Genomic DNA, 45,994 nt, shown 5'->3' with positions numbered 1-45,994 from the left:
TTAATTGGTGCAGGTGAAGGGACTTGAACCCCCATGCCGTAGGCGCTAGATCCTAAGTCTAGTGCGTCTGCCAATTCCGCCACACCTGCACATTGGTGGCTTACCGGGGAATCGAACCCCGGACAACATGATTAAAAGTCATGTGCTCTACCAACTGAGCTAGTAAACCATATTTAATTTTGGCTGGGATGGCAGGATTCGAACCTACGAATGCAGCAGTCAAAGTGCTGTGTCTTACCGCTTGACGACATCCCAATATTTAATTTAAATGGGGTGGATAAAGGGACTCGAACCCTTGACATCCAGATCCACAAACTGGCGCTCTACCAACTGAACTATACCCACCATATGGTGCGCCTTCAGGGACTCGAACCCTGGGCACCCTGATTAAGAGTCAGGTGCTCTACCAACTGAGCTAAAAGCGCATATAATATTTAATAAGTTTTTAATGGTGCGTTTTAAGGGATTCGAACCCCCGGCCCACGCCTTAGAAGGGCGTTGCTCTATCCAACTGAGCTAAAAACGCATCTTTTGGAGCGGGTGAAGGGAATCGAACCCTCGTAATCAGCTTGGAAGGCTGACACTCTACCATTGAGTTACACCCGCATATTTTTATGTGGTCGGGGTGACAGGGATTGAACCTGCGACCTCATGGTCCCAAACCACGCGCGCTCCCATCTGCGCCACACCCCGTCTTTTTTAATTTTGCTTGCCGCTCTCTCGGCGACAAAAATTATTCTACACTAAGATGGGTTATTCGTCAATACTTTTTTCAAAAGTTTTTTTAATACTTTATATTAATATGATTTCTGGTAGTATTTTTTCATCCACAATCCTTATTAAAGCAACGCTATTTTTGCCTCTTCTAGACATACCTGCACTACCTGGATTTATTAGCCATATACCCTCTTCAAATAGTGCTACAGCAATGTGTGTGTGCCCAAATAAGGCTATATCAGCTCCTACTTCTCTCGCCTTATATTGTAAATTCATAAGAGTACTTTTTACGTTGTAATTATGTCCATGTGTAATAAAAAACTTTTTATTATCTATAACTTCAATTTTTTCTGATGGCGCATCTTTAAAATAATCACAGTTCCCAGCAACATTTATTATTTTTCCATTATAATATTTCTCTATATCTTTTACATCTACAATATTATCACCTAAATGTATAATTACATCACATTCTTTAAGTTTATCCACCGCTTTTTTAATATAATTTTTTTGCATATGTGTATCACTTATTATTCCAACCAGCATGTAAATTCCTCCTTATGACAATTCTTCCTTTAATTTATCTTTTAATTTTGAAAGTGCCCTTCCTCTATGACTAATAGAATTTTTTTCAGCACTGCTAATTTCTGCAAAAGTCTTGTTCAATTTAGGTATATAAAACAATGGATCATATCCAAATCCATCATGTCCTTTTCCTTCTTCTATTATGTACCCATTACATTCACCCTGAACCTTTAAAATCTTATCTTTATTTATTATAAGTACCATAGCAGCAACAAATTTTGCCGTTCTATTCTCTTCTTTTTTGCCTTCTAATAGTTTTAAAAGTTTTTCATTATTTTTTTTATCATTACCATGTTCACCAGCAAATCTAGCAGAAAAAACCCCTGGAGCTCCATTTAAGGCGTCTACCATTAGCCCAGAATCATCTGAGAGCACCATTTCTCCTGTTAATTTATATATTTCATAAGCTTTTTTATATGCATTTTCAATAAATGTGTTACCATCTTCAACTATATTAGCTTCTATATTAGCTTCCTTAAGTGAAACTACTTCTAAATCAAAATCTTTTAGAATTTCTTTTATTTCTTTTATTTTACCTTGGTTATTACTTGCAACAATTAACTTTTTCATGCTTTTCTCCTACTTGTTTAATTATACTATTTTGAACAATTCATCACTATCTGGTGGTGTTACTACTTCTTCAACTCCATCAATAACCATAATAGGCTTGTCTTGTGTTATCTTTCCAATGATTTTAGCCTCTACACCTTTTTCCATAAGTTCTTTTACTAGTTCTCCTCCATTTTTACAGGTTATTAACATACTGCCTGAAGAAATAAATCTCAATGGATCTATATCAAATTTCTTACATATCTTCTTTGTTACTTCACTTAAAGGCATTAAGTTTTCATATACCTTAAATCCACAGCCACTAGAACTACTTACTTCCCAAAGTGCTCCAAGCACTCCACCTTCAGTTATATCATGCATAGAGTTTACACCAAAGCTACCACAAATTTTTCCTTCTTTTACTACACTTATATGTTTAATATATGATTTTGCCTCATTTATCTCTTCTTCTGATAATATATCCTTTAAATATTCACTTTTGTCACTTGCAGCAATAAAACTACCTTCCATAGCAAGTTTTTTAGTGACTATTATATCATCATTAGGTTTTGCATTTGCTGTTTTTACTGCAGTACCTTTTAATGTCTTTCCTATAGCCGTACAGGATATAACCATTTTATTAACTGCACTTGTTACTTCTGTATGTCCTCCAAGTATTTCTAAATTAAGTTTTCTACATTCTTCACTTATTTCCTCCATAATGCCCCTTATATCGTCTATAGTGCTATCTTCTGGTGCCAGTATAGTAACTAGTATACCAAGAGGTTCAACTCCACTAGAAGCAATATCATTGCAGTTTATATGTACTGCCAATCTTCCACTACCATTTTTGCTACCAGTTATTGGATCTGTAGATACCACACACTCCATATCCCCAAATTCTATAACACTGCAATCTTCTCCTATACTACCTCTAATTCTCACATCATCTCTTTTAATTCCTCTATTATTATCTATTATTGTTTTCAATTCATAGGAATCTAGCTTTCCTACCTTCATAAAAATCTTCCTTTCTAGAGCTAATTTATACACAATTAAAAATGTAATTTCATATAATGTTACATAGTAATATTTTGGCGGTGTTATTTTGAAATACATTGGACCATTCTTAAAATCAAATTATTTAAGTATAACAAATATAAAAAATCAATTATTTCACCTTGCTAAAGAAAGCGAAAAAATACTTATATTTTATTCAAATTTTGGCATTGTAAGTGATTCTGAAAAGCCAGAATTTATTCTTAAATCTTATTATGATATTAACACATTTAAAGCTTTTTCTCCACTTTTATGCATTTTTAAGAAAGGAGATATTAAGCTCCAAAATGTTGATAAAAAATTATGTCTTGATGATAATAAATTTAGAAAAGATGTTATTATATTTAGTAATACACTTATGACTTTAACTGTACTAGAACTTTCAAAATACTACTCCCTTCTAGAAAAACAGCATCCAGTTTCCCATAGTCTCTCTAAGACATATATGTATGTTGCTGAAAACCAATTACAATTTTATTTAACATATCTTAGGAACAATGAAGGTGTATTTGTTGATAAAAAAAACATTTCTGATGAACATGAATTTAAGTTTGAAAATAAATCCAAGAATTTTTTATTTTCTGATCAGGCACTTGCTATGGCTGCCTTTGGAAGTTACTCAACCCTTTGTAGACACAAAGATAGTAAGCAATATCAGGATTTTTCCTTGGACATATTAAATATGCTTATTGGTTATAAAGACTCTTTGTATGATTTACCTTATAGTGAAGCCATGAAAATATGCTTTGGTATAAATTTATTTTATGACTATACTAAAAACAAAGAAGCTTTATCATTATTATTAGACCTATACGACTATATTGAGGGAGTTAAAGATAAAGATTCATCTGAAAAAGAATCAGTAACAAATCAATGCCTATTTATAATAAATTCCATGCTCTTGTATAAACATATGAATTTTACAAAATATATGGATAATGCCTATAACGTTTTAGAAAATATAAAAAAATCCTATGACAAAGATAAAGGTCTCTTTTTAAGAAATAACACGAAAAAAGAAATAGACATTACTTCCACAGACTTAGTATTATTTCTCATAAGTAATTTGATTACCTCCGATACCGATAAATCTGGAGTTTTATGCAAAGAAACTGCTGAACTGTATAAACACATAATAGAGGATTTAGGTATTATAGGCAGTTTCCCAAATCTTCCTAACTTAGATAGTCCTGAACGTTATAAAAATTTTTCATCTGATTCTAAAAACTTATTGGATGAAGTAAACTTTAAGCTAGACTCCATTGGCACTCCAGATTCTACTTTATTACTTCCATTATTCTTAAAAGAGATTACTTATAATAAAAAGAAACAATGCTTTTCTAGACCTAAAAGTTCTTTTTATAGTAGCCAAAACATGTTCTTATTTTTTCTCTTTATATACTTATTTAAGCCTAATTTTAGAGGTACAGATGATGATAATAACATTTTTCATAAACAGAAAAAACATAGCTCTAAAAATCGAGGAACCGATTAGTATTAAAGTTTTTAATTACTTTTATCTAAAAACAAGTTCTCTGTAGACACATTTCCGTATTCATCTACTTGTAGTCCTTTAACATAAGACTTTGAACATACAGCTATATGTTTTGTGTATAAAGGAACTACTGGTAGTTTATCTTCAAGTTCTTTAATACACTTATCATAAATAGTATTTTTATCTATTAAATTTGAAGTTATATTAGCCTCATAAATCAAATCATTATAATAAATATCATTATACCCATAAATATTTGATGGATAATCATTCTGCCACAACTCTAAAAAAGCCATGGAATCATCATATTTGATATCATACTCTCCTAGATACATATCATAATCATTATCTTTTATAACTTCATCTATTTCTTTACTAGTATAACCATCTAACTCAAAATTAATTTTATCCCCAGTTAGATTCTTTGAATTATCGCCTTTTATAATACTGTCATTTATAGTTTTTATTATATCTTCGCATATTTCCTTATTATTACTTTCATCTACATAAGCTATCCTTATAGTTTCATTATTATAATTACTTTCTTTTAAACTATTTATCGCATTAATAGGAACATTACCTGGAAGTTCCATGTTTTTAAGTTCTGTACTCATGGAATCTGGGAAAAATGAATTTGTGATTTTTCCGCAGTCACCTATACTATTATTTTGTAGTTCACTTTTATCTATAGCATAATTTATAGCTTTCCTAAAATTTAAGTTAGAAACTGCAGTTTCACTATTAAAATTAAAGAACAATGCTTTAATAGAAAAACTGTCAAAAAAATTTATCTCTTTTTCATTTTTTAATCTCTGTATTTCAACCTTTGGTGGATTAAAAAAAATATCAACATTGTTATTTGTTTCAAAATCTGCTAAGGAGTATGCTCCTCCCTTGTTACCTTGTGCAAATACGAGGTTTTTACTTTTAACTTGATTTTTAAATATATAATGGTTATTTTGCTCCAGATTTATATCCCCATTTGATGAAATATTTGAAATTTTAAAAGGTCCTGTATACTTAATTTTTTTGTAGGCTTTTTTCCAATTGTCTAAATTTGAATCAATTTTTCTAAGTGAATATATTGGTTGACTTAGTAGCTTCAAAAAATAAGGTACTTGATAATTAAGCCTTATCTGAAGCAAGTTTTTTTCTGGTGCTGTTATTGCTACTGAAGAAAAATCTGATTTCCCATTAATATAATCATTTTCACCAAAAATAACCTTTAGTTCATTTCTATATTCACTATTATATTTCACATTAAGAATATCTTTAAAAAAATCACAAAAATCATTGGCTGTTATATTGCTCCCATCACTCCATTTTATATCATCCCTTAAAACAAATGTATAAATGAGTCCATCTTTTGATATATTACAGCTTTTAGCAAGTCCATATCCAATTTTTCCATCGCTTTTTTCATATAATAATCCTTCAAACAAAGAACTAGCTAAATCCTTAGTTCTTGAATTATATTTATCTAGTTTTACTAAATCTTCAGGTTGATCTTCTACATCATAAACTAAATAATTTTTATTATTAGTAGCTGTAGTTATATCATCTTTTTTTTCAATACATCCTGACATTGTTGTAACTATAATAATAAATACAACAATACAAAATATTTTTTTTAATTTATTCATATTAACAACCTTTTCTCATATAACAATTAATTCTTTTTCTATATTATTGCCAAATTAATCCTTTTCATTCATTTTGTTTTGTAAAAAATTTTAATGAGTATAGAATTCGTTTTATGGTATAATGTTAATATATTTACATAAATTAAAGTTAATTTTCTAATGGAGGGAGCACAATGCTTTTAGCTGTAGAGATAATCGGAATTTTGTCAATGCTTACATTTGTTTTTATTGGTATTTGGAGTTTTATTATATTTAATAAAATTTACGGTCAATTAAAATATAAAAATTACTTAATAGAAAAGATTAACCATAATCTTTTTTTAACTAACAAATCTGAAGACAATAAAAACATTGAAGATGAAAATGCTGATGCTTCGGAATCAATAAATAACGTTGATGCTAATGATGAAAAAATTTTGAAGGAAGCTTCAATAAATGCTTACGATTTTGGGACTCTATCTCAAGATAAGAAAGAATCATAACTTTGATTTTCTTTTACATATTAAAATTTTTATAAAAGATGGGCCCTAGCTATTTTAAGCTTGAGGCCCATTTTTTAATATTTATCTCTTTTTTATTTCTTCATTAACAAGTTTATTTACAATTTGCGGATTTGCTTTTCCTCTTGTTTCTTTCATTATTAGTCCAACTATAAAACCTAACACTCTATTTTTACCATTTTTGAAGTCTTCTATCGATTTAGGATTGTCATCTAAAATCTTATTAACAACTTCAAGGATTGCTCCCTCGTCACTATTTTGAATTAGGCCTTGTTCTTCAACAATTGTTTTAGGTGATTTTCCTGTATTGAACATTGTTACTATAACCTTTTTGCCTATAGCATTAGAAATAGTTCCCGAATTTATAAGTTTTATAAGTTCTGAAAGCTGCTCTGGAGTAAATTTTAAATCTTCTACCCAAGTTGCATTTTCTTTCATTATTTTAGATATATCACCCATTAACCAGTTTGATGCTGCTTTTGAATCTCCACTTAAATTGGCTGTTTTTTCAAAAAAATCTGCCATTGACATTGTAAGTGTAAGCACTGAAGCATCATATCGTGGAATTTCAAACTCTTTAACAAACCTAGCTTCCTTCTCATGTGGAAGTTCTGGAATTGTTTTTCTTATTTGTTCAATCCACTCATCATCAATGTTTAAAGTAACAAGATCTCCTTCTGGGAAATATCTGTAGTCATTTGCAAATTCTTTGCTTCTCATTACAGCAGTTTCACCTTTTGTGTCATCCCATCTTCTTGTATCTTGAGTAAGTTTTTCACCTGCTTCAAGAGCTGTAATCTGTCTGTCTATTTCATAGTTTAGTGCCTTTTCAAGAGCTTTGAATGAATTCATGTTTTTAATTTCTGTTCTTACACCAAACTTATCTGAACCCTTTTCCATTACTGAAATATTGGCATCACATCTTAGTGAACCTTCTTCCATTTTACAATCTGAAACTCCTGTGCTTGAAAGTATACTCTTAAGCATCTCTAAGTACTTAACGGCTTCTTTAGGGCTTCTCATATCTGGTCTTGAAACAATTTCTGCGAGTGGTACACCGGATCTGTTAAAATCAACTAAGGTACCCGCTGGAGTGTGAAGAAGTTTTGCTGCATCTTCTTCTATATGAATTCTTTCAATCCCAACTTTTTTTATTGTTCCATCCTCTAATTCAATATCAATATGACCATCTCTACATAATGGCAATTCATCTTGAGTTATTTGATAATTTTTAGGGCAGTCTGGATAAAAATAATTTTTTCTATCCATTCTTCCATATTTAGTTATAGAACAATTTAAAGCAAGACCTGCCTTTATTCCGTATTCTACTACCTTTTTATTTAAATGTGGAAGTGAACCTGGAAGACCTAAACATACTGGACAAACATGAGTATTAGGTTGACCTCCAAATTCTGTCGTGCATCCACAATATATTTTAGTTTTTGTTGAAAGTTCTGTGTGAACTTCAAGTCCTATTACAACTTCGTATTCCATTTTTTTCACCATCCTTACTCTATTACAGGGCTCTTTTTATGCCAGTCTGTTGATTTTTCATAACTATACGCCATGTTAAACAATACATCTTCTCTGAAATAATTCCCAATGAACTGAAGTCCTACAGGAAGATTGTTTGCAAAACCACAAGGTACTGAAATTGCTGGAAGTCCTGCAATATTAACTGGTACTGTGTATATATCTGATAAATACATTGATAGTACATCTTTTGTTTTTTCGCCAAATTTAAAGGCTGTTGAAGGTGATGTTGGTGATACTAAGACATCAAATTCTTCAAAAGTTTTTACGAAATCTTGCTTTATTAAATTTCTTACTTTAAGCGCCTTTTTGTAATAAGCATCATAATATCCTGCTGATAAAGCATAAGTACCAAGCATTATTCTTCTCTTTACTTCCTTACCAAAACCCTCACTTCTAGATTTCATGTATATATCCACTGCATCTTTAGAGTCTTTAGATCTATGACCAAATCTTATACCATCAAATCTAGCAAGATTTGATGAAGCCTCTGCTGAAGAAATTATGTAATATGCAGCTAGTGAATATTCAGTAAGCGGAAGTGATATTTTCTTAACTATAGCTCCATTGTCCTCTAAAACCTTTATTGCTTCATCGATGCACTTTCTAACACTATCATCAAGTCCATCTCCAAAATATTCTTCTGGAATACCTATTTTCTTACCTTTAATATCTTTAATCAAACTCTTTTTGTAATCTTGTACTCCTGTATTTACTGTAGTAAAGTCCATCTTATCAACACCAGCAATAGCTCCTGTTAACAGCGCACAATCCTCCACGTCTCTTCCTATTGTTCCAACTTGATCAAGTGTTGATCCAAAAGCTGTAACTCCATATCTTGAGATTCTGCCATAAGTAGGCTTTAATCCTACAACTCCACAAAAAGAAGATGGTTGCCTTACAGAACCTCCTGTTTCAGTTCCAAGTGTAAGTGGTGCTTCAAAAGCTGCAACTGCTGCTGCTGAAGCTCCTGACGATCCTCCTGGAACACACTCTACATTCCAAGGATTAACTGCTTTTTTAAAAGCACTATTTTCATTAGATGAGCCCATTGCAAATTCATCCATGTTAAGTTTACCAAGAATTATTCCATTACTATCCTTTATCTTTTGTGTTACAGTTGCATCATAAGGAGAGACATATCCTTCTAATATTTTAGACGCACATGTATTTTGCATTCCCTTTACACTTATATTGTCTTTTATTGCTACAGGTACTCCACCAAGCCCTTGCAACGTTTCTCCACTTTCAATCTTTGCATCTAACTCTTTAGAACTATTTATAGCTTCTTCTTTTGCTTTGTATAGATATGCTCCAATTTTGTCATCTACTTTATCTATTCTATTAAAAAAAGATTCTGTAACTTCTTCTACTTTTACCTCTTTATTATTTATAAGGTCCTTTAGCTCATGAGCTTTAAGCTTATGTAATTCCATTTTTTAACCTCCCTTTATCATTAACTGCTAATCTTTTTGTGTATTTTACTCAATTATCTTTGGCACTATAACGTACTCTTCTAATTTGTCTGGTGCATTGTCTAAAACAGCTTTAAGCTCTAATGATGGCTCAACTTCATCTTCTCTAAATTTATTTTCAATATAATAAGGATTTACTATTATATCTGTGTCCTTAGTATCAAGCTCATTTAGTTTTTCTATATAACCTAGAACACTGTTAAGATCTCCTATTAGCTCTTCCTTTTCATCTTCTGTAAAGCTAAGTCTTGCAAGTTCTGCGACATATTCAACATCTTTCTTTGAAACTGACATATTATCCCTCTCTTCTTTACCTGAAATAAATTAACATATTAAATTATACAATATATTATATCATTTTAATAGGCATTACTCATAGCAAAATAGGCTACCTTATTGGTAACCTATCATAATACTCTCTTAAATTTAAGTAAATTATACAATATAAGAATAAAAAATTCAATCCACTACTGTTAAAATACACCAAGGTAAATAAACACCATAGCTCCAGCTGCAATTAATGTGCATACAACAGAACACATTCTGTTTTCAGATCTTTCTTTTTTATCAATGTTCATTTTTATTGCCCAGGTAATCATTGTAATAACAATACATATTTGTAGCGTGTTATATGAATTAAAATAAGTTATCTGTCGAACATATATGTATGTAGAAAGCACTGTGAAGATTAAAGTTAGCATCGTAAGTGATACAAATACCCACCCTAAAGCATCTACTGTTTTTCTCATTTTACATCCTCCTATTTCGCTCTAAAAATAATATTAATTCATTTTCTACAATTTGTAAACAGTTTTATTGAACAAATGATTTCTAATTCTTTATTTTTTTGTTAAATTCATCCTCTGTGATAATTTTAACTCCAAGTTCTAATGCTTTGTCATATTTCGAACCTGGTTCCTTACCAACAAGAACATAATCAGTTTTTTTGCTTACACTACCAGATACCTTAGCTCCAAGACTTTGAATTTTGTCTTTTATTTCACTTCTACTGAAATTTTCAAGACTTCCTGTTACAACTATTGTTTTTCCAATAAATTCATTTTCCACAATTTCCTCTTCCACATAATGTGGTGTTACACCAACTTGAAGAAGTTCTTTAATACTATCTATTATTTTATCCTCTTTAAAAAATTCTAAAACACTATTTGCCACTATTTCTCCAACATCCTGAATGGAAATAAGTTCTTCAAAACTAGCATTTGTTATGCCGTCAAGTGTTTTGAACTTTTTAGCTATATCTTGTGCTGTTTTCTTTCCCACATTTGGTATTCCCAGTGCATATATAAATGATGCTAATTCTGGGTTTTTACTTTTTTCTATTGAATCCAAAAGATTTTGTGCCTTTTTGTCACCAAACTTTTCTAGCTGTAAAAGCTCCTCTTTTTTAAGCTTATATAAGTCAGTTATTGCTTTTATATCCAACTTTTCAAAGAGCTGCTCAGCAGTTTTCTCGCTAAACCCTTCAATATTCATTGCTTCTCTGCTTCCAAAATGAACTATGCTTTTAACCATTTGAGGTTTACAGGATAAAGTGTTTTCACAAAAATAATGAACACCATCTTGTACAAGTTCGCTTCCACAAGACGGACAAACTTTAGGTGCTTCTATTTCCTGTTCATCAGGATTGTTTTCTGAAACTCCCATTATTTCCGGAATAACATCATTAGACCTTCTAATTAGAACATTACTGCCTATCTTAACGCCTTTTCTTTCAATATCATCCATATTGTTAAGCGTTGCTCTTTTAACTGTAACCCCAGCTAATTCAACTGGTTCTAAAAGTGCTGTAGGCGTTACTCTTCCACTTCTACCTACATTCCATTCAACCTTTAATAATTTTGTCGTTGCTTCCTCTGCTTCAAACTTGAACGCTATTGCCCATTTAGGAAACTTTATTGTGTATCCTAGAAGTTCCCTGGTTTTAATGTCATCTATTGCAATTACTATACCATCAATATCATAGTTTAAATCTGATCTTATTTCTTTAATATATTCTATTTCCTTTTCTATTTCAGCTATAGTTGTGCATTCTTTTATATACCTATCTACAGGAAAATTCATTTCAATTAAAAAGTCCATCATTTCTTTATAAGTTTTGAAAGGTTCACCCTGGTTGTAACCTACATCATAAAAAAATGCCGAAAGATTTCTTCTTGCGGTCTCTTTCACATTTAAATTTCTAAGTGCTCCAGCAGCTCCATTTCTCAAATTTTTAAGTGGAACAGTTGCTGTGCTGTTATATGCCTCAAAAGCTTCCCTTGTCATTATTGCTTCACCATGTACTTCTATAGTGGAAAAATTATCAATTTTTAGAGGCAATGTTTTTATTGTTCGTGCTTGCATAGTAACATCTTCTCCAGTAACACCTGTCCCTCTTGTTGCTGAAGTTATAAGTATTCCATTTTCATCATAAGTACAATTAATTGTAAGCCCATCAAATTTCTTGGTTATTATATATTTTAGTTTAGGCAACTTCTCCTCACTAGAAGAATTATATTCTTCTATAAATTTTACATTTCTATTGTGCCATTCTATAATTTCTTCTAGTGATTGTGCTTTATCAAGGCTCCAAAGTCTACCCTTATGAGTATACTTTTTAAATTCCGGAAGTGTTACATCACCTACTCTTGCTGTAGGTGAATATGGTAATACTACCCCTGATTCTTCTTCTATTTTTCTAAGTTCATCATACTTCTTATCATACTGTGCATCTGAAATTGTAGGACTATCCTTAGCATAATATTCATATGCATATTTATTAAGTTCCTTAATTAATTCTTCCATCTTAATTAATTTATTATCCATGACAAAATTACTCCATTCATATAGTTTCCAAAGGTGCTAAATCAAGTCTTAAATTTTTAATACCCATGTTTTGAAAAGCAATGGTTAAATTTACTTTTCCTTCCTTTTTATTTACCATTACAATAGTTCCAACACCAAATTTCGAGTGTCTAACTTTTCTTCCAATAACTGCTTCATCTTCACTAAGCACTTTTACTTCTTTTGCAGCACTCATTGTATTGTAATCTAGCACTGATTCAGATTTTTTTTGTTCAAAACCAGCAGTAATATTTCTAGGTGGGATGTCTCTTTGTGAAAATTCACTAAAACCTCTTTCATTCCCTATAGTGCTAAATTTTCTTACACCTGCTCCTTTGTTTTTTTCATTTAATGTGATTTGTTCTCTAAGCTCCTTTGGTATTTCCAATATGAAATCAGATTCACCATATGCAACTGTTCTTCCAAAAACCATTCTAGTCTGCGCAGAGGTCATAAATAATTGTTCTTTTGCTCTTGTAATTCCCACATATGCAAGTCTTCTTGACTCTTCCATTTCAGTAAGATTGCCAAGTGATGCTGTTCCCGGAAATATTCCGTTTTCCATACCAACCATAAATACCACCGGGAATTCAAGTCCTTTTGCGCTATGCACCGTCATCATAACAACTGTATCCGCATCCTCATCATAATTATCTACATCCGCCACAAGTGCTGTCTTTTCAAGAAAAGCTGCTAGTGACTTGTCCTCAGAACTATTTTCAAAATCTACAGCTGCTGACACAAGTTCCTGTATGTTTTCTATTCTTGTAGCATCTTGTAAATCATCCGAATCTTTTAATTCCTTTAAATAACCCGTTTGTTCTAAAAGTTCTTCTATTAATGTAGAAATCTTTATTTCATCTTTTCGTATCATAAAACTATTTATTATACTTATAAATTTATTTATAGAAGACACACCTCTAGCCGTTAATCCTGGTATGTTTTGTGCATCTAAAAGTGAGCTGTAGAGACATTCTTCAATTTCATCTGCAAATTTTTCTATTTTTTCAACTGTAGTATTACCTATGCTTCTTTTAGGTACATTTATGATTCTTTTTAAACTTATGTTATCTAGTGGATTACATATGAGTTTTAAATATGCCATTATATCTTTTATTTCTTTTCTATCATAGAATTTTAAACCACCGATTATTCTATATGGTATATGCCTTTTCATGAACACATCTTCAAATAATCTAGATTGAGCATTAGTTCTGTATAGTATTGCAAAATCTCTATAATTTTTATTTTCACTCTCTAGTCCTTTTTTTATCTCATTTGCAACAAACTGTGCCTCTTCCATATCTGAATAACTTCTATAAACTTTAATTTTTGCTCCATCCTCACTTCTTGTCCTAAGAGTTTTAAAATGTTCATGAGGATTATTTTTTATAACCCCATTTGCAGCCTTTAGTATGTTTCCTTTAGATCTATAATTTTCTTCAAGTTTTATTACCTTGGCATCTTTATAGTCCTTTTCAAAATCTAAGATGTTTCTTATATCTGCTCCTCTCCAGCCGTAAATGCATTGATCATCATCTCCCACAACACATAGATTGTTATGTTCTTTTGCAAGGAGTCTTGCAAATTCATACTGAGCTTTATTTGTATCTTGGTATTCATCAATCATTATATATTTAAACTTTCTCTGATAGAACTCTAGAACCTCTTTATTCTTTCTAAAAAGTTCCACCGTTTTAAATATTAAATCGTCAAAGTCCAAAGCATTGTTTTCTTTAAGTTTTTTCTGATATAGAAGATACACATCAGCTATTTTATTAAGTCTAAAGTTTTTTTCATTTTTAATCTTATATTCCTGAGCTGAAATAAGTTTATCTTTTTGATCTCCTATTTTTGAAATTATCTCTTTATCTGTTATGTCCTTATCATTTATTCCCACTTGTTTAATACATTGATTTATAAGTGTTTTCTGATCTGCACCATCATATATTGTAAAATTTCTGTTATAACCTAATTTGTCTATTTCTCTTCTAAGTATTCTTACACAGCTTGAGTGAAATGTTGAAACCCACATACTGTCTGCTTCATTTCCAACTAATGCTCTTACTCTCTCTTTCATTTCCTGGGCTGCTTTATTTGTAAAAGTTATTGCTAATATTTGAGATGGATATACGTTTAAATCCTTTATCATATGTGCAATTCTATATGTAAGTACTCTTGTTTTTCCTGATCCGGCTCCTGCTAAAATAAGTAATGGTCCATCAACTGCAACAGCTGCCTTATATTGTTCGGTATTTAATAGTTTTTCTAAATCCATATTATGTTTCCTCCTAGTATAACCCTAGACTATACATCTATATTAAATTAATATCCCTTTTGATATTTTATATTCACAGTATAAAATATTTACAGAAATTATTATATCATATTTTTTATTAGCTTACTTAATAAGTAGAGTTTTAATATTAAGATTAAGGGATTGCGAAGTAAGGGTTAAAGATTTTCATCATAGCTAAAACTCTATGAAAAGATTAAAGAAAGCCTTCAGCTAGATGAAAGCTTTGACGATGCCAAGGCCGTCAAAAGTGAGAGAAGTTACTTACGTAACAATTGCTCTTTCTGCTTGTTTTTAAAACATTACAATAACAAGCAGAAAGAGATTTGAAAATAACTACTGAGCTGATTAGTTACTATTGGTTTTTGTTTTTGATTCTATATGGTCTGAAGAATGCTCTAATTTCTTTAGCTAGAAGTTCAGGTTCTTCCATGGCAGTAAAATGTCCACCTCTAGGCATTGTAGTAAAGCGAGTGATATTCAGATTGCGTTCAGCCCATTCTTTGGGTGGTAACAATATATCAGCAGGAAAAAGAGCTATGCCTGTTGGTACATCTATACGTCCAATTGCGGGCAAGGAATGCATGTTTTCATAATATATACGCGCTGATGATCCTATGGTATTTGTAACCCAATAGATCATTATATTAGTCAGTAATTCATCTTTGCTAAATTTTTGCTCTAGGTCACCATTGCAATCGCTCCATCCACGAAATTTTTCAATAATCCACGCAGCCAAACCTACTGGTGAGTCAGAAAGTCCGTATGCAATGGTCTGTGGTTTTGTGGATTGAATAGACATATAACCTCCCTCATTGGGAATCCATTCTGCGGCACTTTTCCTGTAGTTTAATTCCTCTTCTGAAAGTTTTGCATTATCCTGAGAAATCATTAGATCCCTAATGATACCGATGTCTGTTATGTGGATTCCCATTAGAAGTTCTGGATGATTTAATGCTAGATATCTTGTAACACCAGACCCAACATCTCCGCCTGCAGCAGTAAACTTACTATAACCAAGTTTTTCAGTCATTAGTTTTGCCCAAAGCTCAGAAACACGATAATTGTTCATACCACTATGTTTAAAAGGGCTGGAGAAACCAAATCCAGGTAGTGAAGGGACAATTACATCAAAAGAGTCTTTAGTATCACCACCGTAACTTGCAGGATCAGTAAGAAGCGGGATGATTTTCTGATAGCGTATGTAACTGTCAGGCCATCCATGAGTAAGGATAATTGGCATAGGATTAGGTCCCTTACCCTTCTGGTGTATGAAGTGAACATCTATCCCATCCACATTGCAACGAAATTGAGAAAAGCGGTTTAATTCGGCTTCTTGTTTACGCCAATCAAATTGTTTGCACCAATATGAAACCAGTAATTGCAAATAATTTATTTCTGTACCTCGTTCCCAACCTAAGCCTTCTAGCTGATCAGGCCAGCGTACATGCCCCAGCCTGTATTTTAAATCATCAAGTACTTTATCAAATACTTGGATATTGAAGCGTTAAATAGACATAATAATTCCCCTTTCATATAAGCTTATTGTACATAACATTTTCAGTTATTAGTAATAGTTTATCATCATAGAAATGTGATACAATGTGATAACTGAAACTTTAAACTATACTATTTGTTAATGGAGGAATATTTATGCCACAAATGGACCGCCACAAGAATAGAACTGTATATATTGAATTTGTTGCTACTGAAAATTTTATTAAGCTCCCTTATAAAAATCGCTTCACCATAATTTTTATTACAAATGTAAGCATTGATTTACAATTGAATAATCATCCCATAAAAATTGTGGCTCCAAGTATTCTTTGTTTAAATATGGATGACAAAATACAGGTTTCTAAAAAGTACAATCTATCTTCACAGTCCTTTTGTTTTCATCCTGACTTTTTTAATACAGCTCACTTTTCTGAAACCAGTGGATATATGTCAAGCAATTTAAAAATAGAAACAGGTCTTTCGCTATTTAAAAAATATAATATTCATACTGGAGTATATTCTATAACTGAGAAGGTTTATCCAAAATTATATGAATGGTTTTTTGTTATGGGAACAGAAGTATATGCACAAAGTAATTCTCTTTGGGTATGTAGAATAAAAAAGTACCTAATACAAATATTGGGGTTACTTGAAGAGTTAAGCCGCCATAATGAAGAATCACCTGTTGATTTAGTTTTAGAATATATACATACAAACTATTCTGATAAAATGAGTTTAAAAGACTTAACACAATTGTGCTCATTTTAATCGTGTGTCACTAAATAGAATGTTTCAGGATTTATACGGATGTACAGCAATTGGATATTTATTGTCATATCGTTTAAATGTTGCAGATAGTCTTCTAACACATACAGGTATGAACTTAAACGAAATTGCGCGTGCTACTGGATTTGAGTATGATACGTATTTCATAAAACAATTTACTGCTAAAAGAGGTATGACTCCAACTGAATTTCGAAATAGTTCACGGAGGTTTGGAAATTTCCAATGCTAAAGTGAAATTTTATTTTCAAGAAATATAAAAACGAGATACAAAATTTATATCTCGTTTTAATTTCATTATTTATGTATTAATTTTATTTTTTTTCATCTATGCCTAATCTTTTTAAAATTATTTTGTATCCATCACTACCATAATTAAGGCATCTATTTACTCTACTAATTGTAGCCGTACTGGCTCCAGTTTCTTCACCTATTTTTGAATATGTATATTTTTCAACTAACATTTTAGCTACATGTAATCTCTGCTCTATTGCTTTAACTTCATTTATAGTAAATATGTCTTCAAAAAACCTATAACATTCTTCTCTTGTCTTTAAGCTTAAAATAGCGTCGCATAATAAATCTGCATTTTCATTTTCTAGTTTGGATTCAAATTTTGCCATTAAAATTCACTCCTCTTTAAAGACCACTATATAAATTTTAACATTAATTATAACTATATTCTACACTATTAATCCATTTTGTTCTAAATTAAATCTATAATATCCAATTATGCAATTTAAATTTCATAATTTTAATTTTATGGTGTTTTACCTGCAAATTTTATATAAAAAATAAACAGCCCTTGGGGCAGAGCTGTTTATAATAAATAAAAAGGGGGCTATTCTTCTCTTTATTTATCTTACAAAAGATATTATATATAACTATTAGAAAAAAAGCAAGTCCCATTTGCAAAAATAATTTTATATTTAATATTTTATGACATGAATACATTCATAATTTATAAATTATCCTACATATTTATAAATTTATAATTACATTAAACTTGTTTTAGAATTTCAAGTTCAGCCTCAGACAATTCTCTATATTCTCCTTCTGCTAGATCTTCTCCTAATGAAATCTTTCCAAATTTCACTCTTTTTAAATAAACTACTTTTTTCCCTCTTGCTATAAACATTCTTTTTACTTGATGAAATTTACCTTCTTGAATTGTAACTTTAACTTTAGCTCCATTATTATCAGATTCTATTATTTCAAGCACTGCTGGTTTGCATTTGTACCCATCATCAAGCTCTATACCTTGCTTAAAAGCTGCAATATCATCTTCTTCTACAGCCTTATCAATTTCAGCATAATATACCTTATCTACATGCCATTTGGGAGATATTAATCTATGATTTAACTCTCCATCATTGGTAAGTATTAGCAGTCCAACAGTATCTTTATCCAATCTGCCTACAGGAAAAGGGGCAAATGAGGCATCAAATTCACTTAACAAATCTATAACTGTTTTATCATAATTATCAAATGTAGCTGAAACAACACCATCTGGTTTGTTCATTAAATAATATACATATTTTTTGTATACTATTTGCTCTCCATTAACCAGTATTTTATTTTTTTCTATGTCAACTTGAACATCACTATTTTTAACCTTTATGCCATCTACTTCTATTTTTCCTGACTTAACTAGTTTTTTCACATCTTTTCTTGAGCCATAACCAGAGTTTGATAATACTTTATCTAATCTTTCCATATAATCTTCACATCTCCTTATATAATTAAAATATCCCTTTGCTGAAATAACAAAGGGATAAGCGTACATAAAAAATAATAAGGGCTATCCATCTTCCCACTCATAGAAGATGGAAGAATTCCGCCCTTTCCGTTAAATTAGCTAAACATTAGTATTGTTATTATAATAACCTGAAACTTTAGTAACATAGTTTCTAGTTTCACTAGGAAGTTTACTAATATCCCCACCACTTTTTTGAACCGCACCTGGTCCAGCATTATATGCAGCTACAGCCATTTTGTAATTACCAAACGTATCCAAAAGACTTTTTAGGTATTTTGTTCCTCCATCTACATTTTGATTTACATCATAAGCATTTTTTACACCAAGTTCACTTGCAGTTTCTGGCATTAACTGCATAAGTCCCATGGCACCAACTCCAGATGTAGAATTTGGATTAAAGGAAGACTCTTGTTTTATTACTGCCAAAATAAGATTCTTATCTACTCCATATTTTTTTGAAGCATTGTCAACTGCTTGATCTATGCTTAAATTTCCTACACTAACATCATATTTAACATCTGTATTAATAGCATCTCTACTTTTTAGTGGCGGAAGTTTGCTTAAATCAATATTTTGATTCTCAGTTTGGCTACCACTTAATGCACTTTCAAGAACACTATTAAAGTCATCTGAATTATAATCAGAGTTATTTTCACTTGATGAATTATTTTGAGATAAAATTTTAAGCATTTCATTCATTATCTCTAATTGAAGTGTACTCGTTACATTATTTGTTTCCATAAACTCACCCTACTTTTTGCTATAAAATTTTATTCATATTCTTTAATTATACAATTATTATTACTATTTTTCTACCTCAAATTCCAAAATAGTATAATCTTCATATGCAATTTTTTTAAATTGGCTTTTACTTAAAACAAGAATCTTATAATATCCAGTGCTGAATGGTATAAATGTATAATAACTTTTTCTACTGTATTTTTGTACAAGACTCCATTCACCATTTTCAAACAAATAAAACTCATATCCAACTTCTCTTCCACCATCACAAGAAACGCTGAAATTAATACTTTCATTGACAATTATCTTAAGTTTATCACATTCTATTGAAGTATTAGTTATAGGTAACGCATCAAACACTCTAAGCTTTACATTTTTTTTGCAATCAAAAATCTTGTCGCTACCTTTATTTTTTGTGAATATCTCAACTTCGTAAAATCCAGCAAATTTAGGTGTAAATATATACCTTGTATCACTTATATATTGAGTTTCTTCAACTATCCTATCATTTATTTTCAGTGTATATTTATTTATAACATTTCTTGTATTCTCCGATATAACAGTAAGTTCTATTTTATCGCCTACCATATAATGATCGTTATAAGGTAACAGTATATAATCAATACTTGCTGGTATGTAATTAAGTGCCTCTAGATATACAAAGCTATGGCTATCATATTCTTTTTTAGAGAATTTGTCCTTAACTCTAACCTCAAGTTCATAAGCACCAGACTTTTCAGCAGTGTAATTAACCCAATTACATGTTCCATAAGATATTTTTTCTAATTTTCCTTCTGCATCTTTTACATTAAATGAATATCTAAGGTCACTTCCACCTTCTGCTATAGCCTTTATGTTTATAGTGTCACCAACTAAAAGTTTAGATTTTTTGTCTTTTATAATTTCTTTTATAACTACTGGATCATAATTAATTTCATCAATATCAAAATCCATCTCAGCTTTATCTTCAAAGTCACCTTCATAGGCTGCGTCCTTAACCATTAGTGTGATTTTATAGGCACCTGCTTCCTTAGGTTTCCATGTAAAACTGTCCTTTTTTATATATCCAGAATCCTTACTCTCCAGTCCTTGTATGACATATCTATACAAAAGATTTCTTCCGCCATTAACTATTGCTTTAAAATTTATCTCACTTTCAGTGGATTGTGGCGAGGAAACATCCGTAGTAAAACTCTTAACCTTAACTTTTCTATATTTTTTCACATTATATACTATTATTGCTCTCTCATCATATTCTGCAGGGGAGTACATATCTTTAACCATACATAAAATTTTGAAATCTCCAAAACTTTTCTCTATGTAACTTACTCTTCTTTTTGTAGAATAATTTTGTATGCATTCAGCATGTCCCTCTGCATCAATTTTAACAAATTTATACAATACGAGTCTGCTATCATCATATTTTATATCCACTTCAAATGTAATTTCCGTGTCCATTAATAACTCTTCTGTAAGGCATCTAAAGTCACTTATTTCAATCTTATCTATAGGAAGTACGTTAAATTGTATGCTTTCGATATAATCATATTTTTCCTTTGAATCCATCTGTTTGCACTGTACAATTAATTCCTGTTCTCCTACTTTAGTTACTGTCCACGTTATCATATCGTCAGCACTGTAGTCCTTAAGTAGTATCCAATTATTATCTTGCCTAATTTCATATTTAAATAACATGCCTTTACCCGAAGTTTCCACTTTAGCAGTTATTTTTTCTCCTACTGTTAGCTCTTTTTTATCTAAAATTATCTGTTCCGTAAATTTGTCTTTAATATTTCCAATTGTATATTGAGTTTTGCTTAGATAATTAAAAGGTTTATTTTCATTTTCTTTACGTGCTTGTATCATTATAGTGTAAATACCATCTTCTTCAGGCTTCCATTTTACTTCTGTGTCCTTAGAAAAATCTTTTAAAAGATTCCATTTTCCACCTAATCCAACAAAGTATTTATACAGCAGGCCCTCCTCCAATATATCTCCAACGCAAATTACAATCTCATCATTAGAACTTTGAGGACTTTCTATATTAAATTTAATTTCAAACTCATTCATAAATCTTCATCCCCTGTTATTATAATCTTTTTTCATTATACTATATTTCCATTATCTGTAACAAGTTTTTTATTTACATTTCTTTTCTTTTCTACTAATATAATTATAGACATATATATCAGAATTTTCTATATTTATATAAATATGCGGAGTTTGAAGCAAAATCGTTCATTCTTCTAAAATACAGGAGGGTTTAATTTGAATATATTTAAAGCATCTATAATCAATTTTAAAACTGTAAACTGCGTTGTAGATAATATATCAGATTTTAATTCAACACAATTTTATTTAAAAAATGGCAATAAATATATAAATATTAATTTTCATTATAATAATAATAACATAATTACTCTTCTATTGTCAGAGGAGATAAATATAAAATATAAATCTACCTTATATTATAATGATAATATTTTTACCAATTGTGATTATTTTAAACTATTTTCTTCCGAAGAATTTAATGGTCGTTTTTTTACGCTAGATACTCTTGGCCTTGACTATAATGAAAGTTATTCTGACTTTAGGCTTTGGTCTCCTGCTGCCATTTCAGTTAGTCTACTACTATATAAAGATGGTGATGCTTCAGATTTAAGTTCCATTCGAGTTAGGATAAAAATGACAGAAACAGCTCATGGCATATGGTTTGCACGTGTTAATAAAGATTTAAAAGGAAGTTTCTATACCTATGAGGTAGATGTATACAATAACGTTAATGAAGTTGTTGATCCATATGCCAAAGCTGTAGGGATAAATGGACAAAGAGGTGCTATAATAGATTTAAAAGATACAAATCCTGCTTCTTTCTCAAAAGATGTATCCCCTAAATATGAGAATTATACTGATGCCATAATATACGAATTAAACGTAAGAGACATTAGTATAAATCCAAACTCATTTATAAATAATAAAGGAAAATTTTTAGGTCTTACTGAGGAAAACACCCATACACACAATATGAGACCAACAGGCCTTGCTTATCTTAAAAATCTTGGTATAACTCATGTTCAGATAATGCCAATGTTTGATTTCTCCTTTAAAAGCACAGATGAAAAAAACCCCATTAAATACAATTGGGGTTATGATCCACAAAATTATAACACACCTGAAGGCAGTTATTCTACAGATCCATACAATCCTTGTTGTAGGATAAAAGAGTTAAAGGAAATGATTTATTCCTTTCATAAAAATGGTATTTGCGTTAACATGGATGTGGTATATAATCACGTTTTTAATGTTAACGAAAGTAATTTTGAATTAATTTTCCCTGGATATTATTTCAGGTATAATGATGATGGTTCTTTATCTAATGGTACTAGTTGTGGAAATGATACTGCTTCTGAAAACCTTATGATGAAGAGATTTATCATTGATTCCGTTTTATACTGGCATGAGGAATATCATATTGACGGCTTTAGATTCGATTTAATGGGCATTCATGACATTGATACTATAAATACTATAAAGCATAAACTACCCAAAAATATAATGGTTTATGGAGAAGGCTGGGATCTTGGTACAAATCTTCCTAAAGAAAAGAAAGCAATCATATCTAACTCATTAGATATGCCCGATATAGGTTTCTTTAATGATATAACTAGAGATTTATTAAAAGGAAGTGTATTTTCTAGATACGATGAAGGTTTCATAAATGGAAAGGAAGGGCTTGAAAATGGGGTAATGCTTGCAGTTACAGGCTGCATTAAATATTCTGATTTCATAAGTGGTCCTTTTTCTTCTCCAACACAAAGCATAAATTACATTACTTGTCATGACAATAACACCCTTTGGGACAAATTAAATTTTACAAACAGCCTTGAATCCGAGATAGAAAAAATAGACAGAGTAAAATTTGCAATCGGAATTTTATTTACCTCTCAAGGTGTACCTATGCTCTCCTCCGGCTTAGAATTTTTAGTTACTAAAAATGGACTTGATAACTCTTTTGACTCACCAGATTCTCTTAATTCTGTTGATTGGGACAGAAAAGACAAGTATGAGGAAGTTGTTAACTATACACAATCATTTATAAATTTAAGAAAAAATCATCCTTCTTTTAGGTTAAGTTCCCTTAATGAAATAAAAGACAGTATTGAATTTTTATTTATACCTTCTAAAAATACCGTTGCTTTTGTTATAAGAAATAAAGTTAATGAGGATTCCTTTAAAAATATAGTTGTAATTTATAATGCTAACAAATATTCTGAGCAAATAAAACTACCTTCTGGCAATTGGAATCTTATAGGAAACAAATATGGTATTAGTAATAACCCTATAAGTACACATAATGGATTGTTTTTTGCAGAAGGTATAAGTGTCAGTGTGTTATATAACAATTTTTAATATGTCTTAAGAGAAATCTCATTAATAATCCTAATTAATGAATCATATAAACGCTGATTGTCTTCGTTTTTTCTTTTTTTAGGATTTGAGGTTTTTCCTCCACCTTTTCTTACCTTTTGACTTATATGTCTTTCAAAAAGTAGTCTTTCTATATTTTCATCCGTATATACATTTCCTTTAGGACTTATTGCATAGGCATTTTTAGGCAAAACCATAGCTGCCACCCCAAAATCCTGAGTTATTACAATATCATCTTTTCTTACGGCATTTACTATTTTCATATCAACACTTTGATATCCACTGTCTGCATAAATAATAGTACTGTAATCACTTTTTAATACATGATTAATATCACAATACATTATAACTTCAACAGAGTTTTCTTTTCCTGCTTTTTCTATTAGATCTCTTCCTGGGCAGGCATCTGCATCAACTATTATCCTCAAATTTAATCACCATCTTAAAAATCCTGCCCCTAGAGGCAGGATGTTATTTTTTTTGTTAATCTTAAAGTTTTGCTTCTAATTCGCTCTTTAAATCTTCATAGCCAGGCTTTCCAAGAAGAGCAAACATGTTTTTCTTGTATGCTTCAACTCCAGGTTGATTAAATGGATTTACACCAAGTAAATACCCACTTATTCCACAAGCTTTTTCAAAGAAATAAACAAGCTGTCCGAAATAATAAGGTGTAAGCTCTGGTACGTTAACAACTACTACTGGAATACCTCCATCATTATGTGCTAAAACAGTTCCTCTAAATGCTTGCTTATTAACAAAATCAACTGTTTTTCCACTTAAGAAGTTTAATCCATCAAGATTTTCAGCATCAGTTCCAATAGTAAGTTCTTTTCTTGGATTTTCTACATTTATAAATGTTTCAAATATATTTCTTAAACCTTCTTGTATATATTGTCCCATTGAATGAAGATCAGTAGAAAAATCTGCTGCTGCTGGGAATATTCCCTTATTATCTTTTCCTTCACTTTCTCCAAATAATTGTTTTAACCATTCACCAAAATAATGTAGTGCTGGTTCAAAATTAACCATTATTTCTATTGTTTTTCCTTTTCTGTAAAGTGCATTTCTTGCTGCTGCATATTGATAACATTCATTTTTTGTTATATCAGGATTTGAATAAACCTCTCTTGCATCAGCAGCACCTTTCATCATGCTATCAATGTCTATTCCTGCAGCTGCTATAGGTAAGAGGCCAACAGCTGTTAATACTGAAAATCTTCCACCAACATTGTCTGGAACAACAAATGTTTCATATCCTTCTTTATCAGCCAAAGTTTTTAATGCACCTTTTTCAGCATCTGTAGTTGCATATATTCTCTTTCTTGCTTCTTCAACTCCGTATTTCTTTTCAAGAAGTTCTCTAAATACTCTAAATGCTATAGCAGGCTCAGTTGTTGTACCTGATTTTGATATAACATTAACAGATATATCTTTATTTTTAACAGCTTCTAACAAATCTGTTAAATAAGTAGAGCTGATGTTATTTCCACAATAATATATTTCAGGGTTTTTTCTAGTTTCACTATCTATACTGTAAGAAAATGAATGTGAAAGCATTTCGATAGCTGCTCTAGCTCCTAAATATGATCCACCAATTCCTATAACTATAAGAGCATCAGAATCATTTTTTATTTTTTTAGCAGCTTCTTTTATTCTAGCAAACTCTTTTTTATCATAATTAACGGGCAGATCAATCCATCCTATGTATTCATTTCCTGCACCAGTTCCATTATGAAGTGTGTCGTGTGCTGTGTTTACAAGTGCTTTTAAATTATCAATTTCATTTTCCTTAAGATATGGTTTAGTATTTTTTAAATCCAATTTTAAATTATTTTCCATGTATGTAACCTCCAATATAAGTTTTTAAAGTTTTCACTAATTGAAATTTTAGTCTAAATGGAAAAATAAATCAAGTTATTAACAAAATTTAACCTAATAAATGCTGTTTCTTTGAATTCGTTTTCAAATATTTGCATATTTTTTTAAAAAATTTTTTGTTATTTTATTGTTAAAAGTTTGACAATCAGTTGTATCTGTTATATAATAGTTTCATAGAAGTAATACAGTTATTAAAATATTAAAAGTTATTAGGAGGATTTTATTATGGAAAAAGTGATTAATGTAAAAAACGTTATTGGTGAAAACTTCACATGTGCTGATGCAATTTTACTAAAAAGCAATTTTAAGACTTCAGGTAATGAAACTATAGTTCTTGATTTTAGTGGTGTAAGTGACGTACCTACTACTTTTTTCTATAACCTTTTTTCAGATATGCTTTACACTCAAAACAGGGGCAAATCCTTTGAAAACATTAAAGTTAAAAATTTGGTAGCAATTGATAATTATAATAGAGTAATAAATGGAACAACTTTAGTTTAATATTATTAAATTTATGTGCCTTCCCAAAAAGCAAAATTTAAATATTTTATATTTAGTTTTACTTTTTATCATAAAATATAGTGTGGATGACCATGCTATATTTTTTTATTTTTATCATCTCTAGTTTTCGAGAACTTCTTATATTCAAAAACAATTACAATTACAATACATAAGAAACAAATAACTAACATATTTATTCCTTTTATATCTCTTTCTACAAAACAAATTGCAGCGTCTATTATAAATAAAATAACAGTAATACCTGTTATACACATACCCATTTTTTTATCTTTCATTTTTTCACCGCCATAATATTTATTTACTGTTCTATATAAATATTACACTATGTTTATAAAAAAAGCAATAAAAGAAATTTTTTGCCTTATTTTCATTCTAGCAAATTTATTGTGCTTTTACAAATAACTAAAAAAACCATATAAAATGAATGAAACATCATTTTATATGGTTTTTTTAATATGTTTTTTAATTAACCGTTTGGTGATTCCATATCAACATGAAATATATAAGAGTTTTTGTTCGTATTTGTATTTTTCGTATTATTATTTAATACACCAGCAGATATTGTTAAAGTTAACATTAAACATCCTAAACCTAAAGTCATGGTTTTAAATATTTTATTTTTCATAGTGATACCTCCATTTATTTTAAGTTTTTTGATAACAATAAATATTGTTCACATGCATCTGTTCTACCTTGTTTTAAATACATAAGTGCTAAATCATTATAAATTTCTTTAAACTTTTCAGTATTTTTAGTAGGTTTTAATAAAGCTACAATATCAAGGTAGACTTTTTCTAAATTTTCATTGTCATTTGTTTTATTATATATGTCTGCTAATAAATAATTACCTTTTAATAAATACTCTAAATCATTATATTCTTTTGCATATTTCAAACCTAGCTTTATTGTTTTTATTGCTTCATCAATAAGATTTTGTTTTAATAAAACCTCGGATTTTTCTATAATAGTATGTGATAATAATTCTTTATCCATCTCACTTATAATTTTTTCAGCCATTTCGAAATACTTTATACTTTCTTCAAATTGATTTTTGGCACAATAATTTAATCCTAAGTTGTTATACACATATCCTAACAGAATACTTTTATCATCTAAAATTTTAGTAAGTAAAAATTTATATATTTCTATTGCTTTATCATATTCACCTATAGAATTATAACAGGTTGCTTTTGTGTTATAAGCAAATACATATAATCTATAATCTTTTACTTCATCGCATAAAGATAAGAATTGTTCGATGGTTTCTAATGTTAAATCTATTTTATCTAATCTCCTATAACTCATTGCTAAAGAATATAAACACAATTTTTTTGTTTCAGAATCTTTATACAAAGAACAGTAATATTGACTTAATTGATAATATTCAATTGCAGTATCATACTTTAGAGATTCTGCCTTGCAAAAACCCATTCTCCAATAAACATAACCTAATTTTTCATTCTTTTTAATTTTTATGTATATTTCTCTGGCTTTTTGATAATTATTGCAAGCCTCTTCAAAATCTTTTTCTTTAAAACAAATTTCACCAAGTTTGCAATATGCCTCTGCTTTAACCTCTATAAGTTCAAATTCCTTAATTATTTCAAAAATTTCATCAACTTCATCCCTTGTCATCTCAGGATCTTTAAGTTTTCTTAAACAATATAATTTTGCATCTTCTTTTGGAGAACGCATAAGATAAGCTTCATCTATGTTCATAATGATATTAAGTTCTTCAGCTCTTTCATTGAATTTTTCAGAAAGTTTTAATGCTGTAGAATAAGTTACATCTCTTTTGTCAGTTTCCATCATGCTTATGAGACCTCTAGTTACATTTTCACTTTTTAAATCTTCTTGCTTTAAATTTAATTGAGTTCTCAGTCTTTTTAGTTTTTCTCCTGTAGTCAAGAATTTCATGATATCACCTTTATTCTTAAATATTTGTATTATATGTAAATTATATATTATCTTTTATCTATATGCAACTTATTTTAGTAATTTCCTGTGTTCTTGTCAGGAAAAATCATAACTTTCAGTTTCTGTTTTATAATATTTTGCCTGTGCCATGTACAAACTTGCATAAACATTTTTTTCATCCTTGATAAGGGTATTATGGTTACCTCTTTGAATAATTTTGCCACTATCAAATACAATGATATCATCACAAAATCTACAGCTGCTCATTCTGTGTGATATAAAAATGCTTGTCTTATCTTCCACTAATTCATTGAATTTTGAATAAATTTCAAATTCACTAATTGGATCAAGTGCTGATGTTGGTTCATCAAGTATAACAAAAGGAGCATCTTTGTATAAGGCTCTTGAAATTGCTATTTTTTGAGCTTCTCCACCGCTTATTTCTACTCCATCTTCATCATATTTATATAAATTAGTTTCTATATTTCGTGGCATTTCTTTCACCCTGTCAGCTATTCCTGATAAGCTTAAACATTTCCATACCTTATCATCTTCCACATTTCTATTGGTTGCAACATTTTCACGTACAGGAAATGCAAACAAATTAAAATCTTGAAATGCAACAGAAAACATTGATAAATACTCATCATAATCATATTGCTTTATATCTATGCCATTTAAAGTTATATACCCTTCTGTTGGATCATATAGTCTGCATAGCAGCTTTATAAATGTAGTTTTACCTGCACCATTTTTTCCTACAACAGCTATTTTATTTTTTACAGTTAATCTGCATGATACATGTTTAAGCGTATAATCGTCAGTTTTTGAATATTTAAATGATACATCGTGGAATTCAATATCATATACATTATCTTTTCTTTTTTCTATTTGTAATGATCCTGTTTGTTTTTTATTATCCATATTAATAAATTCAGTAAATACTTTAATAAATTCAGTTTGAAGCTTTATAAGCTGATTAACATCAATTATGCTTATAACCGCAGTATTAAATATACTTATAGCACCTATATATTTTGTAAGTTCACCAATTGTAATGCTTCTTGCTAATACCTTTAAAATCACAATAATGTATGCAACATACATATAAATTGAATTACTTAGAAGATTGCAGGTTTCTTTATTTTTAATTTTTTCATAATAAAACATATCATAAAATTTTTTTGCTTCATGCATATGCTTATTATAATTATTGTGAATCATTTCAAACATATTGAATATTCTTATATCCTTTCCCTTGGAATAATTTAAGAATACATGATCTGTATAATAGTCAAATTTCCTTTCAACTATCATTTTTTTCTTAAATAGTTCTGCACTGTGGTTATTCGATTTTATTGCTACGTATTTATTGAATTTCATGTTAAATGCAGTTAAAACTACTAGTACAGCCAAGGAAAACGGCATAGAAGCAAATACATTAATTATATGACTGTTACTTGAAGGAGCAATAAAACATAATAATATAACCAAGGAAACAGATGTTATGATTTTGAATATTGCCTCAAGTAGTTGTCTGTAATACATTATAAATGCATCATAACCTCCTTTATGCTCCATAGTATATTCTGCATTAGATATTTTTTGTAACACTTGAGTATCCTCCATGATGTCAAAATCTATTTCCAATGCCTTTTTCTTAATTAACATAACCATTTTTCTCTGAACATACTTTGCTTTATACTTATTTGTATTGTTTAAAAGGTCTATTAATAAACCAATCAATAAATTAGATATTATTAAACCTGTAATCAAAAATGGTATTTTTACAAAATTTTTAGCTATAATTACATCTATCATATACGCTGAGATGTAAAGTTCTATATATGGAAAAAGTGCAGCTAGAAAAGATTGCATTATACATAGCGGTATAATACTTCTGTCTATCTTATGAATCATTTTTAAGCCTTCAAAACCATTTTTATGATAGTCAAACTTTTTCAATATTTTATCAAACAACTTTTGGCTCCTCCTCCTTATAATAAGAGGCCTGTATATTAAACATTTTTGCATACTCTCCGTTCTTTTTTAAAAGCTCATCGTGAGTCCCTTCCTCAATAATTTTTCCGTGGTTTAACATAATGATTCTGTGGCAAAATTTTGTTGAGCTTAATCTATGGGAAATAAACACGCTTGTTTTATCATTTATTAATGAACTGTATTTTTCATACATCTCACTTTCCGCCAATGCATCAAGTGCTGAAGTTGGTTCATCCAAAATAATTATAGGACTATCTTTATATAAACATCTAGCAAGCATTAACTTTTGAGTTTGTCCTCCTGAAAAAACTACACCATCATCGTCAAGTTCTTTAAGCATATTTGTATTAACTCCGTTTGTAAGTTTACCCACCCTGTCACTTAGCCCTGACAATTCAATACATTTATTAACCTTATCATAGTCGGTTTTTTCCTTAATACAGCCGGATATATTTTCTGCTATTGATAAAGCTAGTACTTGAAAGTCTTGAAATACAACAGAAATTACTTTAAAATAATCTTCTCTTTTATATGTGCTTATATCTACACCGTCTAAATATATTTTTCCTTCAGTAGGTTTATATAATCCACATATAAGCTTTACAAGTGTAGTTTTGCCTGCTCCGTTAACACCTACAAGGGCAAGTTTTTCCCCCCTATGAATTGTCAAGTTAAACTTATCAAATGTTTTTGTTTTACTCCCTGGAAAGCAAAATGATACATTTTCAAATCTTAATTCATGTGTTTTTTCTTTTGGTATTTGCTTATACGTATTACTTAACCCATCATTGTTTTCCGAATTAACATCATCCATTTCTACAGCAGTTCTTGAATTATTTACAGTTACATTATTTAATTGTAAATATTTTATGCTGTCAAATATACTTGTTATCCAACCGTTAACACCTAAAATCAACCCTATAGCCATAATAAATTGGCTTATATCTAACCCGCTTTTTACTTTGTTAAATACAACAAAATAAGCAATAGCATATTTTACTGCTGCTAAACTTCGTTCTGATATATTAACTAAATAATATATTCTAAGCTCCTTCTCTGACCATTTTTGTCTTAGACCAATTAAATACTCAAAGGTATCCATAAACCAATTTTTGATGTTGTGTAATCGTACATCCTTGGCATTTTTTAAAGAAATTGACTCTCTAGATAAATATTTTAATTTTGTATCGATTTTGAACCATTTTTCTTTATTTTTATTTATCCACTTCTCGTCTAAAATATTAACAATAACGGAAATGGACGATACAAGTATTAAAATCACTGAAACCAGAATGTTTATTTTCGCAATAAAAATACAATACACAATAAGTCCTAATATACCTTGCAATAAAGTTCTAAAGTCTGATATCATGTGAGTAAAACCTTGATGAAAATCGTCCATATATGAATCGATTCCTGCATTAAAAATTTCTCTGCCTTTTGAAGTATCAATGTTCTGATAATTTGTCATCATGATATTGTCATAATAATCCAAACATTTAAACATCCGTATTGTGTCTACTTCATTATTTAAACTTATTTCAATTCTTTTGTAGAAAATTGTTACAGTATACAAAATCAAGCAATAACATGTTAACTTTAATAAAATCTGTGAAACGCTACTTTCTTCTGTCAATAATTTTACCGCGTATGCTGGCAACAATGTTAACATAAAGGTTGTAAATATATTGGATAATACAACTATAACTGCGCCAAGCAAATACTTAACTTTGTAATCCTGCAATATGTATTTGTGTGTAAAAATTGTATTTTTAAATACACTGTAATTTTTCTTGTCCAACCTTATCACCTCATGACAAACATAATAGCTTTAATGAAAATAGAGATGAATTTATTTAGATAATTTTAAAATCATATAACTTGGAGTTTCAATGAAGGAATTATAACGACCGTAATTATTTTGTTTCCATTTCTCTGGCGGATATGGTTCTTCTACTCTTTCAATCTTTAACCCAGCACTGATAATTGCATTAAGATAATCTCCAAACGTATGATGATAACTTGTACTTAAAAAATCTTTAATTTTATCATTATACTCTATCCAAGGCTGAATATACGCCCTTTTACTTTTATCTAAATATTTTACAATCCATTCATCATCAGATGGAAATTTTCCATTTTTATCAATTGGATATTGTGCTGTATACACTGGATTCATTACGGAAACAATACAAATGCCTTTCTCATTCAATGCATTATAAATATTATTAAATAACCCTTTAAGGTCACTAATATAGTGGAATACCGTAGATGAAAATATAAAATCAAATTTTTCATCAATATATGTATTAAAATTACTAATATCACCTTTTATAAACTCAACTTTTGAATTTCTATTTACTGACTTTTCTTTTGCAATATCCAGCATTTCCTCCGAAATATCAAGTCCTAACATAGAAATCGGATTTTCTTTTTCAAAAAGGAAGTCAAATCGTCCTGTACCACAACCTAAATCTAGAATTCTTTTCCCTTGCAAATTAGGTAATATTTTTTTTATACATGGCCATTCAATCGTATAACTGTATGATTCTTCATCTTCTGTAAAGTTTTCATAAGCTTTGGACATTTCATCCCAATTTTTTTCTATTTCATTTTTCAATTTAATTCCCCCCCCAATTAAATTAATAATCTCTAATTCTCTTTTTCACTAATACCATTATATAACATTGGGCTAATTATGAAAATGACAGGTAAGCCTATAGGTTTACCTGTCATGTTAAATTTCACAAAATTAATTTTTAGTTGTCTATTATTTAACGCCCATCCATCCGGAAATTACCATCATTTGAACTTCTGATGTTCCTTCATAAATTTCTGTTATTTTTGCATCACGCATCATTCTTTCAATTGGATAATCGCTTGAATATCCATAGCCACCAAATAATTGTAAACAACGTCTTGTTACATCACTAGCATTTCTAGAAGAAACTAATTTGGCCATAGCAGCATACTGTGAAAATCTTTCATTCTCATCCTCTGCGCATGCAGCTTGATATACCAAAAGTTTTGCTGCTTCTGTATTTGCACGCATCTGGGCAAGTTCAAATTGTGTGTTTTGGAATTTTGAAATAGGTCTTCCAAATTGAACACGTTCTGTAACATATTTAACAGTTTCATCTATTGCACCTTCTGCAATACCAAGAGCTTGTGCAGCAATACCTACACGACCTCCATCAAGAGTTGCCATGGCAAGATTAAAACCTCTACCTTCTTCTCCTAAAAGATTTTCCTTTGGAACTATGCAATTATCAAAGAATAACTCACATGTAGATGATGCACGAATTCCCATCTTTAATTCATGACCTCCAACAGAAAAACCAGGGAAATCTTTTTCAACGATAAATGCTGAAATACCCTTTGTTCCTTTACTCTTATCTGTCATAGCAAGAATAATATATATGTCTGCATATCCTGCATTAGTAATAAATATCTTGCTACCATTTAGTACATAATGGTCTCCTTCTAGTACTGCTGTTGTCTTTTGCATAGAAGCATCAGTTCCAGCAGCAGGTTCTGTTAATCCAAAGGCACCTAATTTTTCACCTGAAGCAAGTGGTTTTAAATATTTCTCTTTTTGCGCTTCTGTACCATATTTATAAATTGGTGTTGCACAAAGACTTGTATGTGCTGATACTATGACACCTGTTGTAGCACAACATTTTGATAATTCTTCTACACATTGTACATAACTTAAGGTATCCATTCCAGCTCCACCATATTCTTCTGGAAATGGTATTCCAAGCAAACCCATTTCAACCATTTTATCTACATTTTCCTTGGGGAAACGCATGCTTTCATCAATTTCCTTTGCAATTTGTTTCACCTCATTTTCTGCAAACTCACGATACATTTCTTGTAATTGCTCATGATTTTCATCTTGTTTAAAATTCATATTAATTTCCACCTTTCTTTTTCTTATATGTGTATATCAATTGTGTTTTATTAGTTGTTGCCATCTAATGGGCAGCATACTTTACCTGGGTTCATAATAGAATTCGGATCAAACACTTTTTTAATACCTTTCATTAATTCCATGTTCACTTCTCCAACACTATCTGATAAATGGCTCATTTTGCCACTGCCAATTCCATGTTCTCCTGAAACAAGGCCCCCACATTTTGTTGCCTCTTTATAAATAATTTTAAAGAATTTATTAACCCTTGCTTTAAATTCTGTTTCTTCTAAATCATTACTACATTGGTATATGTGAAGATTTCCATCTCCTGCATGTCCAAAACTCTTAATAGTTATTCCGCACTCTTCACCAGCTTTATTTACAAAAGCAAGGTAAGAAGCAATTTTATTTACTGGAACTACTACATCACATTCATCTAATAATTTTGTTTCTGCCATAATTGCGTCTAAGAAACTAGAACGTGCAGCCCATGCATCTTTTATCTTTGCAGGTGTATCAGCTACAAGAACATCAATTGCTCCTGCTTCTAATACTACTTCACTGGCTTGTTCAATAAGATTATTAAGTTCATCTTCATCACTTGCATCTATGGTAACAAGTAAATATGCATTTGCAGTTATTCCATCAACTACTTGTGGAAATACGCTCTTTCCAATATACCTTTCACTAGCTAAAACAATTTCTCTTTCCATAAACTCCAATGCTTCTGGATTCATGTGCTCCATTTTAAATTTAGGAACAGTTGCAATGCAATCATCTAAATTTTCAAAAGGAATTATTAAACTTGCAACTACCTTTGGTGCCGGCATAGTTTTCAAAGTAAGTTCTGTAATAATTCCAAGTGTACCTTCTGAACCAATCATTAAATTTAGTAAGCTGTAACCTGAACTTGTTTTTGATACTGTAGCTCCAAAATGAGTAATTTCTCCAGTTGGAAGAACTACTGTCATTGCTCGTACATAATCACGTGTTGCACCATATTTAACAGCTCTCATTCCACCAGCATTTGTTGAAACATTTCCACCTACGCAAGCTGACTTTTCTCCAGGATCTGGAGCATATAATAGTCCTTGTTTTGCACAATCCTCTGCAAGATCTTTTAACAAAACACCAGCCTCTACATGAACAACAAAATTTTCTAGGTCATAAGAAAGTATTTTATTCATCTTTGTAAGATCAATTAAAACTCCTCCTAAAAGTGGAACTGCTCCTCCTACAAGTCCTGTTCCTGAACCCCTTGGAGTTACTGGTATCTTATTTTCATTACATATTTTTACTACTGCAGCAACTTCCTCTGTAGAATGCGCAATTAATACAACTTGTGGAGCCTTTTTGCCATAAATGGGCATTTCGTCATGGCAATAGTCTGCATTGATATCATCCCCTGTTAAAATATGTCCCGGAGCTACCTTCTGTAACTTTGAGACTATTTCTTCTGTCAATTGATTATACTGAGCCATAAAAATCCTTCCCTTCTAAAAATACCTTTTTATTTTATAAATAATGTTCCTAGGAAACATATAACGCCTCCTATAATTACATAGCATAAGAAATATTTAAATACATTCCCTAAAATTTTACTTTCTGAACCAGATTCATTAATTGCACTTGCACCAATTGCAATACTTTGAGGACAAATCATCTTTCCAATACCTCCTCCAAGAACATTTGCTGCTGCCATCCATGCTGGAGAAAGTCCAAGACTTTGGGCTGTTTTTGCTTGTAAGCCTCCAAATAAAACAGAGGTTGATGTACCTGAGCCTGTAACAAATCCTCCTATAGCTCCAATTAATGGAGAAATAAACGGATATGCCCTTCCTGTAGCCACAACTAGAAGGCTGGCAATATCTGCAATCATTCCACTATATCCCATTACCTTTGCTACTGACATAACGCAACAAATTGTAACAATTGTTTTCCAGTTTGCTTTTAACGTAGCAAACAATACCTCTAACATGGTTGACACTTTTGCACCTTGAACAAAGCCTCCAATAATTGCGGCAACAAAAATGATAATACCAGGTGTATTAATCCAACTAAAAGCTAGCTTACTTCCACCTTTACCAGCATATACAACCACAACACTTTTAATTGGTGCAATAAGACGATTAATTACTGGAAATAAAGTTGATGTAAACAGCAGCATTATGAATATTAGAATAAATGGACACCATGCTTTTAATGCTTTACCAAATGATATAGTATCTTCTCCATCCTGTTTTGCTGATATGGATTCCTGTTCCTTCTTGTCCAAATTTTCAATGGAATACTCAGCTTCAGGCTTTTTATTAAAGATTCTTGCCACGATAACTGTACATGCCATACAACAAATAGAGCCTACTATATTCGGTAGTTCTGCTCCAACTACTGTTGCTGTAATGTACCAAGGCACTACAAATGATAATGCAGCAACTAGTGTAACACCAAATGCTCCCTTTAATGCCTTTATTCCACCACCTACAATACATACCATAATAAATGGACTAATAAAGGCAAGAATAACCTCAATTATCGCCGTGTTTGTTGCTAAAGTATGAGATGCAACGCCAGTTACTGATGAAAGTGTTACCAAAGGTATACCAACTGACCCAAATGCAGTTGGCGTACTATTTGCAACCAAGCATGATACAACTGCTGCAAATGGATTTAATCCAATACCAGCTAGCATAGATGCTGGTATTGCAACAGCTGTACCAAACCCTGCCATACCTTCCATAAAGCAACCGAATCCCCATCCAATAATTAATGTTAAAACTCTTTTATCAGTAGATACTCCGCCAAGCATTTTCTTTATAGCTTCCATTGCGCCTGTACGTAAGGTTAAGTTATACGTAAACAAAGCTGCAACAATAACTAAACAAATTGGCCACAAGGCGTTGAGTATACCTTCCAATACAGCTGATGCGGCATATGCTGCATTCAGTTTCCAAAAACCAATACCTAAAACTATTGTAATAACAAGTGCAATAGCAGTAGCTTTATGCGCCGGCATTTTTAACCCACTCAATGCAATTATGAGGCAAACAATGGGCAATATTGCTATTAAAAATTTTAAAAATAACATTTTTTATCCCCTCATTCAATTTATTATGGTAATATCCCTTATTTATTGTAACTACCATTTAAATTTTGATCATATAACTTTTCCCCTATTTTATTAATACTATTTTTAAGTATTAAATTTTATAAATAATTTTATTTTTTATGAATTGAGGTTTATTATTCAGAAACTATCCTACTAATTTTTTAGTACCATAGTCCCTTTATCATTTATGTTATTAATACACTGTTTAGCTTTAGAATATCTATTTATAATTTTGTTTTCATTTTTACCCTAAGGTAACGAAAACTTTACTTTATTTTTTCTTTTGCTTTCTTCATTTCTGTAATCATTGCTGGTAGAATTTCAGTTACATTTCCAACAATACCTACATTTGCAATTTCAAAAATTGGAGCATCTTCATCTTTGTTAATTGCTACTATATAACTAGCTCCTGACATTCCCGATGTATGTTGTGTAGCTCCAGAAATACCACATGCAATATAAAGTTTTGGTGCTACAATCTTTCCTGATTGTCCAACTTGATGTGCACGAGAAATCCATCCATCTTCAATTGGCGGTCTTGTTGCACCTACTACACCACCAAGTACATCTGCTAATTCCTCAACAAGTTTGAAATTTTCTGCATTTCCCATTCCACGTCCACCAGCAACAACAACCTGTGCTTCTTCTAAATTAACGGATTCAGAAATTTCTTTTACTGTGTCAATAATTTTTGCCTTAACAGCACTAGCTGGAATTTCTATTTTTTTCTCTATAACACCTGCATTTGAAGCATTCTCTGGTTTTGCAAAGCTTCCATTTCTAACTGTAATTACTGCAGTGCCTTCTACTTCAATATGTTCTAGAACTGTACCACCATAAGCTGGCCTAGTATATATAATCTTGTCATCATTTTTACTCATTCCTATTACATCAATTACACAGCCTAAACACATACGCCCTGCAACACGTGGTGCAATGTCTTTAGCAAGTGTTGTATTTGCTAGTAAAACAATATCTGGATTTTGTTCCTTAATAATTTCTGACAATACTTCTGTTAAAGTGTCACAGTCTGCAGCAGAATCTATGAAAATAGCTGGCATACCCAAAGCAGCTATATTATCTGCCACTGACCTGTTACCTACTATAAGCGCTGTTCCTTCTGCATCTAATGATTTTACTGCACTAATCAATTCAAGGCTTCCACCTATTGCTTTTTCTCCATCTGCCTCAATAAACAATAATGCTTTCATACTTTTGTTTTCCCCCTTAATTAGATTGCCTTATCTTTTTTCATTTGCTCCATAGCAGCACTTACTGCTAGCAGCGCATCTTTCTCATTAATTTTTATACCAGCCTCTTTCTTAGGAGGTTCAACATATTCAATACAACGTACTTTTGCTTGTTTTACCTCTCCAATTTCTGAAGCTGAATAAGTTGGAATCACTGCTTTACGGCTTGCCATCTTAGTTTTAATTGTAGGATAACGTGGATCATAATTTGGTTTGCTTACTGTTACTACGGCTGGAGCTTCTAAAGAAACTAAATTATATCCCTCCTCAATTTCTTGATGAACTTCCAAGGCATCATCCTTCAAATCGATTACAACTGCATTGCTAACAAAGCCTGTACCTAATTTTTCAGCAAGCATTGCTCCTACTTGACCAGTAATTTCATCTGTAGATTCCTTCCCACAAAGAATTAAATCAAATTTTTCACCTTTGTCTTTTTCAATTTTATGAATAGCGTCTGCCAAAGCATCAGCTGCTCCAATAGCATCTAAATCTGCATATAAATCATCTTTTACAAAGAATGCTCCTTTAGCTCCTACAGCAAGACAATTTTTTAATGTATTTAAAGCATCAGCTGCTCCAATAGTTAATACGCTAACATTTCCTCCATGAGTTTCTGTAAACCGAACTGCTAGCTCTAATGCATATGTATCAAACGCATTTGCTACCAAACTGACTCCATTCAAATTAGGCTTTTTTGTCTTGTTATCCAAATGAATTTCAACAGAATCATCTGGAACCTGTTTTACACATAACAGAATATTCATACTTTTCCTCTCCTTCATGCTTTTGTATTATTAACCTATTGTTCCATGGTACTATGGTCGTACCATTTAGCTAATTTTACCACACTATTTTAAACGGTTCAATGATTTATGCACTTTTATTCTTCATTTCTTTTTCATTAGGAATTATATGCTGCTTATGATATAATATTAAAAAATTTGATTCCGAATAATAAAATATTGTGTAATATCTACAAAACAATAAAATTGAAAGGTGAGTATTATATGAAGGAATTATTAATCATGAGTTTTTTAGCATTAAGTATAGGAATCCTTTTATTAATATTAGCTATTAAATTACTAATAAAGAAAAAAGGCGGTCCAGCAATTGTATATAGTTCCCTGATTTTGTTTCCAATTTTTTTGTTTATTGTTCCCTCTGTATTAGTTCCTCCATTAGCTTCTCCTAATTCAAGTCCAAACTACTTATTTGGAAATTTAATACTTTCAGTCCCAAGAGGTATATATTGTTTTAATATCTTGATCTTTGTAGTTTTTGTTTTGATTAAAGAAAATATATCACCTACGTCTATACTTGATAATAAAGAAAATGTAAAATCTAATCTTAAAAACATTGCTGCTGGAATAAGACTCCTACACTATTCAATTTTTGGAAATATACTATATATTATTCCTACATTTATAGGAATAGTACATATAATGCATTCAACAACATTAACTGATGGCTCTTTTTTTCTTGGACTTTTTACTTGGGCTGTAATACTATTTCTACCTCTTGCACAAATTTACGTTATTGCAGTTTTTGCCATAATTTCTTTAATAATTTTAGGAATTATTATATTTATAACATCTATAAATGGAATTATTCGCATAACTTCAGCAACTGTCCAAAATAAAAAGGGTAGAGTTTTTTATTTTATGGTTATTTTATTGCCCATTATCAATGTTATCTACATGTTTTTTGTGTGTCACTTAGGAAATAAAAAATTGAAAAATGCAGGTGTTATGTCGTAAATTTATTTTTATTAAATTTACGGAATGTTCCACAAAGCGCCCCTAACATCATTAATATAAATGCTAATATAAAAATTAATAACGGTGAATATTTATTTGCTAAAATTCCCGAAATAATTTTAGCTGCTATAACTATCACCGCTTGGATACTTTGGATTAATCCAAAAAACTGTCCCATAATTTTATTGTCAACAGTTTTCTGCTCTATTGTAAGTGAACTTATGCCCATAATTGGCATAGTTACGCCTTGAAATGCAAATAATAGAGCAACAATATAATATTTTCTAAAAACAACTAATAAAATATACATAAGTCCATAAATAAAATACGAATAAATAAACAGCCTAGTTATATGAATTCTTTTACTTAAATTTGGCACGATAAATGCTCCTAATATTCCTCCCGCTGTCATCAATGATAAAGTTATTCCATAATATTTCTCAGGTAGATTGAGAACTTCTGTTATATATCCAGGCATTATAATAGGTATCATCCCAAAAGCAAATGACAAAACACAAACCATCGTAACTACAATTCTTAGATTATTATTTTTATTTATTACATTAAAAACTTCTCTAAATGAAGATTTTAATTTGTGCTCCTCTAAATTGCTATCTATAGTGTTCGACTTATATTTTATAAACCAAGTTACTATTCCGGAAATTAAAAAGGTTAAACTGTCAAATATAATTGCAACCTTAAATGCTAATACCCCACCTAATACAGGCCCTATTAATGAAGCTATATTATCTAGTAGACTAAACATCGAGTTACAATTCTCCAGTTGATCTCCTTCAACAACTTGTGGAATAATCGCCTCAGATGATGGTGAAAAAAACACACTACCAATAGACATAAAAAAACTAAATGCAAAAATTGCATATGTATTTTTATTAAATATTAAAATGAAACTTACTAGAGCAAATCTAAAGGAATCTGAAATTACCATTATCTTTTTCCTATTATACTTATCCGCAAATATTCCAGCGTATGGACTTAAAATTACTGATGGTATCATCATTATTATTGCATTTAAGGCCATCATAATATATGAATTTGTATTAGTAAAAACATAAAATGGTATGGCAACAGATCTAACGCCATTTCCTATTTCAGAAGTAAAATTTGCACTTAAAAGTTTTCTAGCATTTCTATTTTGTAATATAGTAAATATCTTTTTATTCATATATTTTCCTTCAATTTTCATTTTTGGGATATAAAACTATATTCATACGTATTATTATATGTTTTTCCCAAAAACTCATCAAGCACCTCCTAATCTTTATATATTTTTTTGCTATATCTTCATTTAATAAGTGGTTATTTTCAAGGTATTTATTATTCATATTTGTTTAAAAAGTTTATATTACAATCTAATAATATCATATTAAATGTATAATTTATATTCATAAAAAAGAACGTACCATGTTTGTTTACACAAATCTATGTACGTTCCTATTCTGATTTCACACAAACTTATTCATTGGTTTTATATACTTTATTCAGCTAATATATTTTTTAATATATCTGCATTTTTATCGCAATGTTCTCCTGATAACATATCTAAATGAAGACCATCCCCATCATATATAACGAACTTACTCATTGTATGGTTCTCCCAATTTAATAAATATTCATAGTGTTCTCTTACTTCTCTAGTACTAGAGCTTGATATAACATGGATATTAGCTTTTACTTTTTCTTTGGTTATATTTTTATTATTGTACTGTATATATTTTTTATGATTTACCATAGCCCTTTCCGCTATATTTTCCTCAAATTCATGGAAATTGTCTATATTAAAAAAGTTTTTCATAATACTAATAACCTCATGCTTTGAAGGGTAAGTTAAATTGTCTTTTACTGATTTTTTTACCGCCGAATCTAACATTATAATATCAGAAACTTCATAACCCTTCTTTTCTAGTACTTTAGCCACTTCAAAAGCTAAATTACCTCCACCAGAATATCCTAATAATATAAACGTTCCTTCATTTTGAGTATCTAGTATGCTTTTTACATACTCATCGATAATATTAGCATTATCAATAAAACTAAATGCATAAATTGAATAATTATCTATCCTATTTACTAAATTTAAATAGGAATATCCATATCCTATAGCTGGTGGAAATGCAAATATATTTTTATCTCCACTATAACTTAGCCTTGTAACAAATTTTCCGCCTTCACCTAAACCAGAATATAATAAATTACAAATATCTTTTATAGTTGGGTTTGTAAATAACTGATCCATTGTAACATTTAGAACCAATTGTTTTTTCATTTTTACCAACAAATCAACTAATTTAATAGAATTTCCACCTAGTTCAAAGAAGTTATCATTTATTCCTACATTCCTTATTCCCAGTACATCTTCCCATATCTTAACTAACTTCTCTTCCATTTCATTTCTTGCTGCCTCATACCCTGCCCCTGTATTAATTTTTCCTTGTGGCTCTTGTAATGCCTTTCTGTCTACCTTTCCGTTTATCGTTAGTGGAATTTTATCTATTTTTATAAAGTATGACGGAAGCATATAGTCTGGTAAAGATTTTTTAAGTTCTTCCCTTAATTCACCTACTCTGTATTCTTTGTCACCAACATAATACGCACATAGGTGCTTACTTTCTTCTTTTCCTTTTGCATCTACTACAGTTTCTTTTATCCCCTCTAGTTTTAGTAATGTATTTTCTATTTCTCCTGTTTCTATTCTAAAACCTCTTATCTTAACTTGATAATCTATTCTTCCTAAACATTCTATTGTTCCATCTGGCAGCCATATTGCTAGATCTCCTGTTTTATACATCTTTTGCCCTGGTTCATATGGATTTGCTACAAATTTCTCTTCGGTTAATTCTTTATTGTTTAAATATCCCCTTGAGAGTCCATATCCACTTATACATAGTTCTCCTGCTGCACCTATTGGCATCAATTTATTGTTCTTATCAACTATATATATTCTTACATTATCTATTGGTTTTCCTATTGGCATATTTAAATAATTTTTTAAATTATTTATAGTTATATTATTACATGCGGCATCAACACAGCACTCCGTAGGTCCATATACGTTACTAATAATAAGCTCCTTATTATTAGCTTTCTTATATAGCTTTTCTATTACTTTTCGTGTAAGTTTATCTCCACCAATTATCAAATTTTTAAGCTTTAAGTTTCTATTTGTTAGAAGCTCTGAATTAGCCATCATTGCTAAATGCATTGGTGTTCCATCTGTTATCTCTATTTTATTATTTAAGTAGAACTGAACTAACTTGTCGCCTTCTTTTCTAGCAGCTTCTGGAACTACATATAATGTATTTCCTAATAATAAAGCACAAAAGATTTGTTTAACTGATGCATCGAAAACATATGGAGCCACTAAAGCTATTTTTAAATTATCATTATATTTGCTGTATATACTTTCATTTAATCCATGTACTAAATTAGTTACATTTGAATGTTCTATCATAACACCCTTAGGCTTTCCAGTTGTTCCTGATGTATATATTACATAGGCTAAATTTTTTGCACTGGCAGTCTTACCTAGGTTAGCACGATCTTCTTTATAGAACTCTTCATCTTCCAAGTCACATACGTCTATTTTTTCATTCTTTATTTTTTCTTTAAACTTACTTTGAGTTAATACTATTTCAGTTTTACTATTCTCTATCATATATTCTATTCTATTCTCTGGATATTCTGGGTCTATTGGCATATATGCTCCACCTGCTTTTAATATACCCATTATTCCTACTATCATTTCAAGAGAACGCTGCACCATTATTCCTACTACAGCATCTGCTCCTACGCCTTTTTTCATTAAGGTTATTCCTAATGAATTAGCTCTTTCATTAAGCTCTTTATAAGTTAACCTTTTATCTTCATATACAACAGCAATATTATCTGGAGCCTTCTTCACGTTTTCCTCAAATAATTCATTTATTGTTTTCTCTCTTGGATAATCTACTTTTGTGTCATTAAACTCCATAAGTAACTTATGCTTTTCTTCTTTCCTTACTACTTCTATATCTTTAATTAGTACTTCTGCATTATCTATAACTTGATTTATTAAGCTTTCGAAATGATTTTTAATTTTTAGTACATTATCCTTTGAATACATTAATTCATTAAATTTAAACTTTATTAAAATAGTATCCTGATATATGACAGTTAAGTTAAAGTTGTAGTTTGTTTGCTCTTGTGATTTACAGCCAATTATTTTTAGATTGTTCTTAGTCAATACTTCATTATTAATGCCATCGCTGTCAACTGGATAGTTTTCAAATATCATTATGTTGTTTACTAACTTTTCTTTAACTTCACTTAACCCTTGTATCTCTGCTAAAGGATAAAAATCATATTCGCTACTTTCTAAGAAAGACTTATTAACAGTAGTCAGTAATTCCTTAAACGTCATATTTCCTTCTGCTTTAACTCTTAAAGGCACAGTATTTATAAATAGTCCTAACATACTTTCTATACCCTTAACCTCTGCATTTCTTCCTGATACAACATATCCAAATACAGAATCATTACTATTGTTATATTTTTGAATCAGTAGTGCCCATACACTTTGCATTATTGTATTAATTGTAACCTTACTATTTCTAGCTATTGCTTCAAGCTTTCTCGTTATATCTTTTCCTATATTAAGGTTAATTTCTTCTTTTTTATATTCCTTACTACTTTCTTTATTTTCAAATGGTACTATTGCTGCTTCATCATAATCTGCTAAATAATTTGTCCAATAATCTTCTGCTGCATCTCTATCCTTATTATTAAGCCACTCTATATACTCGGAATACGGTACTACTTCTTTTAAATTTGCTTTGTATCCATACTTGAGTTCATTATATATCTTAAATAATTCAAGCATTATTATATTGAGACACCAGCCATCCATTATAATATGATGATTATTAAGTATTAGATTATATACATCCTCTTCTGTTTTAATTATTGTCAATTTTATAAGGACATCTTTGTTTAAATCAAAGCCTTGCTTTTTATCATTCTTTACTGCTTTATCTATATAGTCTTCTTTATCAAATTTTTCATCACTTATATCCACATATCTGACATCTGCTTTTCTTTTATAAAATACAATTTGCATATTCCTATTAAAGTTTTCATAATCAAAAGCAGTTCTTAAAATATCATGCCTCTCTACCAATCTATTAAAACTTTCATTTAATAAACTAATATCTAATTGTCCTTTTATCTTTATTACTAATTCTTCATTATAAGCTTCTGACTTATTATCATATAACGTATGGTATAACATTCCTTCTTGCATTGGTGTTAATGGGTATATATTTTTGATATTATCTATATCTTTTAAATACGGTTTTAATTGCTGTAAGGTTATATTTTCCTTTGTTACATCTGCTGCTGTTTTTTCCGATTTATCCTTATTCATACAATGCTCAATAATTGTTATAAGGTTATTTCTATATTCCTGAATTAATTTCTTTATTGTTTCATCTTTATATTCCTTATCATTGTACCTTATATCTATATTTAACTTTTTATCTATGAGTATTCCTGAAAAATCTAATGAGTATAATACCTTATTATTTAAACCTATTGAATTTCCACTGCTTAAAGGTGACATATTAAAGATATCATTATTTATATCTTCATCAAACTGTCCCAAATAGTTAAAGCATATTTCTGGTTTTAACTTAAATTCCATCTTATCCTTAGAAAGATATTTAATTATGCCATAGCCAATTCC

At 30.3% G+C, this 45,994-nt stretch carries 35 protein-coding genes, 8 tRNA genes and 1 pseudogene; 6 read left to right on the top strand and 38 right to left on the bottom strand.

Translation table 11 applies throughout. The annotated features are described in order from the left end of the window. Positions 1-5 precede the first annotated feature (5 nt). From B8978_RS16320 to B8978_RS16270, 11 genes are all read right to left on the bottom strand, one after another. Positions 6-89, bottom strand: a tRNA-Leu gene (locus B8978_RS16320). Between the two features lie 4 nt (positions 90-93). Continuing rightward, positions 94-169, bottom strand: a tRNA-Lys gene (locus tag B8978_RS16315). An 11-nt stretch (positions 170-180) separates the two neighbouring features. Next, positions 181-255, bottom strand: a tRNA-Gln gene (locus B8978_RS16310). A 14-nt stretch (positions 256-269) separates the two neighbouring features. Next, positions 270-345, bottom strand: a tRNA-His gene (locus B8978_RS16305). Positions 346-349: 4 nt separating this feature from the next. Beyond that, positions 350-425 (bottom strand) — tRNA-Lys (locus tag B8978_RS16300). A gap of 24 nt (positions 426-449) precedes the next feature. Then, a tRNA-Arg gene (locus B8978_RS16295) sits at positions 450-526 on the bottom strand. Positions 527-532: 6 nt separating this feature from the next. Continuing rightward, positions 533-606 (bottom strand) — tRNA-Gly (locus tag B8978_RS16290). Positions 607-617: 11 nt separating this feature from the next. Beyond that, positions 618-693, bottom strand: a tRNA-Pro gene (locus B8978_RS16285). A 99-nt stretch (positions 694-792) separates the two neighbouring features. After that, positions 793-1,263 carry a metallophosphoesterase gene (locus tag B8978_RS16280; RefSeq protein WP_084117362.1) on the bottom strand — a complete coding sequence of 157 codons (471 nt, stop codon included), beginning with the start codon at positions 1,261-1,263 and terminating at the stop codon, positions 793-795. A gap of 12 nt (positions 1,264-1,275) precedes the next feature. Beyond that, positions 1,276-1,872 (bottom strand): XTP/dITP diphosphatase, encoded by a 597-nt coding sequence (locus B8978_RS16275; RefSeq protein WP_084117361.1) that lies wholly within the window; start codon positions 1,870-1,872, stop codon positions 1,276-1,278. A 21-nt stretch (positions 1,873-1,893) separates the two neighbouring features. Next, positions 1,894-2,871, bottom strand: a complete 978-nt coding sequence (locus B8978_RS16270) for an AIR synthase family protein (RefSeq protein WP_084117360.1) — start codon at positions 2,869-2,871, stop codon at positions 1,894-1,896. 88 nt (positions 2,872-2,959) lie between these two features. On the opposite strand from B8978_RS16270, the gene B8978_RS16265 reads away from it, so the two are divergent. Next, entirely contained in the window at positions 2,960-4,405 is a 1,446-nt protein-coding gene (locus B8978_RS16265; RefSeq protein ID WP_084117359.1) for a hypothetical protein, read from the top strand. An 11-nt stretch (positions 4,406-4,416) separates the two neighbouring features. On the opposite strand, the gene B8978_RS16260 is transcribed toward B8978_RS16265, so the two are convergent. Beyond that, positions 4,417-6,048, bottom strand: coding sequence for an ABC transporter substrate-binding protein (locus B8978_RS16260; protein WP_084117358.1), 1,632 nt, complete (start codon positions 6,046-6,048; stop codon positions 4,417-4,419). A gap of 173 nt (positions 6,049-6,221) precedes the next feature. Between B8978_RS16260 and B8978_RS19545 the strand changes: the two genes are divergently transcribed. Next, a complete protein-coding gene (locus tag B8978_RS19545; protein ID WP_139796072.1) occupies positions 6,222-6,530 on the top strand; it encodes a hypothetical protein in 309 nt (102 codons plus the stop codon). A gap of 81 nt (positions 6,531-6,611) precedes the next feature. On the opposite strand, the gene gatB is transcribed toward B8978_RS19545, so the two are convergent. The 7 genes from gatB to B8978_RS16220 form a co-directional block, all read right to left on the bottom strand. Next, positions 6,612-8,042, bottom strand: a complete 1,431-nt coding sequence (gatB, locus tag B8978_RS16250) for an Asp-tRNA(Asn)/Glu-tRNA(Gln) amidotransferase subunit GatB (RefSeq protein WP_084117357.1) — start codon at positions 8,040-8,042, stop codon at positions 6,612-6,614. Positions 8,043-8,056: 14 nt separating this feature from the next. Beyond that, positions 8,057-9,517 carry an Asp-tRNA(Asn)/Glu-tRNA(Gln) amidotransferase subunit GatA gene (gatA, locus tag B8978_RS16245; RefSeq protein ID WP_084117356.1) on the bottom strand — a complete coding sequence of 487 codons (1,461 nt, stop codon included), beginning with the start codon at positions 9,515-9,517 and terminating at the stop codon, positions 8,057-8,059. A gap of 45 nt (positions 9,518-9,562) precedes the next feature. Then, positions 9,563-9,850, bottom strand: a complete 288-nt coding sequence (gatC, locus tag B8978_RS16240) for an Asp-tRNA(Asn)/Glu-tRNA(Gln) amidotransferase subunit GatC (RefSeq protein WP_084117355.1) — start codon at positions 9,848-9,850, stop codon at positions 9,563-9,565. Positions 9,851-10,029: 179 nt separating this feature from the next. After that, the gene (locus B8978_RS16235; RefSeq protein ID WP_084117354.1) at positions 10,030-10,305 is read right to left on the bottom strand and encodes a hypothetical protein; all 276 of its coding nucleotides are present in this window, start codon (positions 10,303-10,305) and stop codon (positions 10,030-10,032) included. A gap of 82 nt (positions 10,306-10,387) precedes the next feature. Next, positions 10,388-12,382 (bottom strand): NAD-dependent DNA ligase LigA, encoded by a 1,995-nt coding sequence (gene ligA / locus B8978_RS16230; protein ID WP_084117353.1) that lies wholly within the window; start codon positions 12,380-12,382, stop codon positions 10,388-10,390. A gap of 16 nt (positions 12,383-12,398) precedes the next feature. Next, entirely contained in the window at positions 12,399-14,678 is a 2,280-nt protein-coding gene (gene pcrA, locus B8978_RS16225; RefSeq protein ID WP_084117352.1) for a DNA helicase PcrA, read from the bottom strand. Between the two features lie 373 nt (positions 14,679-15,051). After that, positions 15,052-16,194 (bottom strand): epoxide hydrolase family protein, encoded by a 1,143-nt coding sequence (locus tag B8978_RS16220; RefSeq protein ID WP_242950582.1) that lies wholly within the window; start codon positions 16,192-16,194, stop codon positions 15,052-15,054. A 155-nt stretch (positions 16,195-16,349) separates the two neighbouring features. On the opposite strand from B8978_RS16220, the pseudogene B8978_RS16215 reads away from it, so the two are divergent. Then, positions 16,350-17,208 (top strand): annotated as a pseudogene (locus tag B8978_RS16215) (helix-turn-helix domain-containing protein). An 82-nt stretch (positions 17,209-17,290) separates the two neighbouring features. Here the strand turns inward: B8978_RS16215 and B8978_RS16210 are convergent. The 4 genes from B8978_RS16210 to B8978_RS16195 all read right to left on the bottom strand — a co-directional run bounded on the left by B8978_RS16210 (position 17,291) and on the right by B8978_RS16195 (position 21,546). After that, positions 17,291-17,599 (bottom strand): YerC/YecD family TrpR-related protein, encoded by a 309-nt coding sequence (locus tag B8978_RS16210; protein WP_084117351.1) that lies wholly within the window; start codon positions 17,597-17,599, stop codon positions 17,291-17,293. 377 nt (positions 17,600-17,976) lie between these two features. Continuing rightward, positions 17,977-18,693, bottom strand: a complete 717-nt coding sequence (locus tag B8978_RS16205) for a pseudouridine synthase (protein WP_084117350.1) — start codon at positions 18,691-18,693, stop codon at positions 17,977-17,979. 141 nt (positions 18,694-18,834) lie between these two features. Beyond that, positions 18,835-19,476, bottom strand: coding sequence for a lytic transglycosylase domain-containing protein (locus tag B8978_RS16200; protein ID WP_084117349.1), 642 nt, complete (start codon positions 19,474-19,476; stop codon positions 18,835-18,837). 63 nt (positions 19,477-19,539) lie between these two features. Beyond that, on the bottom strand, positions 19,540-21,546 hold the full coding sequence (locus B8978_RS16195; protein ID WP_084117348.1) for a triple tyrosine motif-containing protein: 2,007 nt from the start codon (positions 21,544-21,546) through the stop codon (positions 19,540-19,542). 198 nt (positions 21,547-21,744) lie between these two features. On the opposite strand from B8978_RS16195, the gene pulA reads away from it, so the two are divergent. Then, positions 21,745-23,886 (top strand): type I pullulanase, encoded by a 2,142-nt coding sequence (pulA, locus tag B8978_RS16190; RefSeq protein WP_084117347.1) that lies wholly within the window; start codon positions 21,745-21,747, stop codon positions 23,884-23,886. Here the strand turns inward: pulA and B8978_RS16185 are convergent. Together B8978_RS16185 and B8978_RS16180 are read right to left on the bottom strand one after the other, a co-directional pair. Next, complete coding sequence (locus B8978_RS16185; RefSeq protein WP_084117346.1) at positions 23,883-24,332, bottom strand: YaiI/YqxD family protein; 450 nt, start codon at positions 24,330-24,332, stop codon at positions 23,883-23,885. The two genes, pulA and B8978_RS16185, sit on opposite strands and share 4 nt — an antisense overlap. Before the next feature lie 61 nt (positions 24,333-24,393). Further along, positions 24,394-25,743: a glucose-6-phosphate isomerase gene (locus B8978_RS16180; protein WP_084117345.1), complete on the bottom strand. Its 1,350-nt coding sequence runs from the start codon at positions 25,741-25,743 to the stop codon at positions 24,394-24,396. 264 nt (positions 25,744-26,007) lie between these two features. On the opposite strand from B8978_RS16180, the gene B8978_RS16175 reads away from it, so the two are divergent. Next, a complete protein-coding gene (locus B8978_RS16175) occupies positions 26,008-26,283 on the top strand; it encodes an STAS-like domain-containing protein (protein WP_084117344.1) in 276 nt (91 codons plus the stop codon). Between the two features lie 95 nt (positions 26,284-26,378). Here B8978_RS16175 and B8978_RS16170 read toward each other — a convergent pair whose 3' ends face one another. From B8978_RS16170 to B8978_RS16125, 11 genes are all read right to left on the bottom strand, one after another. Then, entirely contained in the window at positions 26,379-26,579 is a 201-nt protein-coding gene (locus B8978_RS16170; protein ID WP_084117343.1) for a hypothetical protein, read from the bottom strand. 191 nt (positions 26,580-26,770) lie between these two features. Beyond that, positions 26,771-26,929, bottom strand: coding sequence for a hypothetical protein (locus tag B8978_RS19960; RefSeq protein WP_176212734.1), 159 nt, complete (start codon positions 26,927-26,929; stop codon positions 26,771-26,773). A 14-nt stretch (positions 26,930-26,943) separates the two neighbouring features. Then, positions 26,944-28,221 carry a tetratricopeptide repeat protein gene (locus B8978_RS16165; protein WP_084117342.1) on the bottom strand — a complete coding sequence of 426 codons (1,278 nt, stop codon included), beginning with the start codon at positions 28,219-28,221 and terminating at the stop codon, positions 26,944-26,946. Between the two features lie 96 nt (positions 28,222-28,317). Continuing rightward, positions 28,318-30,201, bottom strand: coding sequence for an ABC transporter ATP-binding protein (locus B8978_RS16160; RefSeq protein WP_176212733.1), 1,884 nt, complete (start codon positions 30,199-30,201; stop codon positions 28,318-28,320). After that, the gene (locus B8978_RS16155; protein ID WP_084117340.1) at positions 30,194-32,023 is read right to left on the bottom strand and encodes an ABC transporter ATP-binding protein; all 1,830 of its coding nucleotides are present in this window, start codon (positions 32,021-32,023) and stop codon (positions 30,194-30,196) included. The genes B8978_RS16160 and B8978_RS16155 overlap by 8 nt, the downstream gene beginning before the upstream one ends. A 51-nt stretch (positions 32,024-32,074) precedes the next feature. Further along, a complete protein-coding gene (locus B8978_RS16150) occupies positions 32,075-32,842 on the bottom strand; it encodes a class I SAM-dependent DNA methyltransferase (RefSeq protein ID WP_084117339.1) in 768 nt (255 codons plus the stop codon). 150 nt (positions 32,843-32,992) lie between these two features. Next, entirely contained in the window at positions 32,993-34,135 is a 1,143-nt protein-coding gene (locus B8978_RS16145; protein WP_084117338.1) for an acyl-CoA dehydrogenase, read from the bottom strand. A gap of 50 nt (positions 34,136-34,185) precedes the next feature. Further along, positions 34,186-35,619 (bottom strand): FAD-binding oxidoreductase, encoded by a 1,434-nt coding sequence (locus B8978_RS16140; protein WP_084117337.1) that lies wholly within the window; start codon positions 35,617-35,619, stop codon positions 34,186-34,188. A 29-nt stretch (positions 35,620-35,648) separates the two neighbouring features. Then, complete coding sequence (locus B8978_RS16135; RefSeq protein WP_084117336.1) at positions 35,649-37,223, bottom strand: L-lactate permease; 1,575 nt, start codon at positions 37,221-37,223, stop codon at positions 35,649-35,651. A 287-nt stretch (positions 37,224-37,510) separates the two neighbouring features. Then, complete coding sequence (locus tag B8978_RS16130) at positions 37,511-38,455, bottom strand: electron transfer flavoprotein subunit alpha/FixB family protein (RefSeq protein ID WP_084117335.1); 945 nt, start codon at positions 38,453-38,455, stop codon at positions 37,511-37,513. A 20-nt stretch (positions 38,456-38,475) separates the two neighbouring features. Then, the gene (locus B8978_RS16125; protein ID WP_084117334.1) at positions 38,476-39,261 is read right to left on the bottom strand and encodes an electron transfer flavoprotein subunit beta/FixA family protein; all 786 of its coding nucleotides are present in this window, start codon (positions 39,259-39,261) and stop codon (positions 38,476-38,478) included. Between the two features lie 243 nt (positions 39,262-39,504). Between B8978_RS16125 and B8978_RS16120 the strand changes: the two genes are divergently transcribed. Further along, the gene (locus B8978_RS16120) at positions 39,505-40,254 is read left to right on the top strand and encodes a hypothetical protein (RefSeq protein WP_084117333.1); all 750 of its coding nucleotides are present in this window, start codon (positions 39,505-39,507) and stop codon (positions 40,252-40,254) included. Here B8978_RS16120 and B8978_RS16115 read toward each other — a convergent pair. Both B8978_RS16115 and B8978_RS16110 read right to left on the bottom strand, forming a co-directional pair. Next, positions 40,244-41,440, bottom strand: a complete 1,197-nt coding sequence (locus B8978_RS16115; protein ID WP_176212732.1) for an MFS transporter — start codon at positions 41,438-41,440, stop codon at positions 40,244-40,246. The genes B8978_RS16120 and B8978_RS16115 overlap by 11 nt on opposite strands. 312 nt (positions 41,441-41,752) lie before the next feature. After that, on the bottom strand, positions 41,753-45,994 hold a 4,242-nt coding region (locus B8978_RS16110; protein WP_139796071.1), incomplete at its 5' end, for a non-ribosomal peptide synthetase.

Source organism: Clostridium acidisoli DSM 12555, assembly GCF_900176305.1.
GTDB lineage: Bacteria > Bacillota > Clostridia > Clostridiales > Clostridiaceae > Clostridium_I > Clostridium_I acidisoli.
This window is presented reverse-complemented; position numbering and strand designations above follow the sequence as displayed.

What these genes read in the sequence shown, in the direction of transcription:
- B8978_RS16180 (WP_084117345.1), bottom strand. Translation starts at nt 25,743, where the DNA reads ATGGAAAATAATTTAAAATTGGATTTAAAAAATACTAAACCATATCTT.
- B8978_RS16140 (WP_084117337.1), bottom strand. Translation starts at nt 35,619, where the DNA reads ATGGCTCAGTATAATCAATTGACAGAAGAAATAGTCTCAAAGTTACAG.
- B8978_RS16280 (WP_084117362.1), bottom strand. Translation starts at nt 1,263, where the DNA reads ATGCTGGTTGGAATAATAAGTGATACACATATGCAAAAAAATTATATT.
- B8978_RS19960 (WP_176212734.1), bottom strand. Translation starts at nt 26,929, where the DNA reads ATGAAAAATAAAATATTTAAAACCATGACTTTAGGTTTAGGATGTTTA.
- B8978_RS16165 (WP_084117342.1), bottom strand. Translation starts at nt 28,221, where the DNA reads ATGAAATTCTTGACTACAGGAGAAAAACTAAAAAGACTGAGAACTCAA.
- B8978_RS16115 (WP_176212732.1), bottom strand. Translation starts at nt 41,440, where the DNA reads ATGAATAAAAAGATATTTACTATATTACAAAATAGAAATGCTAGAAAA.
- B8978_RS16210 (WP_084117351.1), bottom strand. Translation starts at nt 17,599, where the DNA reads ATGGCAAAATTTGAATCCAAACTAGAAAATGAAAATGCAGATTTATTA.
- B8978_RS16175 (WP_084117344.1), top strand. Translation starts at nt 26,008, where the DNA reads ATGGAAAAAGTGATTAATGTAAAAAACGTTATTGGTGAAAACTTCACA.
- B8978_RS16275 (WP_084117361.1), bottom strand. Translation starts at nt 1,872, where the DNA reads ATGAAAAAGTTAATTGTTGCAAGTAATAACCAAGGTAAAATAAAAGAA.
- B8978_RS16120 (WP_084117333.1), top strand. Translation starts at nt 39,505, where the DNA reads ATGAAGGAATTATTAATCATGAGTTTTTTAGCATTAAGTATAGGAATC.
- B8978_RS16260 (WP_084117358.1), bottom strand. Translation starts at nt 6,048, where the DNA reads ATGAATAAATTAAAAAAAATATTTTGTATTGTTGTATTTATTATTATA.
- gatA (WP_084117356.1), bottom strand. Translation starts at nt 9,517, where the DNA reads ATGGAATTACATAAGCTTAAAGCTCATGAGCTAAAGGACCTTATAAAT.
- gatC (WP_084117355.1), bottom strand. Translation starts at nt 9,850, where the DNA reads ATGTCAGTTTCAAAGAAAGATGTTGAATATGTCGCAGAACTTGCAAGA.
- B8978_RS16130 (WP_084117335.1), bottom strand. Translation starts at nt 38,455, where the DNA reads ATGAAAGCATTATTGTTTATTGAGGCAGATGGAGAAAAAGCAATAGGT.
- B8978_RS16135 (WP_084117336.1), bottom strand. Translation starts at nt 37,223, where the DNA reads ATGTTATTTTTAAAATTTTTAATAGCAATATTGCCCATTGTTTGCCTC.
- B8978_RS16235 (WP_084117354.1), bottom strand. Translation starts at nt 10,305, where the DNA reads ATGAGAAAAACAGTAGATGCTTTAGGGTGGGTATTTGTATCACTTACG.
- ligA (WP_084117353.1), bottom strand. Translation starts at nt 12,382, where the DNA reads ATGGATAATAAATTAATTAAGATGGAAGAATTAATTAAGGAACTTAAT.
- B8978_RS16170 (WP_084117343.1), bottom strand. Translation starts at nt 26,579, where the DNA reads ATGAAAGATAAAAAAATGGGTATGTGTATAACAGGTATTACTGTTATT.
- gatB (WP_084117357.1), bottom strand. Translation starts at nt 8,042, where the DNA reads ATGGAATACGAAGTTGTAATAGGACTTGAAGTTCACACAGAACTTTCA.
- B8978_RS16270 (WP_084117360.1), bottom strand. Translation starts at nt 2,871, where the DNA reads ATGAAGGTAGGAAAGCTAGATTCCTATGAATTGAAAACAATAATAGAT.
- B8978_RS16195 (WP_084117348.1), bottom strand. Translation starts at nt 21,546, where the DNA reads ATGAATGAGTTTGAAATTAAATTTAATATAGAAAGTCCTCAAAGTTCT.
- B8978_RS16125 (WP_084117334.1), bottom strand. Translation starts at nt 39,261, where the DNA reads ATGAATATTCTGTTATGTGTAAAACAGGTTCCAGATGATTCTGTTGAA.
- pcrA (WP_084117352.1), bottom strand. Translation starts at nt 14,678, where the DNA reads ATGGATTTAGAAAAACTATTAAATACCGAACAATATAAGGCAGCTGTT.
- B8978_RS16205 (WP_084117350.1), bottom strand. Translation starts at nt 18,693, where the DNA reads ATGGAAAGATTAGATAAAGTATTATCAAACTCTGGTTATGGCTCAAGA.
- B8978_RS16145 (WP_084117338.1), bottom strand. Translation starts at nt 34,135, where the DNA reads ATGAATTTTAAACAAGATGAAAATCATGAGCAATTACAAGAAATGTAT.
- B8978_RS16200 (WP_084117349.1), bottom strand. Translation starts at nt 19,476, where the DNA reads ATGGAAACAAATAATGTAACGAGTACACTTCAATTAGAGATAATGAAT.
- B8978_RS19545 (WP_139796072.1), top strand. Translation starts at nt 6,222, where the DNA reads ATGCTTTTAGCTGTAGAGATAATCGGAATTTTGTCAATGCTTACATTT.